General features: G+C 68.2%; 54 protein-coding genes and 1 riboswitch (2 of these 55 running past the window's edge). Of the genes, 19 read left to right on the forward strand and 35 right to left on the reverse strand.

Annotated features, from left to right (window positions below; all coding sequences use genetic code 11):
• The 11 genes from AC1DVU_RS04390 to AC1DVU_RS04440 all read right to left on the reverse strand — a co-directional run.
• Positions 1–95 carry the start of an RDD family protein gene (locus tag AC1DVU_RS04390; protein ID WP_476921208.1) on the reverse strand. The gene continues 349 nt to the left of window position 1, outside the view, so the window shows 95 of its 444 coding nt (coding positions 1–95); its start codon is at positions 93–95; the stop codon falls past the left edge of the window.
• A 127-nt stretch (positions 96–222) separates the two neighbouring features.
• A complete protein-coding gene (gene serA / locus AC1DVU_RS04395; protein ID WP_476921209.1) occupies positions 223–1,467 on the reverse strand; it encodes a phosphoglycerate dehydrogenase in 1,245 nt (414 codons plus the stop codon).
• Between the two features lie 44 nt (positions 1,468–1,511).
• Positions 1,512–1,600: riboswitch (ZMP/ZTP riboswitch) on the reverse strand.
• A gap of 58 nt (positions 1,601–1,658) precedes the next feature.
• Positions 1,659–2,582, reverse strand: a complete 924-nt coding sequence (locus AC1DVU_RS04400) for a nucleoside hydrolase (protein WP_476921210.1) — start codon at positions 2,580–2,582, stop codon at positions 1,659–1,661.
• A 4-nt stretch (positions 2,583–2,586) separates the two neighbouring features.
• On the reverse strand, positions 2,587–3,018 hold the full coding sequence (locus AC1DVU_RS04405; protein ID WP_476921211.1) for a PaaI family thioesterase: 432 nt from the start codon (positions 3,016–3,018) through the stop codon (positions 2,587–2,589).
• Positions 3,019–3,132: 114 nt separating this feature from the next.
• Positions 3,133–3,615 (reverse strand): DUF4396 domain-containing protein, encoded by a 483-nt coding sequence (locus AC1DVU_RS04410; RefSeq protein ID WP_476921212.1) that lies wholly within the window; start codon positions 3,613–3,615, stop codon positions 3,133–3,135.
• Positions 3,612–5,873 (reverse strand): heavy metal translocating P-type ATPase, encoded by a 2,262-nt coding sequence (locus AC1DVU_RS04415; protein ID WP_476921213.1) that lies wholly within the window; start codon positions 5,871–5,873, stop codon positions 3,612–3,614. The genes AC1DVU_RS04410 and AC1DVU_RS04415 overlap by 4 nt, the downstream gene beginning before the upstream one ends.
• Position 5,874: 1 nt before the next feature.
• Positions 5,875–6,816, reverse strand: a complete 942-nt coding sequence (locus AC1DVU_RS04420) for a hypothetical protein (protein WP_476921214.1) — start codon at positions 6,814–6,816, stop codon at positions 5,875–5,877.
• Positions 6,813–7,025 (reverse strand): heavy-metal-associated domain-containing protein, encoded by a 213-nt coding sequence (locus AC1DVU_RS04425; protein ID WP_476921215.1) that lies wholly within the window; start codon positions 7,023–7,025, stop codon positions 6,813–6,815. The genes AC1DVU_RS04420 and AC1DVU_RS04425 overlap by 4 nt, the downstream gene beginning before the upstream one ends.
• A 24-nt stretch (positions 7,026–7,049) precedes the next feature.
• On the reverse strand, positions 7,050–7,349 hold the full coding sequence (locus AC1DVU_RS04430) for a metal-sensitive transcriptional regulator (RefSeq protein ID WP_332665116.1): 300 nt from the start codon (positions 7,347–7,349) through the stop codon (positions 7,050–7,052).
• Positions 7,350–7,803: 454 nt separating this feature from the next.
• Positions 7,804–8,427 (reverse strand): TetR/AcrR family transcriptional regulator, encoded by a 624-nt coding sequence (locus tag AC1DVU_RS04435; RefSeq protein ID WP_476921216.1) that lies wholly within the window; start codon positions 8,425–8,427, stop codon positions 7,804–7,806.
• Positions 8,428–8,513: 86 nt separating this feature from the next.
• Positions 8,514–9,503 carry an NAD-dependent epimerase/dehydratase family protein gene (locus tag AC1DVU_RS04440; protein ID WP_476921217.1) on the reverse strand — a complete coding sequence of 330 codons (990 nt, stop codon included), beginning with the start codon at positions 9,501–9,503 and terminating at the stop codon, positions 8,514–8,516.
• 125 nt (positions 9,504–9,628) lie between these two features.
• Between AC1DVU_RS04440 and AC1DVU_RS04445 the strand changes: the two genes are divergently transcribed.
• From AC1DVU_RS04445 to AC1DVU_RS04455, 3 genes are read left to right on the forward strand one after another with little or no spacing between them, the layout of a single operon-like run.
• Positions 9,629–10,375, forward strand: coding sequence for a DUF4184 family protein (locus AC1DVU_RS04445; protein WP_476921218.1), 747 nt, complete (start codon positions 9,629–9,631; stop codon positions 10,373–10,375).
• Positions 10,376–10,385: 10 nt separating this feature from the next.
• Complete coding sequence (locus AC1DVU_RS04450) at positions 10,386–10,697, forward strand: YbaY family lipoprotein (protein WP_476921219.1); 312 nt, start codon at positions 10,386–10,388, stop codon at positions 10,695–10,697.
• On the forward strand, positions 10,694–12,688 hold the full coding sequence (locus tag AC1DVU_RS04455; RefSeq protein WP_476921220.1) for an ABC transporter ATP-binding protein: 1,995 nt from the start codon (positions 10,694–10,696) through the stop codon (positions 12,686–12,688). The genes AC1DVU_RS04450 and AC1DVU_RS04455 overlap by 4 nt, the downstream gene beginning before the upstream one ends.
• Before the next feature lie 92 nt (positions 12,689–12,780).
• Here AC1DVU_RS04455 and AC1DVU_RS04460 read toward each other — a convergent pair whose 3' ends face one another.
• The 5 genes from AC1DVU_RS04460 to AC1DVU_RS04480 form a co-directional block, all read right to left on the reverse strand.
• Positions 12,781–13,347 (reverse strand): hypothetical protein, encoded by a 567-nt coding sequence (locus AC1DVU_RS04460; protein WP_476921221.1) that lies wholly within the window; start codon positions 13,345–13,347, stop codon positions 12,781–12,783.
• Position 13,348: 1 nt separating this feature from the next.
• Positions 13,349–15,355, reverse strand: coding sequence for a DUF6571 family protein (locus tag AC1DVU_RS04465; RefSeq protein WP_476921222.1), 2,007 nt, complete (start codon positions 15,353–15,355; stop codon positions 13,349–13,351).
• Positions 15,356–15,439: 84 nt separating this feature from the next.
• A complete protein-coding gene (locus tag AC1DVU_RS04470) occupies positions 15,440–16,108 on the reverse strand; it encodes a hypothetical protein (RefSeq protein ID WP_476921223.1) in 669 nt (222 codons plus the stop codon).
• On the reverse strand, positions 16,105–17,568 hold the full coding sequence (locus AC1DVU_RS04475) for an NAD-dependent succinate-semialdehyde dehydrogenase (RefSeq protein WP_476921224.1): 1,464 nt from the start codon (positions 17,566–17,568) through the stop codon (positions 16,105–16,107). The genes AC1DVU_RS04470 and AC1DVU_RS04475 overlap by 4 nt, the downstream gene beginning before the upstream one ends.
• Before the next feature lie 117 nt (positions 17,569–17,685).
• Positions 17,686–18,339 (reverse strand): DedA family protein, encoded by a 654-nt coding sequence (locus AC1DVU_RS04480; RefSeq protein WP_476921225.1) that lies wholly within the window; start codon positions 18,337–18,339, stop codon positions 17,686–17,688.
• Positions 18,340–18,343: 4 nt separating this feature from the next.
• Between AC1DVU_RS04480 and AC1DVU_RS04485 the strand changes: the two genes are divergently transcribed.
• A complete protein-coding gene (locus tag AC1DVU_RS04485) occupies positions 18,344–19,849 on the forward strand; it encodes a hypothetical protein (protein ID WP_476921226.1) in 1,506 nt (501 codons plus the stop codon).
• Positions 19,850–20,025: 176 nt separating this feature from the next.
• Here the strand turns inward: AC1DVU_RS04485 and dnaB are convergent, their stop codons facing one another.
• Complete coding sequence (gene dnaB / locus AC1DVU_RS04490; protein ID WP_476921227.1) at positions 20,026–21,438, reverse strand: replicative DNA helicase; 1,413 nt, start codon at positions 21,436–21,438, stop codon at positions 20,026–20,028.
• 387 nt (positions 21,439–21,825) lie between these two features.
• Between dnaB and AC1DVU_RS04495 the strand changes: the two genes are divergently transcribed.
• Both AC1DVU_RS04495 and AC1DVU_RS04500 read left to right on the forward strand, forming a co-directional pair.
• On the forward strand, positions 21,826–23,148 hold the full coding sequence (locus AC1DVU_RS04495; RefSeq protein WP_476921228.1) for an MATE family efflux transporter: 1,323 nt from the start codon (positions 21,826–21,828) through the stop codon (positions 23,146–23,148).
• Positions 23,149–23,152: 4 nt separating this feature from the next.
• Entirely contained in the window at positions 23,153–23,839 is a 687-nt protein-coding gene (locus AC1DVU_RS04500) for an alpha/beta hydrolase (protein ID WP_476921229.1), read from the forward strand.
• Here the strand turns inward: AC1DVU_RS04500 and AC1DVU_RS04505 are convergent.
• From AC1DVU_RS04505 to AC1DVU_RS04530, 6 genes are all read right to left on the reverse strand, one after another.
• A complete protein-coding gene (locus tag AC1DVU_RS04505) occupies positions 23,823–25,499 on the reverse strand; it encodes an ABC transporter family substrate-binding protein (RefSeq protein ID WP_476921230.1) in 1,677 nt (558 codons plus the stop codon). The genes AC1DVU_RS04500 and AC1DVU_RS04505 overlap by 17 nt on opposite strands.
• 62 nt (positions 25,500–25,561) lie before the next feature.
• A complete protein-coding gene (gene rplI / locus AC1DVU_RS04510; RefSeq protein WP_476921231.1) occupies positions 25,562–26,008 on the reverse strand; it encodes a 50S ribosomal protein L9 in 447 nt (148 codons plus the stop codon).
• 10 nt (positions 26,009–26,018) lie between these two features.
• Positions 26,019–26,255 (reverse strand): 30S ribosomal protein S18, encoded by a 237-nt coding sequence (rpsR, locus tag AC1DVU_RS04515; RefSeq protein WP_332663096.1) that lies wholly within the window; start codon positions 26,253–26,255, stop codon positions 26,019–26,021.
• Between the two features lie 30 nt (positions 26,256–26,285).
• The gene (locus tag AC1DVU_RS04520) at positions 26,286–26,810 is read right to left on the reverse strand and encodes a single-stranded DNA-binding protein (RefSeq protein WP_332663093.1); all 525 of its coding nucleotides are present in this window, start codon (positions 26,808–26,810) and stop codon (positions 26,286–26,288) included.
• Between the two features lie 109 nt (positions 26,811–26,919).
• Entirely contained in the window at positions 26,920–27,210 is a 291-nt protein-coding gene (rpsF, locus tag AC1DVU_RS04525) for a 30S ribosomal protein S6 (protein WP_056215410.1), read from the reverse strand.
• A gap of 137 nt (positions 27,211–27,347) precedes the next feature.
• Positions 27,348–27,773 (reverse strand): nuclear transport factor 2 family protein, encoded by a 426-nt coding sequence (locus AC1DVU_RS04530; protein WP_476921232.1) that lies wholly within the window; start codon positions 27,771–27,773, stop codon positions 27,348–27,350.
• A gap of 72 nt (positions 27,774–27,845) precedes the next feature.
• On the opposite strand from AC1DVU_RS04530, the gene AC1DVU_RS04535 reads away from it, so the two are divergent.
• The 3 genes from AC1DVU_RS04535 (at position 27,846) to AC1DVU_RS04545 (ending at position 30,385) form a co-directional block, all read left to right on the forward strand.
• A complete protein-coding gene (locus tag AC1DVU_RS04535) occupies positions 27,846–28,718 on the forward strand; it encodes a TIGR03619 family F420-dependent LLM class oxidoreductase (RefSeq protein WP_476921233.1) in 873 nt (290 codons plus the stop codon).
• 96 nt (positions 28,719–28,814) lie between these two features.
• Positions 28,815–29,162 (forward strand): YciI family protein, encoded by a 348-nt coding sequence (locus AC1DVU_RS04540; protein WP_476921234.1) that lies wholly within the window; start codon positions 28,815–28,817, stop codon positions 29,160–29,162.
• A gap of 2 nt (positions 29,163–29,164) precedes the next feature.
• Positions 29,165–30,385 carry an RNA polymerase sigma factor gene (locus AC1DVU_RS04545; RefSeq protein WP_476921235.1) on the forward strand — a complete coding sequence of 407 codons (1,221 nt, stop codon included), beginning with the start codon at positions 29,165–29,167 and terminating at the stop codon, positions 30,383–30,385.
• Between the two features lie 69 nt (positions 30,386–30,454).
• On the opposite strand, the gene AC1DVU_RS04550 is transcribed toward AC1DVU_RS04545, so the two are convergent.
• Together AC1DVU_RS04550 and AC1DVU_RS04555 are read right to left on the reverse strand one after the other, a co-directional pair.
• Entirely contained in the window at positions 30,455–33,004 is a 2,550-nt protein-coding gene (locus tag AC1DVU_RS04550; protein WP_476921236.1) for an ABC transporter permease, read from the reverse strand.
• Complete coding sequence (locus AC1DVU_RS04555) at positions 33,005–33,763, reverse strand: ABC transporter ATP-binding protein (RefSeq protein WP_476921237.1); 759 nt, start codon at positions 33,761–33,763, stop codon at positions 33,005–33,007. It abuts the gene before it with no gap.
• A gap of 138 nt (positions 33,764–33,901) precedes the next feature.
• Here AC1DVU_RS04555 and AC1DVU_RS04560 point away from each other — a divergent pair, with 138 nt between their 5' ends.
• Complete coding sequence (locus AC1DVU_RS04560; protein WP_476921238.1) at positions 33,902–34,477, forward strand: MOSC domain-containing protein; 576 nt, start codon at positions 33,902–33,904, stop codon at positions 34,475–34,477.
• Between the two features lie 92 nt (positions 34,478–34,569).
• Here AC1DVU_RS04560 and AC1DVU_RS04565 read toward each other — a convergent pair whose 3' ends face one another.
• The gene (locus AC1DVU_RS04565; protein WP_476921239.1) at positions 34,570–35,637 is read right to left on the reverse strand and encodes an aldo/keto reductase; all 1,068 of its coding nucleotides are present in this window, start codon (positions 35,635–35,637) and stop codon (positions 34,570–34,572) included.
• A 53-nt stretch (positions 35,638–35,690) separates the two neighbouring features.
• Here AC1DVU_RS04565 and AC1DVU_RS04570 point away from each other — a divergent pair, with 53 nt between their 5' ends.
• Entirely contained in the window at positions 35,691–36,260 is a 570-nt protein-coding gene (locus AC1DVU_RS04570) for an NIPSNAP family protein (RefSeq protein WP_476921240.1), read from the forward strand.
• On the opposite strand, the gene AC1DVU_RS04575 is transcribed toward AC1DVU_RS04570, so the two are convergent.
• Positions 36,261–36,836 carry a CG0192-related protein gene (locus AC1DVU_RS04575; protein ID WP_476921241.1) on the reverse strand — a complete coding sequence of 192 codons (576 nt, stop codon included), beginning with the start codon at positions 36,834–36,836 and terminating at the stop codon, positions 36,261–36,263.
• Between the two features lie 38 nt (positions 36,837–36,874).
• Here AC1DVU_RS04575 and AC1DVU_RS04580 point away from each other — a divergent pair, with 38 nt between their 5' ends.
• The gene (locus AC1DVU_RS04580; RefSeq protein ID WP_476921242.1) at positions 36,875–37,813 is read left to right on the forward strand and encodes a D-2-hydroxyacid dehydrogenase family protein; all 939 of its coding nucleotides are present in this window, start codon (positions 36,875–36,877) and stop codon (positions 37,811–37,813) included.
• Here AC1DVU_RS04580 and AC1DVU_RS04585 read toward each other — a convergent pair.
• From AC1DVU_RS04585 to AC1DVU_RS04600, 4 genes are all read right to left on the reverse strand, one after another.
• Entirely contained in the window at positions 37,810–38,643 is an 834-nt protein-coding gene (locus AC1DVU_RS04585; RefSeq protein ID WP_476921594.1) for a transglutaminase family protein, read from the reverse strand. The two genes, AC1DVU_RS04580 and AC1DVU_RS04585, sit on opposite strands and share 4 nt — an antisense overlap.
• Positions 38,644–38,645: 2 nt before the next feature.
• Positions 38,646–39,572, reverse strand: coding sequence for an alpha-E domain-containing protein (locus tag AC1DVU_RS04590; RefSeq protein WP_476921243.1), 927 nt, complete (start codon positions 39,570–39,572; stop codon positions 38,646–38,648).
• Positions 39,566–41,254 carry a circularly permuted type 2 ATP-grasp protein gene (locus AC1DVU_RS04595; RefSeq protein WP_476921244.1) on the reverse strand — a complete coding sequence of 563 codons (1,689 nt, stop codon included), beginning with the start codon at positions 41,252–41,254 and terminating at the stop codon, positions 39,566–39,568. Before AC1DVU_RS04595 ends, AC1DVU_RS04590 begins: the two co-directional genes overlap by 7 nt.
• 75 nt (positions 41,255–41,329) lie before the next feature.
• A complete protein-coding gene (locus AC1DVU_RS04600) occupies positions 41,330–42,832 on the reverse strand; it encodes an MDR family MFS transporter (RefSeq protein WP_476921245.1) in 1,503 nt (500 codons plus the stop codon).
• Between the two features lie 235 nt (positions 42,833–43,067).
• Here AC1DVU_RS04600 and AC1DVU_RS04605 point away from each other — a divergent pair, with 235 nt between their 5' ends.
• A complete protein-coding gene (locus tag AC1DVU_RS04605) occupies positions 43,068–43,505 on the forward strand; it encodes an HNH endonuclease (protein WP_476921246.1) in 438 nt (145 codons plus the stop codon).
• Between the two features lie 94 nt (positions 43,506–43,599).
• On the opposite strand, the gene AC1DVU_RS04610 is transcribed toward AC1DVU_RS04605, so the two are convergent.
• Positions 43,600–44,481: a siderophore-interacting protein gene (locus AC1DVU_RS04610; protein WP_476921247.1), complete on the reverse strand. Its 882-nt coding sequence runs from the start codon at positions 44,479–44,481 to the stop codon at positions 43,600–43,602.
• A gap of 67 nt (positions 44,482–44,548) precedes the next feature.
• Here AC1DVU_RS04610 and AC1DVU_RS04615 point away from each other — a divergent pair, with 67 nt between their 5' ends.
• Both AC1DVU_RS04615 and AC1DVU_RS04620 read left to right on the forward strand, forming a co-directional pair.
• The gene (locus AC1DVU_RS04615; protein ID WP_476921248.1) at positions 44,549–45,682 is read left to right on the forward strand and encodes a lipid II:glycine glycyltransferase FemX; all 1,134 of its coding nucleotides are present in this window, start codon (positions 44,549–44,551) and stop codon (positions 45,680–45,682) included.
• Positions 45,683–45,684: 2 nt separating this feature from the next.
• The gene (locus tag AC1DVU_RS04620) at positions 45,685–46,719 is read left to right on the forward strand and encodes an alanine racemase (protein WP_476921249.1); all 1,035 of its coding nucleotides are present in this window, start codon (positions 45,685–45,687) and stop codon (positions 46,717–46,719) included.
• On the opposite strand, the gene AC1DVU_RS04625 is transcribed toward AC1DVU_RS04620, so the two are convergent.
• Positions 46,716–49,112 (reverse strand): transglycosylase domain-containing protein, encoded by a 2,397-nt coding sequence (locus AC1DVU_RS04625; protein ID WP_476921250.1) that lies wholly within the window; start codon positions 49,110–49,112, stop codon positions 46,716–46,718. The genes AC1DVU_RS04620 and AC1DVU_RS04625 overlap by 4 nt on opposite strands.
• A gap of 193 nt (positions 49,113–49,305) precedes the next feature.
• Here AC1DVU_RS04625 and AC1DVU_RS04630 point away from each other — a divergent pair, with 193 nt between their 5' ends.
• On the forward strand, positions 49,306–49,902 hold the full coding sequence (locus tag AC1DVU_RS04630; protein ID WP_476921251.1) for a PadR family transcriptional regulator: 597 nt from the start codon (positions 49,306–49,308) through the stop codon (positions 49,900–49,902).
• 22 nt (positions 49,903–49,924) lie between these two features.
• Entirely contained in the window at positions 49,925–51,004 is a 1,080-nt protein-coding gene (locus tag AC1DVU_RS04635; RefSeq protein ID WP_476921252.1) for an inositol-3-phosphate synthase, read from the forward strand.
• A 63-nt stretch (positions 51,005–51,067) separates the two neighbouring features.
• On the opposite strand, the gene AC1DVU_RS04640 is transcribed toward AC1DVU_RS04635, so the two are convergent.
• Positions 51,068–51,655, reverse strand: coding sequence for a TetR/AcrR family transcriptional regulator (locus AC1DVU_RS04640; protein ID WP_476921253.1), 588 nt, complete (start codon positions 51,653–51,655; stop codon positions 51,068–51,070).
• The gene (locus tag AC1DVU_RS04645) at positions 51,655–53,088 is read right to left on the reverse strand and encodes a CCA tRNA nucleotidyltransferase (protein WP_476921254.1); all 1,434 of its coding nucleotides are present in this window, start codon (positions 53,086–53,088) and stop codon (positions 51,655–51,657) included. Before AC1DVU_RS04645 ends, AC1DVU_RS04640 begins: the two co-directional genes overlap by 1 nt.
• Positions 53,089–53,190: 102 nt before the next feature.
• On the opposite strand from AC1DVU_RS04645, the gene AC1DVU_RS04650 reads away from it, so the two are divergent.
• Positions 53,191–55,257, forward strand: a complete 2,067-nt coding sequence (locus tag AC1DVU_RS04650; RefSeq protein WP_476921255.1) for a DUF6049 family protein — start codon at positions 53,191–53,193, stop codon at positions 55,255–55,257.
• Positions 55,250–56,379, forward strand: partial view of a murein biosynthesis integral membrane protein MurJ gene (gene murJ, locus AC1DVU_RS04655; RefSeq protein ID WP_476921256.1) — the 5' portion only. 508 nt of this gene lie beyond the right edge of the window; the window shows 1,130 of its 1,638 coding nt (coding positions 1–1,130); the start codon lies at positions 55,250–55,252; its stop codon lies off the right edge, out of view. The genes AC1DVU_RS04650 and murJ overlap by 8 nt, the downstream gene beginning before the upstream one ends.

The raw sequence follows: 56,379 nt of genomic DNA on the forward strand, positions 1-56,379 counted from the left end.
GCCAGCTCGACTCCGTGGGGCAAGGCGATGCCGCTCGCGTGGTCGACGTGGAAACCGTCCGGCATCTGAGGTGCTGGCTGAGAATAGTCGGTCATCTGTGTTCCTTCGTGTCTGTGGTGGGCCGCTGGTCGCGACCGCGGCACAGACTACCGACAAACTGTCACCTCATTGACCAGGAACGCCCCGATCCGCATCGCGGGTCGGGGCGTTCCTGCGTGTGGATCAGCTGAGCTGGCGGAGGCGTACGGTCTCTGGCAGGCCGGCGAGCTCCTTGAGCACGTCTGGCCCGACCTCGGCCGCGACGTCGGTGAGCACGTAGCCCAGCTCGCCGCGCGTCGACAGCGACTGCGCCTCGATGTTGACCTCGTGATCGCCGAGCAGGCCGTTGATCCTGGCCAGCACGCCAGGGTGGTTCAGGTGCACCAGCGCGAGTCGGTGCTTCGTGGCGTCCGACGGCAGGTTGATCTCCGGCAGGTTGACGCTGAGCGACGTGCCACCGGCCGAGGCGTACGACCGGAGCTTGGAAGCCACGAAACGGCCGATGTCCTGCTGCGCCTCCTCGGTGGACCCGCCGACGTGCGGGGTGAGGATGACGTTGGGCAGGCCGCGCAGGTCCGACTCGAACGCGTCGCCCTGGCGCTTGGGCTCGACCGGGAAGACGTCGAGCGCGGCGCCGGCGATGTGCCCGGACTCGATGTGCTGACGCAGCGCTGCGGTGTCGACCGCGATGCCGCGCGAGAGGTTGAGGAACAGCGAGCGCGGCTTCATCTGCGCCATCTCCTCGGCGCCGAACAGCCCGGCGTTGCCGGGTCGCCCGTCGACGTGCAGCGTCACGACGTCCGAGGTCTGCAGCAGCTCCTCGATCGTCGAGCAGCGCTTGGCGTTGCCGAGCGCGAGCTTGTCGTCGATGTCGAAGAACACGACCTTGAAGCCCAGCGCCTCCGCGATGACCGACAGCTGGCTGCCGATGTTGCCGTAGCCGACGATGCCGAGCGTACGGCCGCGGACCTCGTGGCTGCCGGCGGCCGACTTGTTCCACACACCGTTGTGCATGTCGGTCGACTTCTCGTGGAGCCGGCGGGCCAGCGAGATGATCTCGGCGATTGCGAGCTCGACGACGCTGCGGGTGTTGGAGTAGGGCGCGTTGAACACCGCGATGCCCCGCTTGGTGGCCGCGGGCAGGTCGATCTGGTTGGTGCCGATGCAGAACGCGCCGATCGCGATCAGGTCGGGAGCCGCGTCGAGCACCTTGTCGGTGATGTAGGTCGTCGAGCGGATCCCGAGCAGGTGCACGCCCTGGATCGCCTCGATCAGCTCGTCCTCGCCGAGGGCGCCGTCGCGGGTCTCGACCTGGTAGCCCTTGCCACGCAGGAAGTCGGCCCCGTCGACGTGGATGTTCTCGAGCAGCAGGACGCGTACGTCCTCGTCCTCGAGCAGCGAGGTCGGGAATGGATCAGTGGTCGTCATGGTCATCATCATCTCGGTTGCCTCCAGTCAGCAATGCACGGCTGACGTGGGGCCCAGGCGAACGGTCCCGATGTCCGGTGTTTGCAGTCGCTCCCCGGTGGTATCCACCTCAACGCCAGTCGCGACCGACTTCGACGAGTCTACCGCGTGGGTACAGGTGGACTGACGGCGCCGACATTTGCTGAGACAGCTCAGAGGCTGGTCAGCGACTCGCGCAGGAGCTCGAAGAAGCGCGCCGCGTCCGCATCGGTCGCGACCTGCACGTCGCCGCCTCCGAGGGTGATGTCCGTACGCCCGCGGGTCGGCGAGTCACCGGTGTGGACCCGGACAGTCGCGGGTCTGAGCGTGATGAGGGTCGGGTCCACGATGTAAGCGACGGTCAGCGCGTCGTGCACGGGTGCCGCAGCGCGGCCGCCCATCGCGGGGAGCTGGCGATAGCGCTCGATGCGTTGCTCGATGAAGTCCGCCGCGACCCCGGCGGCTGCGCCCCCGCCTGCACGCAGGGCTGCGCACTGCTCGGCCGTGACGGTCGCGCGATAGGTCGCGTCGAGGGGGACGAGGACCAGCCGTTCGAACCCCGCGTCGAGCACGCGCTGGGCGGCCTCGGGGTCGTGGCCGACGTTCGTCTCGACCTCGGGCAACCGGCCGCCGCGCTCGATGACGCCGCCCATCATGACGATCTCGTCGACCGCGTCCACGAACGCAGGGTCCGCGCCGACCGCGGATGCGACGTTGGACATCGAGCCGGTCGGCACGAGGGTGAACCGCTGGGTCGTGGCCCGGGCCGTCTCGACGAGCCATTCGACGGCGTCCTGCTGCTCGACCGTCTGTGTCGCCGGCGGGAGGGGCAGCGTGTCGGGCTCGGGGCTACCGACGGGCGCCGGCGCTCCAGGTGGCGGCTCGATCGGCGCTCCGCGCCCGGCGTACACGGGTATGTCGGTCCGACCGATCAGGTCGAGCGTCCTGAGGGAATTGTCTGCCGTGTGCTCGACGGCGTGGTTGCCCCAGACCGCCGTCACCGCCAGCAGGTCGAGCTCGGGCCTGGCCGCCGCCAACATGATGGCGATCGCGTCGTCGGTCCCCGTGTCGCAGTCGAGGATCAACCGGCGCGGCATGTGGCTACTCCTGCGGGTTCGACCCGATGAACCGAGCCAGCATCTCGGGCGGCATCTGCTGGTCGAGGTTGGCCAGCCTGACCTGGCCCTGCGCGACGAGCCGGCCGTCCTGGTCGACCGAGTCCAGGTGCCAGAGCTGCTGGCTGCGGCCGCGATGGATCGGCGTCGCCGTCGTGGTGATGGTGTCCCCGACCTTGGCCTGGCGCAGGAAGTCCGTCGAGTTGTTGGTGCCGACCACGATGCCCTTGTCGCCCAGCCAGACCTGGCCGGCCCAGCTCGCCGTGGACTCGTGGACGGTGCAGTAGGCACCGCCGTGCGGGATGCCGAACGGCTGCAGGTGCTGCTCGCCGATCGTGAAGCGTACGACGAACTTGTCGGGAGTCGACTCGACGTGCTCGACGCCGAGCAGGCCGTCCAAACCGGGGATCTGGGTCATGCCGAAGTCCCCTTTGAGAAGTAACGATATGGGGACATCGGCATGACTGCCCCATGGTTCACTCGCTGGCGCTCGCTCATGCGAAGAGCCTATGAGGCGTACGTCTTGCACATCTCAGTGGTACTCGTGCATCACGGCGTGGCCCTTGCCGCGACCGATGAGCCAGCGGTTGACCGGCACCGTCACGACGAACGCGACAGCGAGCGAGAACGCGAGGCTCCCCCAGAACAGGAAGCTGGCCAGGCCTGCGTCCATCGCACCCGGCACCGCAACGAGCACGGTGTTGTCGATGATCTCCATCGTCAGGATCGACAACGTGTCGGCAGCGAGGGCGACCTTGATCGCACCGGCGAACGGGATGCCGGCGGCGAGCACCGGCCGGATCGTCAGGGCGTAGCCGAAGAAGAACGCGAGCACGATCGACAGGATGATCGTCGTGGCGTTGTGCAGGCCGAACGCCGTGCCGATGACCATGCCGAGGACCTCGCCGATCGCACAGCCGGTGAGGCAGTGGACCGTTGCCGAGATCGCGCTCCTCGTGAGCTCGCGGCCGGTCATCGCCATGTCGTGCATGTGGTGGTGCTCGTGCTGAGTCATGAGGATCCTTCCGAGTTGAGCGTCTTGAAGCTGCGCAGCCGCAGGCTGTTGGAGACGACGAAGACCGACGAGAACGCCATCGCGGCGCCGGCCAGCATGGGGTTGAGCAACCCTGCGGCGGCCAACGGGATGCCGACGACGTTGTATGCGAAGGCCCAGAACAGGTTGCCCTTGATCGTGCCCAGCGTGCGACGGGACAGCCGGATCGCGTCGGGCACGGCCCGCAGGTCACCGCGTACGAGGGTCAGGTCGGACGCCTCGATCGCGGCGTCCGTGCCGGTCCCCATGGCCAGGCCCAGGTCGGACTGCGCCAGGGCGGCGGCGTCATTGACGCCGTCACCGACCATCGCGACGGTACGGCCCTCCTGCTGGAGCCGGCGGATGACGTCGACCTTGTCGCCGGGCCGCACCTCGGCGTACACCTCGTCGATGCCGACGACCGCGGCAACGGCTCGGGCCGCGCGCTCGTTGTCGCCGGTCAGCAGGACGGGGCGGAGGCCGAGGTCGCGGAGCTGGCGCACCGCCTCGGCGCTCGACTCCTTGATCGTGTCGGCGACGACCAGGATGCCGCGGACGGCACCGTCCCAGCCGACGACGACGGGCGTACGCCCCAGCGCCTCGGCCTCGTCCTTGGCTCCGCTGAGGTCGCCAAGCGGCTGTGACCAGTCGGCGAGGAACGCCTCGCGGCCGACCACGACCGCGTGGCCCTCGACGACGCCCTGCACACCGAGCCCTTCGGTGTTGCTGAAGCCCTCGACGGGTGGCAGCAGCCCGTGCTCGGAGCGACCGGCATCGGCGATCGCGCGGGCGATCGGGTGCTCCGAGGCGTCCTCGAGCGCGCCGGCGATGCGGAGCACGGTCGCGCGGTCCTCGCCCTCGGCGACGACCACCTCGTGCAACGTCATCCTGCCGGTCGTGACGGTGCCGGTCTTGTCGAGCACGACGGTGTCGATCGTCCGGGTGGACTCCAGCACCTCGGGGCCCTTGATCAGGATGCCGAGCTGCGCACCGCGACCCGTGCCGACCATGAGGGCGGTCGGCGTCGCGAGGCCCAGCGCGCACGGGCAGGCGATGATGAGGACCGCGACGGCAGCCGTGAAGGCCGCGGACGCCCCCTCACCGGTGCCGAGCCAGAAACCGAGCGTGCCGACCGCCAGGGCGATCACGATCGGGACGAAGATGCCCGAGATCGAGTCGGCGAGCCGCTGCGCCTGAGCCTTGCCGCTCTGCGCGTCCTCGACCATCTGGGCCATCTGAGCGAGCTGGGTCTCGGCGCCGACGCGGGTGGCCCGCACGGTCAGCCGGCCGCTGGTGTTGACGGTGCCGCCCACGACCTCGTCGCCGGGGACGACCTCGGCGGGCACGGACTCGCCGGTGACCATCGACGCGTCGACCGCGGACGTGCCGTCCTCGATCACGCCGTCGGTCGCGATCTTCTCTCCCGGACGTACGACGAAGATGTCGCCGACGTGCAGGTCGTCGGTGGGGATGCGGACCTCGACGCCGTCGCGTACGACCGAGACCTCCTTCGCGCCCAGCGCGAGCAGCGCCCGCAGCGCCGAGCCGGATCGCCGCTTGGCGCGGGCCTCGAAGTAGCGCCCGGCCAGCAGGAACGTCGTCACACCGGCGGCGGCCTCGAAGTAGATGTTGGCGCTGCCGTCCATGCGGGAGATCGTCAGCTCGAACGGGTGCTTCATCCCCGGCTCGCCGGCCGTGCCCCAGAACAACGCGTACAGCGACCAGCCGAGGGCCGCGAGTGTGCCGAGCGAGATCAGCGTGTCCATCGTCGCCGCGCCGTGGCGCAGGTTGGCCCAGGCAGCGAGGTGGAACGGCAGCGCTCCCCAGATGACGACCGGCGCCGCCAACGTCAGCGACAGCCACTGCCAGTTGGTGAACTGCAGCGCGGGCACCATCGCCATCGCGATGACCGGCACGGTCAGCACGATCGAGATCAGCAGGCGGTTGAGCAGCGGGCGCGACGGATCGTCCTCGACCTCGTCGTCGGCCTGCTCGTCCTGGGGCGGATGCGGCAGCTGGGCCGTGTAGCCGGCTTTCGCGACCTCGGCGATCAGCAGCTCAGGGTCGATCGGACCCGACGTGTCGACCCGCGCCTTCTCGGTGGCGTAGTTGACCGACGCCGTCACACCGTCGAGCTTGTTGAGCCGCTTCTCGATGCGCATCGCGCACGAGGCGCAGGTCATGCCGCCGATCGACAGGTCGATCCGGTCGGTCGTGGGGTCTTGATCGATGAGTGCCATCTCAGTGCTCGTGCTCTGAATCGTCGTGGTTGTCGTCGTGCGCGTCCGTTGCGCCGGCCGCCTCGATGGTGAACTCGGCCGTACGCACGACATCACCGTGCTTGAAGTCGAGGTAGAGCCGGTAGCTGCCCTCGGACGGGAATGCGGCGTGGAACGTGATGCCGGGGCCGGGCTTGGTCCTGCCGTCGCCGGGCTCGCCGTCCGGGTGGACGTGGAGGTAGGCGAGGTCGCCGGCACGCAGCGCCACCAGGTGGCCGTACGCGGCGAGGTAGGGCTGCAGGTCGGTGACGGGCTGGCCGTCCTTGGCCACCGTCAACGTCAGCTTCGAGTCCCCGCCGGCCTTGGCGTCGCCGTCGAGCGTCACCGTGTAGTCGCCGATCGTCGCGGTCCGCGACGGCTCTGGCAGCGGCTTCGGCGCGACATCACCGGCTACCGAGAGGTCAGCCCCGAGGGTGAGCTGCGGGTCCTTGCCGGCCGGATCGAAGTCGGCGAACGTACGCCACTGGCCCGGCTCGAGCGTGAGGGTTGCCGTCCAGGTCCCGTGCTCGTCCATCGTCGGGTGGACGTGCTGGAATCCCGACAGGTCGCGCTTGGCCACGATGAAGTGCAGCTTCTTGTCGTGCAGCGTGGCGTAGTCGGTCAGCGGTTCGCCGTCCGGGCCCAGGATCGTGAACGTCACGGTCGCCCGGTCATCCGGCTGCTGCCGGGGCTCGTCGAGCACCAGGCGATAGCCGTTCTCGGCGACCTGCAGGCCGCCCGGGACGGTGTCGGCTGCCTCGGACATACCGGGCATGTCCTTCATCGCGCCGTCCTCACCGTGGTCCATCGCGGCAGGCTCGGAATCGACCGGTCCGACGGCGTTGCCGAGCGCGATCGCTGCGCCGAACACGACGCAGAGACCTGCGACGAAGACGCCGACCTTGGCTCCAGTACCGATATTCATGCGACCTGGTAGCCGGCTTCGGCGACGGCCTCGCGTACGGCGTCGTCGGCCACGGGCTCGGCCTCGGTCGTGACGGACAGGGCGCCGGTCGCCAGGTCGACGCTCAGGTCGCTGACCCCGGGGATCGCGCCGACCTCTTCGCTGACGGAGCGGACGCAGTGCTCGCAGGTCATGCCGACGACGGTGTAGGTGCTGGTGCTGGTGGTCATGGGGATTCCTCTCGTGGTGTTCGGTCAGCTGCGGACGAGGCGGGCGATGGCGTCGGACGCCTCGCGGATCTTGGCCTCGGACTCGGCGCCACCGGCGCGGGCGGCATCGACGACGCAGTGGTTGAGGTGGTCGTCGAGCAGGCCCAGCGACACCGACTGGAGCGCCTTGGTCATGGCGGAGACCTGGGTCAGGATGTCGATGCAGTACTGGTCCTCCTCGACCATGCGCTGCAGGCCGCGGGCCTGGCCCTCGATGCGACGCAGCCGCTTGAGGTAGTCGTCCTTCTTGTCGTCATACCCGCGTGCTTCGTGATCGTGCGCCATCGTGACTCCTCGTTCTTACCCCTGGGGGGTATGTGTCCGTGGCTCGACCATATACCCCTAGGGGGTACTACGCAAGTGGCCGGCAACGGTCTGCCCTTGCTTGTTGCCCGGAACTGGAGGATGTTTGGACTGACAAAGCAGGGGGTATGTCAGGTTGGTCGAAGCCGGCCGGGATGCGCGCGAGCGACAGGACTTCCCGGCCGACCTCGACACCGAGGAGGCGGGCCAACTGGCTTGCGCAGACGGCTGGCCCGCCCGCCCTCCGTTCCTGGAGCTCGCCGCCCCGTACGTGCCGCGGGCACAACCCGTTTGTGAGTGTGAATGGCTCTCGCACTTGCGGGTAATGCGGCGCTGTCGGCGTCGTTGAGCAGACAGCGCGCCGGACGGCGATGCCCCACCCCGAATCAGTCAGGGTGGGGCATCCGCTCCATGATGCCGACGTCGCGTGGACGCCTCAGGCGTGGGTCGCCGCGCTGCCCTCGTGGTCTCCGACGCGCTGCGCCAGGCCGTCGAGCCATGTGTTGAGGTGGCGTCGGTACCAGCCGCGGCCGGACCACTTCTCCGGGTCCGCGAATCCCGGGACCGCATGGTCCGGGAGGTCCGAGCGATCGGCGATCGACTCGAGCCGGGCGGCCTCCATCGACGACACCAGGACGAGACCTCGCACGAACTCGATGGCTGCGGTGGCGTCGACGACATCGAGGCCCTCGCGCTGCAGCGACTCGATGTGCGGCGTGACCATCTCGAGAAAGCCGGGTGACACCTGTTTGGTCCGCAGGGCGGTGATGTCATACCCGGGATATTCGCCACACACTGTCCAGAACGTCTCCCCGAGCTGCTCGAGGTGTTCACGCCATGGCAGATCCGTGGAAGGCCACGGAGCCGATCGGGCGATGCGGTCCAGCACCTGGACGACCAGGTCCTCGCGGTCAGTGAAGTAGCGGTACAGCCCCGAATGCACGACGCCGAGTCGTGCAGCGATCGACGGCATGCTGAAGGTCCCGAGTCCCTCGGCCAGTGTCGCGTCGATGATCTGGTCGACCGTCAGCGTTCGCGGTCTTCCGGGCTTTGCGTTCATTTTTCAAGATTACGCGCCACTCTCGGTGGCGCATGACGAATGGCGCGAAGTAGTGCCAAAGGACCAGGCCAGGGGGTTAGTGCTGGTCAGGACGCCTGTCCGCGCAGCTCACCGATCAGGGCGAGCTCATCCGATCGGCTCAACCCGGCCTTGCGCTCACGATCGAGACCACGGGCGCGCTCGTCCTCGAGCGTGGCGCTGATGGTGTCGCGCAGCGGGCGCCGCTCCAGGCCGTACGCCAACGCGCGCGCATCGTCCATGAGCCCCATGCCGTGGTGGCTCGCGGGCAGCCACAGCGGCAGCGATCGTGGCCCCATCCACTCCTCGACGCCGTGCTCGCGCAGCCACGACTCGCCGGCAAGCACCTGATCGCCGGTGAACCCGGCCACCTCCGCGGACAACGCGATGAGCTCACCCACGGTCGTACGCTCGCCGGCCCCGTGCACCGTGCCGGTCGCTCCACCCTCGGCCGACGCGACGATCCAGCGGGCCAGGTCGCGGACGTCGATGACCTGCATCGGCTGATCGGCGACGGCCGGGACCAGCACCGGCCCGTCGCCCGCGAGCGCGAACCGGGCGGCGTAGTGACCGAGCCGGTCCGACCGGTCTCCCGGGCCGCCGATCAGCCCCACGCGGACGATCAGGTGCCGGTGGAGCTGCCGTACGGCCTGCTCGCAGGCGACCTTGCCCTCGCCGTACTGCTCCGGCCCCGCCACGTCACCCTCGAGCGGGTCGAGCACCGGCGAGTCCTCGTGGAGAGGTCCACTCTGGTCGGCGTAGACGGACCCGGTCGACACGAGGGTCCAGTGCGTCGCGGCCGAGCCCAGCGCGCTGATCGCCGACCGCACCTGGCCGGGCTGCCGCGACACGTCGATCACGATCTCCCAGCCACGGCCGCGAAGCTGGTCGTAGGCCCCGGGGTCTGCACGGTCGGCCTGGACGAACGTCGCGCCGGCCGGCGCGTCGCCGGACTCGCCGCGGGCCAGGCAGGTGACGTCGTGGCCCCGGGCGATCGCCTCACGCGCGATCTGCCCGCCGACCCAGGAGGTGCCGCCGAGGACGAGTACGGAGCTCATGCGGGGTCCCCGCGAAAGCACGAGCGCAGCGAGGGGTTTCGTGGGGTGGTCATGCCCTCAATCAACCACGGGAGCGCGGTGCCAGGACAGGTCTGTTCACTCCCGGCAGAACGTACGCTCGACAGATGCCACTGACCCTGAGCCACCCGGCGGCGGTCCTGCCGTTGCGCCGCCTCGGCCTGCCGATGACCTCGATGGTCATCGGCAGCATGGTGCTCGACGTCCCGCTCTACCTGGGGTCGAGGCGGGGCTACGAGCTCGCGCACAGCCCGCTCGGCGTCCCGACCGTCGACATCGCCGGTGCGCTGCTCGTGCTGGCGATCTGGTTCGCGGTGCTGCGTGACCCATTGGTCGACCTCACGCCCGCCGCGGTCCGGGTCAGGCTGGCGCCGCGTGCCCGGCTGACCCGTCGGCAGTGGCTGCTCGCGCCTATCGGGGCGCTCATCGGCGGGATCACGCACGTCGTCTGGGACTCCTTCACCCACAGCACGACCTGGGGCTACGAGCACGTCGGCTGGTTGCGGACCGACCACCTCGGGATCTCAGGGCTCCGGTGGGCGCAGTACGTCTCGGCGGTCGGAGGGCTCGCCGTCATCTGCTTGTTCACGCTCGCGCACGTGCGGCGGCTCCCCGTCATGCGCGATCGCCGACCCCCGCGGGTGCTTCCTGCTACCACGCTGCCCACGGTCATCCTGGTCGCCGCGGCCGCTGGACTGATCGCGGCACTGGCGAAGATCTCGGCGGGGCTGCACTCCATGGCGTTCCACGGCGCGGTCAGCTCGATCATCACCCTGACCGCAGGGATCGCGATCGTGTGCGTCGCGTGGCAGGTCATACGTCAGCGGAACCGGACGTCTGTGGGCGAGGCATAGCATTCAGGACATGGCCTCCGAACACGTTCTCACCGTCACCGGCACCGTCTTCATCCGCGAGCGCATCGCGGTCCCACCCGGTGCCGTCGCCACGGTCAAGCTCGTCGACACCGAGGGCGAGGTGCTGGCTGCCTCCGCCATCGACGCACCCGGCGTGCCGACCGAGTTCTCCTTGCACGTCGACCCGACCCTCGTCGCCGACCCGGACTCCCTGCTGGTCTGGGCGATGCTGCGCACGGAGGTCGGCGTCTGGGGCACCACCGACCTGGTCCCGGTCGACGGCGACTCCACCGAGGTGTTGCTGACCAAGATCGACACATGATGCGCCCGAGTCCCAACATCACGCACCTGAGTGACGAGGAGATAGGGAGCGGCCAGCCGATCCTTGGCCGCATCGCCCGGATGCTCAAGCCCTACCGGACCAAGATGGCGTACGTCGCGGTGGCGGTCGTCGCGTCCGCTGCGCTGACGTCGATCGCGCCGTTCTTCACCAAGGCGGTGTTCGACAAGGCGCTGTTCCCGACCGACGGCGGCGGCGTGGACCTCGGCCTGCTGGGCTGGCTGGTCGGCGCACTGTGCGCGATCCCTGTCGTCACGGCGCTGATCGGCATCGTGCAGAACTGGCTGACCTCGACGATCGGCAACTCGGCGATGGCCGACCTGCGCAGCGACCTGTTCGCGCACCTGCAGAAGATGGAGCTGGCCTTCTTCACGGCGACCAAGACCGGCGCGATCCAGTCGCGCCTGGCCAACGACGTCGCCGGCGTACGCACCGTGCTGACCGACACCGCGACCTCGATCCTGCAGAACAGCGTCACGGTCACCGCCGCATTCATCTCGATGGTGATCCTGTCGTGGCAGCTCACGGTGCTGACCCTGATCGTCATGCCGCTGTTCGTGTGGATCCAGCTGCAGGTCGGCAAGCGACGCCAGCGGCTCGCGCGCAAGACGCAGGAGTCGCTGTCGGAGATGACCTCGATCACCGAGGAGGCGCTCAGCGTCTCCGGCATCCTGCTGTCGAAGGTGTTCAACCGCGCCGACTCCGAGGTCGAGCGCTATCGCGAGGCCAACCGCAACCAGACCCGTCTCCAGGTCGAGCAGGCCATGACCGGCCGGGCGTTCTTCGCGACGGTGCAGACGTTCTTCGCGATCACCCCTGCGCTGATCTACCTCGTCGCGGGCTACATGCTCGACGGCGGCACCGCCCTGACCGCGGGCACCTTGGTCGCGTTCACGACGCTGCAGGCTCGGCTGCAGATGCCGCTGCTGCAGCTCATGCGGGTGTCGCTCGACGTGCAGACGTCGCTCGCACTGTTCCGCCGGCTGTTCGAGTACCTCGACCTCGAACCGGCGATCACCGAGCGCCCCGGCGCGGTGGCGCTCAACCCCAAGGACCTGCGCGGCGAGATCGAGTTCCGCGACGTGCACTTCCGCTATCCCGAACCGCGCAGCCTCACCGGCGGCACCACCGGCGACCGGTTCGGCGAGAGCAGCGTACGAATCGAGCGCTCCGAGCCCGCGCCTGAGCAGGGCTGGGCGCTCGACAGCGTGACGCTGCGGGTCGCGCCTGGACAGCTCGCGGCGATCGTCGGTCCATCGGGTTCGGGCAAGACGACCATGACGTACCTCATCCCGCGGTTCTACGACGTCACCACGGGGGCCGTCCTGATCGACGGGACCGACGTGCGTGACCTGACGATGGGATCGGTCGCCGATACGGTCGGCATGGTCACCCAGGAGCCGTACCTCTTCCACGGCACGATCCGCGACAACATCGCGTACGCCAAGCCCGATGCCACGGCCGAGGAGATCGAGCAGGCGGCGCGCGACGCCAACATCCACGACCGCATCCTGTCTTTCGCGGACGGCTACGAGACGATCACCGGTGAGCGCGGCTACCGGCTCAGCGGCGGCGAGAAGCAGCGCCTCGCGATCGCCCGGGTGCTGCTGATGGACCCCCGCATCCTGATCCTCGACGAGGCCACCTCGGCGCTCGACACCGAGACCGAGCGACTGGTTCAGGACGCGCTGGAGCGGGCGACGCACAACCGCACGACGATCGCGATCGCGCACCGGCTCTCCACGATCCACAACGCCGACGTCATCTTCGGGCTCGAGGAGGGCCGGCTCGTCGAGCAGGGCACGCACGACGAGCTGCTGGCGCTGGGCGGCCTCTACTCGCGCCTGTACGTCGAGCAGTTCGGCTCGGGCCAGATCGAGGCGCGCTTCACCGACGGCGTGCGGTTCATCGACGGTCAGACGTACTGCGACAAGCCCGGCGCCGACGACCGCCGCGCCGACGTGTCGTTCTAGCCGCGGCGGTTTACCAGGAGAACGTGGTAAACCGCCACTTCACCAGGCAGATTCGCCCCGGGAAGTGGCCCGTTGCCCGGAGAAGCGGCGACTCAGTCCTTCGGAGCGTCCTTCGCCCGCTCGAGGGCCTTGGGCAGCAGCTTGACGACATCGACCTTCGCGTCGCCGGCACCCTCGTGCCGCGTGCCCACCACGACGATGCGGTCACCCTGGATCGCGAACACCCGCGCCCCATAGCGAGGCTCGTCCGATCCCGATGTCTCCTCATAGCCCAGCACGCCGGGGTCGAGACCGGTGAGAGGGGTGAACTCGCTCGGCTCACTCGCGGCGCACTCGGCGATCGCACCTTTGACGCGATCCAGTTCGGCTTCGAGAGAGCTGTAGTTGACGGACTTGCCGAGGGCGATCGAGCTGACGTAGTCGTCGTTCTCGAGGATGTACGAACGCCCGACGATCTCGGGCTTGTTGCCGATGATCAGACTGGCTTCGGCTTCCTTGATCTGACTGCACACCGACACCCACGGGATATTCGTGATGTCGGAGACCTTGCTCACCGACGGCAGGTCGTCCTCTTGCAGCACACCCTTCGCATCGTCATCGCCCCCACACGCCGCGAGGGTGCCACACAGGACCAGTGCCGCCACCATCCCGGCGCGCACGTCAGCCGCCGGCCGGCTTGTAGTAGTTGAGGAAGTCGTTCTTGTAGGACGTCTCGAGGTCCAGGTTGGTCGCATACTCATTGACCCCGTTCATGGCGCTCTGCGTGTACTGACTCATGTCCTCGGGCTTGATGTCGCCCGGGCTGATCAGGCTGCCGTTCTGGATCCACATGTCTGGCACCTCGTCGCGCGGGATGACCCCAGCGTCGACCAGAGCGAGGAAGGCGTTGACCTTGACCCGGCTCGCACCCTGCTCGGCGCGCGTCTCGGCCTTGTCGGTCGCACCTTCGGCCTCGGAGGCGAAGTGCTCCCCCGCGGCGTCAGTGCCGAGCTCGACCGCCTTGCCCCAACCGAAGTCGAGCGCCTTGCTGCCGAGCTCACCCACCTGCTCGGCGCCCGGCAGAGGCACGAGGCCGGCCGCCTCGCTCACGAGGTCGATGTACGCCTGTCGCTGTGCGTCTTGGTCCTCCGCGGCGCTGATCTCGACCTGCCCGACGGAGTACTCGGTGAACCCGGTCAAGGCCGAGGTGCGCTCCAGCACGTCACGCAACTCGGTGCGTACGCCCGGATCATCGGGGTCGAGGCCCAGTGCGACAGCGGCGTTGTTGAGCTGGGTCTGCTGGAACGCGCCGACCCCCTCAGCGATGCTCTGCATGCCGTCCTCGGTGCCCATGGCGACTTGCATGAGGGAGTCGAGGTCACCCTTGAACAGCTCCGGATAGTTCTCGAAGCTCCCGAAGTGCTCGAGATTGAACTCCACATCACGGGGCTTCCCGCTGTCCTCACCGTTGCGCAGCGCCTGGTCGACAGCCGGCATGTAGAACTTCAGCATCTCCGCGAGATAGGGCGACGCATCCTTGGCGTCCTCGGGGTTGAACCCGTCGTTGTCGGCGATGTTGTGGAGGAACGACGAGGCGATCGTCGTGGTCAGCTCCGCATCCTTGGCCAGGTTGTCGGCGTCGGTCGTGATGCCCTCCGCCGCCATCGTGATGCTCTTGAAGCCGTCCTCGGACCAGTCGCGGTCATTGAAGTAGAAGTCCTGCCGATCCTCGCTGTCGAAGAACCTGAGGCCGGCCGAAGGGTTGGCGGCGAAGTTCTGCATGATCGCGGCCATCGGGTCGTCGTACATCAGCTCGTCCTTCTCGACGAGCGGGCTGTAGCCGTTGTGGCTGTACCAGTAGGTCGCCTCCATGTCGCCGTCGTGCATCTGCTGCTCGAACTGGTCGAGGGTCGACGCGGCGCTCACCAGGAAGTCGTCGGAGTAGCCGTGCTCCTGCATCAGGAACGTCAGGATCGATGCGCCGTACATGCCCTGGGCGTTGGGGTACTTCTCCTGGAACGCCTGCTGCTCCTCATCGGTCAGCATCGGCGCGGTGGAGTAACGGACCATGTCGTCGGCGAACATCTGCGCATACGTGAGGCTCGAGCTGTACGGCAGGGGCCGGTTCTGCCAGGACTCGGAGTTGGAGGCCGTCGCCAGGCCGCTGCGCATGTGCTCCGCGAGGTCACGCAGCTTCTCCACGTCGAGCGCGCTCGAGCCCATGATCGAGGTGACGTTGCCGAGCACGCCGACCGTGCCGTCGGGTCCGAGGGTCTTGAACATCGAGCTCATGACATCCGGATCGTCCTGCTGGCCGGCAAGGATCTCGTTGAGCCGGTCGAGGTCGTCCTCGCTGGTCTTGTAGTCGACGTCGTTGAGCGCCTCGGCGAGCTCAGTGCCCAGCATGTCCTTGGCCATGTCAAGGGTGTCGAGCGCGACGTCGTAGCTCGCATGCCCGGTGTCGCCGCTGTCGAGCAGCACCGCGAGGTCATGGCGCACCTGGAGCTCGGGCTCCTGGTCGCGCAACCAGCGTGACTTCTTGCCCAGCTCACCGTCGGTCAGCGAGGGAAGGCCGACCGGCGTGCCGGACATGGCTCGCGAACGTTGGGCGTCGATGCCGTCGGCGAGGCTGGTGAGTGCCGTGATGGCAGACTTCAGCTTTGCGATGTCGATGTTGACCGTCGTCACGATGCCCCCCAAGGCGTCCACACTTCTGACGAGCAGACTAGCAAGCACGGACACCTGCAGGAGTCGGAGCGTGGACCGCTCAGCTCAGCGGGTGGCGAGGGCTCGTTCCTGGGCTGCGGACAGTGCTGTCGTGACGGCTTGGTCGACCGCCCTGGTCTTCTTGAGGCCCGGCACGGAGTAGATCAGTGACGTCATCTCGCCCGAGGTGCACATCTGCGCGGAGACCCCGGAATCCTTCTCACTGATGGGCACGAGCGTGATCGTCGTCGTGGCGCCCCGCTTCGCTCCGCCGATCTCGGCCAGCGTCGTGAACGCGTCACAGGCCTGCTTGCCGGTGAATTTCGAGGCGTTCGAGAGCAGCTTCTTGGCTCGCGCGAGCTCCTTCTTGTCATCGGCGGTCTTGACGTCGCCGGATGTCTCCAGCTGGTGCACGACCTGGGGCAGGGTCTTCGCCCAGGCCTGCGCGGGCAGCGTCGTGACCTGGATCAGTGCCGAGCTGGCCTGCCACCGGCACTGGCTGCTCTGGTCGCTCCCGCTCGTCGCGACGACCTGGTCGATCGCCGAGCCGACGAGCGCCTTGCGGTCGGCCGCGGTCAGGAATGAGCACGCCGGCTCGTTCGGGTCGACCGTCGCCTGCGGCGTCGCCGACGCACTGGGCGTGGGGTCGGCTGCCTTCGGGTCGCTGCCGCCGCCACTGCACGCGGCCAGCGACAACCCCGCCACCATGGTGACCGCCGCAGCTCGCAGGATCACAGGGCGATGCCGACGTACTTGGTCTCGAGGTACTCCTCGATGCCCTCGGCGCCACCCTCACGGCCGAAGCCTGAGGCCTTGACGCCGCCAAAGGGTGCGGCCGGGTTGGAGACGATGCCCTGGTTGAGTCCCACCATGCCGGTCTCGAGGCCCTCGTAGACCCGCACAGCCCGCGAGAGGTCCGACGTGAAGGCGTACGCGACGAGTCCGTACTCGGTGTCGTTGGCCATGCGCAGGGCGTCTACCTCCTCGGTGAACGTGAAGATCGGCGCGACCGGTCCGAAGATCTCCTCCTTCGCGAGCCGCGCCCCGAGCGGTACGTCCGACAGCACGGTCGGCGAGTAGAAGTAGCCCTCGCCGTCGGGCGCCGAACCGCCGGTCAGGACCGTGGCGCCCTTGCCGACCGCATCGTCGACGAGCTCGGCGACCTTGTCGCGCTGCTTGGCCTCGACGAGCGGGCCGACGTCGACGCCGTCCTCGGTGCCACGGCCGACGGACAACGCCTGCATCTTCTGGGTGAGCTTGCTGCCGAACTCCTCGGCGACCGACTCGTGGACGATGAACCGGTTGGCCGCCGTGCAGGCCTCACCGATGTTGCGCATCTTGGCGAGCATCGCGCCCTCGACCGCCTTGTCGATGTCGGCGTCGTCGAACACCAGGAACGGCGCGTTGCCGCCCAGCTCCATCGACACACGGAGCAACCCCTCGGCACTCTGCTCGACGAGCGAACGGCCGACCTCGGTCGAGCCGGTGAACGTCAGCTTGCGCAGGCGCGGGTCGCGGATCAGCGGCTCCATCACCTCGCCCGTGCTCTTGGTCGTCACGATGTTGAGGACGCCGTCGGGCAGGCCGGCCTCAGTCAGGATGTCGCCGAGCCGCAGCATCGACAGCGGGGTGAGCGCGGCCGGCTTGACCACCATCGTGCAGCCGGCGGCGATCGCGGGGCCGATCTTGCGCGTGCCCATCGCCAGCGGGAAGTTCCACGGCGTGATCATGAGGCAGGGCCCGACCGGCTGCTTGAGCGTCAGCAGACGGGTCGCACCGTTGGGGGCGACGGAGTAGCGGCCCGCGATGCGTACGGCCTCCTCGGAGAACCAGCGGAAGAACTCCGAGCCGTACGCGATCTCGGCCTTGGCCTCCTTGATCGGCTTGCCCATCTCGAGGGTCATCAACAGGGCGAGCTCGTCGGCGCGCTCGGTGATGATCTCGAACGCCTTGCGCAGGATCTCGCCGCGGTCCCGCGGTGGTGTCGCAGCCCAGTCGGTCTGTGCAGCAACGGCGGCGTCGAGCGCGGCCTTGCCGTCGGCGACGCTCGCGTCGGCCACCTCGACCAGGGTCTGGCCGTTCGACGGGTCCTCGACGGCGAACGTCTTGCCGCCCTCGGCGTCACGCCACTGGCCACCGATGAACAGCTGCGGGTGTACGGCGCCGACGACTTCCTTCTCACGTGTCTCGGTCATGCCGTCACCTCCATGAAAAGCCCACGATACGGAGGCGTCGGCATGACTGCTCTGATGTTTCGCTCGCTGCGCTCGCTCATGATGCCCAGCGTAAGACGGTCGTCCAGCCCCTGCCGTTCAGGCGATGCGGCGGGCGCGGAGCTTGTAGACGACGAACCAGACGATCGCGGCGACGACCGCGAGCACAAGGGCGTACTTGAGGTAGTTGCCGTACTTCTCGACCTTCTCCCAGTTGTTGCCGAGCTGGTAGCCGGCGACGATCCAGATCGTGTTCCAGATCAGGCTGCCGGCCGTCGTGAAGACGAGGAACCGCGCCACCGACATCTGCTCGACGCCTGCCGGGATCGAGACGAGGCTGCGGATCGCCGGAACCATCCGGCCGAAGAACACCGCGGCGGCGTCGTTGCGGGCGAACCAGGCCACACCCTTGTCGATGTCGCGCGCCGTCACGAGCGGGATCTTGGACAGCACGTGGCGCGTACGTTCGAGGCCGAAGACGCGCGAGATCCAGTAGAGGATCAGGGCTCCGCCCACCGAGCCGATCGTCGCGGCGATGATCACGGCGACCAGCCCGAAGTCGCCGCGCTCAGCGCTGAACCCCGCCATCGGAAGGGCCACCTCGCTGGGCAGGAACGGCAGGATCGTCTCGATCGCGAGCACCAGGCCGACACCCAGCAGGCCGATCGAACCCATGATGTCGGCGACCAGCCCGGCAAGTCCGGAGTCGGGCACGCTCGACGACTCGGTCATCAGGGTGGTCAGTAGGGTCACGGGCATGAGCGTATCCGTCAGGCTCAACCCGTACGTCGTCGTCGGCGGCCTCGCCAGTGTGGCATTGGTCGCGGGCGCATTCGCGTACGCAGGGGATGACGACCCGGTGAGCGGCGACGTCCCTTCGGCCACGCGGATCCACACCCCCACGAAGTCGCTCGACATCATCCGATCAACGACGCCGGCACAGTCCGCCGTCGGAGTCTCCGCACGCCTCTATGACGCCTCGCCGGTGGCGGTGCTCGCCGACGGTCGCGATCGGCGAGCCCAGAAGATCGCGATCACGACGGCCACGACCTTGGGGGTGCCGGTGTTGATTGACGATGCCAGTGCGCCGGCGGAGCTCAAGCGGCTAGGCGCGCGGCGCGTGCTGACGTTCGGAAAGACCCGTGCCGTCGAGGGTGCACGAGCTGTGCCGCTCGACCCCGCAGGCGCGGACGATGCCGTCTCGAAGCTGCGTGGCACCTTGGCCCGCCGCAACGATCGCCGCATCGACGCGATCGTCATCACCCGATCTCGTACGGCCAATGCCGCGGCCGTCGCCTCGGCACGCAATGCCGGCGCCGACGTCCTCCAGATCCGCGACGCGGACCCCCGCCGCAACACCGCCGTGGCCAAGGCCCTCGCGGCTCGCCCGGACACCCCCGTCATCGCGCTCGGCACGCCGTTCACGCGAGACTTCGCATACTCACTGGCTGTGGTCCGCAAGCGCATCGTCCAGCCGACCGGCGGCTACCTCGCCCTGCCGGGCAAGCACTACACCGCGATGTACGGCCATCCGGGCGTCCCGTCACTCGGCGTGCTGGGCGAGCAGGGCGTCAAGGCATCGATCAAGCGGGTCCAGCGGCTGGGGCGCAAGTACGAGCGCGTCGGCGGGGCTGAGTTCGTGCCGACCTTCGAGATCATCGCAACGGTCGCGTCGGGCGGGGCAGGCAAGGACAAGAACTACTCGGCGGAGTCGTCGATCAAGACGCTCACGCCGTTGATCGACGCTGCCCAGAAGGCCGGCGTGTACGTGATCCTCGACCTGCAGCCGGGGCGGACCGACTTCCTGACCCAGGCCAAGCGCTACCGCTCACTGCTCGAGCGCCCCCACGTCGGCCTCGCGCTGGATCCGGAATGGCGACTCAAGAAGAAGCAGAAGCACCTGCGCCAGATCGGCTCGGTGCAGGTTGCCGAGGTCAATCGCGTCGGCGACTGGCTGGCCGGGCTCACCCGTCGCAAGGCGCTGCCGCAGAAGCTGTTCGTCCTCCACCAGTTCTCGCTCTCGATGATCAAGCACCGCGGCCGGCTCGACACGAGTCATGCCGAGCTGGCGACCGTGATCCACGTCGACGGCAACGGACCGCAGGGCGCCAAGCAGGGCACCTGGAAGACGCTGCGCCGGAGCGCTCCTGACGGCGTGTACTGGGGCTGGAAGAACTTCGTCGACGAGGACCCGCACATGCTGACCGCCGAAGAGACGTGGAAGCAGGTCAGGCCACACCCGTCCCTGATCTCGTATCAGTGACTTGCTTCGCTGGTTGAGGTGCGAAGGCCGCCCGCGGCCGAAGCCTCGAAACCAGTCACGAAGCGCTGCGCGACGGCTGGGCTGGGTGGTCAGCTCACGGGGTTTCGACAGCTGGCGGCTTCGCCGCGCTTCGACTCAACCTGGGTTCGGCGCTCGCTCGCAGAGCTCGCTCGACCTCACCCAAAAAAATCACCGGCAGCCGCACCGGGCGGCTCGGCGTCGCGGGCCATCGGCGTGAAGCGCGAGTAGTGGCCCTGGAAGCTGACGGCGACCTTGTTGACCGGGCCCGAACGGTTCTTGGCGATGATGATGTCGGCCTCGCCGGGTCGCTCGGACTCGCCGGCGCCGTGCGCGTCGGGACGGTTGAGCAGCAGCACGATGTCGGCGTCCTGCTCGATCGAGCCGGACTCACGCAGGTCTGACAGCTGCGGGGTCTTGTCGGTGCGCTGCTCGGAGCCACGGTTGAGCTGGCTGATGGCGACGACCGGGAGCTCGAGCTCCTTGGCCAGCAGCTTGATCTGACGCGAGAACTCCGAGACCTCGACCTGGCGGTTCTCGACCCGCTTGCCCGACGTCATCAGCTGGAGGTAGTCGATCACGATCATGCCGAGGCCGTACTGCTTCTTGATGCGGCGCGCCTTGGAGCGGATCTCGGGCATCGTCATGTTGGGGCTGTCGTCGATCACGATCGGCGCGCTCTGCACGCGGGGCATCGCCTTGCTGATGGCATCCCAGTCGCGCTGGTGCATGCCACCGCCGCGCATGTGGGAGATGCTGACACGCGCCTCGGCCGAGAGCATGCGCATCGCGATCTCGGCGCCGGTCATTTCCAAGGAGAAGATCGCGCTGGGGATGCCGTGCCGGATCGAGGCCGACCGGCAGAAGTCGAGGCCGAGCGTCGACTTGCCGACACCGGGTCGGGCGGCGACGACGATCATCTGGCCTGACCGGAAGCCGGTCGTCAGCTTGTCGAGGTCGGGGAATCCCGACGGCACACCCGTCATCTGGCCGTCGCGGCCCTGGATCTCCTCGATCTCGTCGATCGTGAGGCTCATGAGCTCGGCGACGGACTGGTAGTCCTCAGCCTGGCTCGTGCCGTCGACGTCGAGGACCTCCGCCTGCGCGCGGTCGACGATCTCGGCGACGTCGCCCTGGCCGGCCTGTCCGAGCTGGGCGATGCGTTGGCCGACCTCGACGAGGCGCCGCAGCACGGCCTTCTCGCGGACGATGTCGGCGTAGAAGTCGACATTGGACGCGATCGGCACACCGGCGACCAGGGTGTGGAGGTAGGGGGCGCCACCGATGCGGCCCACGTCGCCGCGGCGCTGCAGCTCGGCGGCGACCGTGATCGCGTCGGCCGGCTCGCCACGGTTGGCCAGGTCGCAGATCGTGTCGAAGATCAGCTCGTGCGCGGGACGGTAGAAGTCGCGACCCTGCAGGATGTCCGAAGCCGGGTCGATGGCCTGCTTGCTGATGAGCATGGCGCCGAGAACGCTCTGCTCGGCGGCCAGGTCCTGTGGCGGAACGCGTCCGGAGCCGGGGTCCTCGCTGGGCCCTGGTGCAGCCTCGTAGAGGTCCGTCACGCTCACAGAACTATCCCCTTTCGCCCTTGCTTCACGGTAACGGTCGGTACTGCCATAACCCTGGAAGACGCCCTGGCCGATGGTGCCGACCCGTCACAGTAGGCCTGTCCGGGGCGCAATCACAGACAGCGCCACACAGGGGGTGTGTGCAACCTCCAGGAAGCTGTGGAAAACGCCGCCAACCATGTGCACAGTCCGTGGACGAAGGTGTGGACAAGCAGAAACCTTTGACACCGGGCAGCGCTCTGACCTGCACAAACGTGTGTGCACCCGTGTGGAGACAAAATAGTTTGGACCGGTCCGTCATCCACGGGTGCCTGTTCATACACTTGTCGACAAAACCCGTCACTTTGCCCCCACGACACCATCTGGTCACGTCCGGAAAGGCCTGAGATGCGCCTCTCGCGCGACGTCGACCGCAAGATCCTCCGCGTCGCGGTTCCCGCCTTCTTCGCCCTGATCACCGAACCACTCATGCTGCTCGCCGACACGGCGATCATCGGCCACCTCGGCACCCCGGAGCTGGGCGGCCTCGCCGCTGCATCGGTCGTGCTCGGGACGGTCGTGGGGCTGTGCGTCTTCCTGGCCTACGGCAGCACCGCCACGGTGGCGCGGCACCACGGCGCCGGCGACGACCGTACGGCTCTGGGCCTCGCGGTCAGCAGCTTGTGGCTCGCCGTCGGCCTCGGAGTCGTTCTCGGACTGGTCACTGCCGGCGCCAGCGGGCCGTTCACCGACGCCCTGTCGAGCTCCTTGTCGGTCGCGGGATTCGCGCAGGACTATCTCCTCGTCTCTGCCCTGGCGCTGCCCGCGATGCTGCTGATCCTGGCCGCCACCGGCGCCCTGCGCGGTGTCCTCGACCTCCGGACGCCGCTGATTGCGACGATCGTGGCCAACGTCCTCAATGTCGTGCTCAACCTGACGTTCGTCTACGGATTCGACTGGGGCGTCCGCGGGGCCGCGGCCGGCACCGTGCTGGCCCAGTGGTTCGCCGCCACGTGGCTCGTGACGATCGTCGTGCGTCGGGCCCGCCGCGCGCGTGCCGCCACCCGTCCGCGTACGGCCGAGATCGTCGGCACGGCTCGCGTCGGCGTCCCTCTGCTGGTCCGCACGATCACGCTGCGTGCCTCCTTGGTCCTGGCGACGCTCGTGGCCGCGCAGCTCGGCGACGTACCGCTCGCGGCCAACCAGATCGCAGGCGTCATCGTGACCTTCCTCGCCTTCGGGCTCGACGCCATCGCGATTGCGGGGCAGACCCTGACCGGTCGCTCCCTGGGCGCGGGCGACGCGGAGAGCACCCGCGCGCTGACCAACCGGATGGTCGGCTGGGGCGTCGCGACCGGTCTGGTGGCCGCCGTGCTGCTGGCGGCCGCCGCGCCCTGGTTGCCCGGGCTGTTCAGCTCCGACCCCGCGGTGCAGGACGCACTCGTGCCCGCGCTGCTCGTGGTGGCGGCGATCCAGCCCCTGTCGGGCGTCGTGTTCGTGCTCGACGGCGTCCTGATCGGCGCCGGCGACGGGCCCTACCTCGCATGGGCCGGCCTCGCTGTCCTCGCGGCGTACGCTCCGCTGGTCCTGGCCGTCGGGTGGACCGACGCAGGCCTCACCTGGCTCTGGGTGGCGTACGGCGGCTTCATCGCGGCCCGTCTCGTGACGCTGTGGCGTCGCCAACAGGGCACCACGTGGATGGTCCTCGGGGCGAGCCGTTCGGCAAACTGATGTCGTGATCACCGAGGAGTACGCACCTGGCCGGCTCGTTGACATTCACGGCGAGGGCCAAGAGGGTGTCGTGCTCCTGTGGCACGGACGCGGACCCAACGAGCGTGCCGCCCTCGCGCCGCTGGCCCGGCCCATCACGCTCTCGGGCGTACGCGTGCTGGCAGCGGACTGGGACTCGACGGCCACCGACAACGGCCGCGCTGACGTGCTCGGGTCGCTGGCACACGCGCGACGCGCCGCGGCCGACCTCGGCATCGACCCGCGCGATGTCGTGGTCGCCGGTTGGTCCCTCGGCGCGACCGCGGCGCTCAGTCTGGCCATCGCGCCCGGCGGTCCCAGCCACACCGTCCTGCTGGCTCCCGGCGACGGACCCCGGGCGGTCTCAGCAGTCACCGGTGAGCCGCTGCCGGCGGTGTTCCCGGCTCCTGCAGACGGGCGCACGATCGACATCCTGCACGGCAGCCGCGACGACATCTCCCACCCGGACCTGGTCCACGGTCTGGCCGCGCGGCTACGGGCGTCCGGCTGGGCGCCGACCGTGACGGAGCTGGCCGTCGACCACTCCGGCATCGTCGGGCTCGCCGTTGATCCCGAGACGCAGCGATACGTCGCGGCCCAGGACCCCATCACGCTCGAGGCGACCGAGCACGTCGTGGCCGCGATCGTCGCGGCGGCTACTGCTTCTTGGTGAAGCCGACGACGGTCCAGTCGGGCTGCTCGAACTGCGCGGCACCGTAGTTGACGAGTCCCTTGCGTACGGCGACGGCGATCGGAGTCACCGCGAGCGGTACGACAGTGGGATTGGCGAACACCCACTCGTCGAGCTTGGCGACACGCTTGAGCCTGAGCTTGTCGTCCAGGGTGCCGGTCGTGACGCCCCAGCCCTTGCCGAACCGGTCCTCGCTGACGCCGGTGTAGTTCTGGGGCGAGTCCGCGGGGTAGAACATCGACTCCGCCGCGCCGATCGGGAACGCCGAGCCGCGGCGTACGAACGTCACGATGTCGAAGTCGAGCGGGATGACGAACTGGTTGAAGAACTTGTCCGCAGGCACGCTCTTGACCTTGACGGCGATGCCGACCTTGCTGAGGTCCTTGGCGATCGTCGATGCCCGTCGCTGGTTGGCAGGTGTGTTGGCCGGCACCGGCATGACCAGCGTCAGCCGCGCGCCCTTGCGGGTGCGTACGCCGTCCGAACCCTTCTTCCAGCCCGCCTTCGTGAGCAAGGACTCGGCCTTGTCCGGGTCGTGGCCGATCGAGGCTGACGAGTCGACGTAGCCCTGCTGGCCCGGCACCAGCATGACGCTGCCCAGCGGCGTCGCCGGGGCGCCGAGCGGAGCCGACGACTGCTTGGCGATCGCGTCGCGGTTGATCGCGTGCGCGACCGCGCGACGCACGTTCGGATCCTTGAGCGGGCCGCGACCGCCGTTGAGGGTGACCTGCGACCACTCGACGCCGGCGGCGCGCTGGATCGAGGAGTCCTTGGCGGCCTTGGCGATCTTGTAGGTGTCGGCCTCGAGGTCGACCGCGTCGAGCCCGTCGGCCGCGAACGCCTTGGCCAGCACGTCAGGCGAAGCGACCTGGAACGTGATCTGCGACAGCTTGGGCTTCTCGCCCCACCATCGGGGGTTGGGCTTCTCGGTGATCGTGCCCTTGCGGGTGTCGATCGACGACACCAGGAAGGGGCCGTTCGACGAGATGGCCCTGGTGCGGAACCCACTGTTGAACATCTTGGCCGACGCCGAGACGTTGGCAGCGAGTCGCGGGTAGATGTAGAGCGGCCATTCGGCGTTGGGCCGCTTGAACGTCACGGTGTAGTCGAATTTCGTCTTGCCCTGCTCGACCGACTTGATGTCGTCGTATCCCTCGGTCGACGCGACCTCGTAGTCGTCGTCAGAGCCGTTGAGGGCCTTCCAGTACGCCTTCATGTCTGCGGCGGTGATCGACGTGCCGCCCTGCCAGACCGCACGGGGATTGAGCCGCACCGAGATCGTCAGCGGATCGGTGTCTGCGACCTTGATCGACTCGGCGTAGTCGTGGTCGACCTGCCAGCCGCCGTTCGCCGTGATCCGGACGGCGCCGCCGACGGTCGGGGCGAGGATGCGAGCGGCATCGGTGTTGACCGCGTCGGGGTGCTGGGGATTGAAGTTGCCGGGGATCGCCGGCGTGCCGAGTCGCAGCGAGCCGCCCTGGGCAACCTTGTCGCGACCGGCGACCTGCCACGACGTGTTCTTGAGCGTGGCGTCGGCGGCGGACGTCGTCGCCGACGGCTGGTCATCCGATGACGTCTGCGAACAGCCGGCAAGCACGAGGCTTCCGGCTAGCAAGGCGATGGGGGCCGCGAGATTCCGCATGGTCGAGTAGCGACCACCTCGGCGGGCCAGGGAACCCCTGGTCCTGACCCGCCTGAGGTGGACTACTTGGACGCGACGACGTTGAGCTTGACCTGCGCGCTCACGTCGGGGTGGACGCGTACGGACACCGTGTGGGCGCCGAGCGACTTGATCGGGTTGCCGACCTCGATGCGACGCTTGTCGACCTTGGCACCGACCGCGGCCAGGGCCTCGGCGATGTCGGAGACCGTGACGGCGCCGAACAGGCGGCCACCGGCACCGGCGTTGACCGAGACGTTGATCGGGTTGGCCTCGAGGTTGCCCTTGATGCTCTGGGCTTCTTCGAGGTCGTGGACCGCGTGCGCCTCGCGCGCGGCCTTGATCGACTCGACCTGCTTGGCAGCGCCCTTCGACCAACGGATGGCGAAGTTGCGCGGCAGCAGGAAGTTGCGGCCGTAGCCGCCCTTGACCTCGACGATGTCGCCGGGGGCTCCGAGGTTGGTGACCTCGTGGGTGAGGATGAGCTTCATCAGAACCTCCTTAGCGGCTGGTCGAGGTGTAGGGAAGCAGAGCCATCTCGCGGGCGTTCTTGATGGCCTTGGCGATGAGACGCTGCTCCTGGACGGTGACACCCGTGACCCGGCGCGCGCGGATCTTGCCGCGGTCCGAGATGAACTTGCGCAGAAGCGCGGTGTCCTTGTAATCGATTTCGGTGACCTTGGCCGCGGTGAGCGGGTTGCTCTTCTTCTTCGGCTTCCGGACTACTGGCTTTGCCATGTTGCTCCTGAACTTGATGCTGACGTGTGTTTAGAAGGGGGGCTCGTCGGTCGTGCCGGCGTTGCCGCCCCAGGCGTCAGACCCACCCTGTGCCGCGGGCTGCGTCGACCACGGGTTGCTCTGCGCAGCTCCGCCGCCACCGGCGTTGCCGCCGCCGCCCTGGCCGCCACCGAAGTCGCCACCGCCGGAGCGGTTGGCCTTGGTGACCTTGGCAGTGGCGTAGCGCAGCGAGGGGCCGATCTCGTCGACATTGATCTCGACGCTCGTGCCCTTCGATCCGTCCTGGCGTTCGAAGTTGCGAATGCGCAGGGCGCCCGTCACGATGACGCGCTGACCTTTCTGCAGCGACTCCGCGACGTTCTCAGCCAGCTGACGCCATGCGGCGCAGCGGATGAACAGCGCGTCGCCGTCCTTCCACTCGTTGGTCTGGCGGTCGAACGTACGAGGCGTCGACGCAACGGTGAAGTTGGCAACCGCGGCGCCCGAAGGAGTGAACTTGAGCTCCGGGTCGTCGGTGAGGTTGCCGATGACGGTGATGACGGTTTCGCCTGCCATGACGCAGCCTTTCGGGTTTGGGGTGTCTGACTCCAGTGAACCGCAGTGGTGCGACACCTTGCGAGGTCGCGTGCGGTCCTTGTGGACATCTCTGTCCTTGGGGTCGGGCCTACTTCACGTCGGGACGTGTGACCTTCGTACGCACAACCGACTCGTTGAGCGTGAGCTGACGATCGAGCTCCTTGACCGTGGCCGGCTCCGCCTGGAGCTGGACGACGGCGTAGATGCCCTCGTTCTTCTTGTTGATCTCGTAGGCAAGACGACGCTTGCCCCACACGTCGACGTTGTCGACGGAGCCGCCGTCCTGGCGCACGACGTTGAGGTACGTGTCCAGGCTGGGGGCGACGGTACGTTCTTCGAGATCAGGATCGAGGATGATCATGACTTCGTACGGGCGCAATGACATTCAGTCTCCTTCGGACTAAACGGCTACGGGGCCTCCGTAGCAGGAGTGGGCTGCCAACTGGCAACCGCAGAAGTCTACGGGAACACCGGCACGCGCGGCTAATCGTCCTGCGATCTCACAGGTTGCCGCTCTCAGATGTTGCGCTTCCAGACGACTTCCTCGTGGAGCTTGCGGCTGCGCCAGCCGTCAGGCGTACGCGTCATGGTGTGGTGATAGAGCCCGCCGATCTCGACGACCTTCTCGCCACCGGCGCCGTCTTCCATCGTCATCGGGTTGTGGAAGTACGCCGTCACGTCGGCCTCGTCGCCCCGGAGCTCGACGTCGACCTGTCCCAGCGTGTGCATCAGCTTGCGGAAGAACGCCGGGAGCACCTCGGCGAGCCACGGCTTGGCCTCCTCGTACGACCCGGCGATGCCGCCGGACTCGGTGTAGTCGATCTCGGCATCGGGCGTGAAGACCGTGTCGAGCCTGTCCCAGTCGAAGGTGTCGATGGCGCGCGTGTAGCGAATGAGCACGTCGCCGATCTCGATGCGGTCGCTGATCTCCTGAAGGTTCACATCAGCACTGTGGCAGAAAACAAGAACACGTTCTATATTTCGACAAGCTTCAACAACCGAAAAGAGTTCCGGATGCGATTCACCTACGCCGAGGCCATGACCCAGGCGAAGTACTACGCCCCGCTGGCCCAGGCCGCCGAGGCAGCCGGCTACACCTCGATGACCGTCGCCGACTCGTTGATCTATCCCAAGGAGTCGGACTCGAAGTACCCCTACACCGACACCGGCGACCGGGAGTTCCTCGAGGGCAAGGAGTTCATCGAGGCGATGGTGCTCTGCGCGCACCTGTTCGCGGTCACCACGACGCTGCGGCTCACACCGTTCGTGCTGAAGCTGCCGGTACGCCCGCCGGTGCTCGTCGCCAAGCAGGCATCGTCCCTCGCGTTCTTGTCGGACAACCGGCTGGGGCTCGGCGTCGGCATCTCGCCGTGGCCCGAGGACTTCGCCAACCTGCAGGTCGACTGGGCCCGGCGCGGCAAGCGGATGGACGAGTGCATGGACATCCTGCGCGGCCTGACGACCGGGGAGTTCTTCGGCTATCACGGCGAGTTCTACGAGATCGACGAGCTCAAGCAGTGCCCTGCGCCGACGGAGAAGATCCCCTTGCTGGTCGGCGGCCACGTCGACAACGCGCTGCGGCGTGCCGTGCGCAAGGGCGACGGCTGGATGCACGCCGGCGGTGACGGTGAGGAGCTCGACCGGCTGCTCGCCCGTTTGGCGGAGATCCGCGAGGAGGAGGGCGACACCCGCGACGACTTCGAGGTCCACGTCATCTCCTACGACGCGTACGACCTCGACGGCATCAAGCGCCTGGAGGACAAGGGCGTCACCGACTGCATCGTCGGGTTCCGGATCCCGTACATCAAGGGCCCCGACACCGAGCCCCTCGAGACCAAGATCAAGCACCTCGAGCAGTACGCGGAGAGCATCATCCACAAGATGTGACCCAGATCACATTCACAGATGTCCGATCGGGCCTGTTTCGGTCGTCCCCTGGGTGAGACGTTCACAGGGAACGTACGCCACCCGAAAGGCCCTGACATGACCCAGTACGCAGCACTCATCTACACCCATGACGGCGACTGGACGTCCCCCGAGGAGGCGGAGACGACCAAGGCGTACGCCGAGTTCAGCGAGAACCAGGCCGCCACGATTCGCGGCGGTGCGGCCCTCCACCCGACCTCGACCGCGACCGTCGTGCGGGTCCAGGGCGGCCGAGGCGGTGACGTCGTGACGACCGACGGACCCTTCGTCGAGGCACGCGAGGTCCTCGCCGGTTTCTACCTCATCGAGGCCGACGACCTCGACGGGGCCGTGGCGATCGCCTCCGAGATCCCCGGTGCCTGGGACGGCGCGATCGAGCTGCGGCCGGTCATCCAGTTCGACTGAGCGTGTCCGAGCCGTCGTCGGTCCTGGCCGATCTCGTGCGGGATGAGGGTCGTCGCGTCCTGGCGACCCTCATCCGTACGACCGGCAGCATCACGATCGCCGAGGACGCCGTCCAGGAGGCGGCGATCGCGGCCTTGGAGCACTGGCAGACCGACGGCATACCCGACAATCCGCGGGCCTGGCTGACCACGGTCGCCCGGCGCAAGGCGCTCGACACGATCCGGCGCGAGGCGGGACGGGGCGACAAGGAGGTGCGGGCGATGGACCTGCTCGGCGGCCCGAACGACGTCCCCGACTCCGTCGTCCGCGACGACCAGCTGCGCCTGGTCTTCACCTGTTGCCACCCGGCGCTCTCGCTGGCGACCCAGACGACGCTGAGCCTCACGACGCTGTGCGGTCTCAGCGTTGCCGACACGGCGAAGCTGATGCTCACGACCGAGGGAGCGATGGCCCGACGGCTCACGCGGGCGAAGCACAAGATCGCGGTCGCCGGCATCCCCTACCGGATCCCGCCCGCCGCCGAGCTCCCCGAGCGGCTCGAGGCCGTGGCGACGACGGTCTACCTGCTCTTCACCGCAGGGATCGCCGGCGGCGACGAGCCCGTACGCCCGCAGCTGTGCGACGAGGCGATCCGGCTCGGACGGCTCCTCGTCGAGCTGATGCCGGACGAGTCCTCCTTGCAGGGCCTGCTCGCCCTCATGCTGCTGACGGATGCCCGGCGGGTGACGCGTGCCGACGCCGAGGGCGAGCTCGTGCTGATCGCCGACCAGGACCGGTCGCGCTGGGACGCCAGCCGCATCGCCGAGGGCGCTGCGCTGGTCGAGGGCGCACTACGGCGATCCCGGCACCGGGCCGGACGGTTCGAGCTGGAGGCGGCGATCGCGGCGTGCCACGCGACAGCGAAGTCGTACGCCGAGACCGACTGGAGCGACATCATCGCGCTGTATGACCGGCTGCTCGAGCTGACGCCGACCGACGTCGTCCGGCTCAACCGCGCTGTGGCGGTCGGCGAACGGGACGGGGCGCAAGCCGGGCTCGACGAGCTCGACCAGCTCTCTGGCCTCGACCGCTTCCATCTGTGGCACGCCTGCCGGGCCGAGCTGCTCCTGCGCCTCGGCCGTACGAGCGAGGCTGCGGCAGCGTTCGACGCCGCGGTCGCCTGCGATCCTCCGGCCGCCGACCGCCGCCACCTGGAGCGTCGGCTCGCGGCGCTCGGTTGCTGACCAGGATGTCGGCACCTGTGGGGCGGGCAAGGGGCTCCGGAGGTACAGAAGCGCCGACATCTGGTCCAGCTACTCCGTCGTGATGGCTCTCAGCACGTTGAGCCTGGCCGCGCGACGGGCCGGCAGCACAGCTGCGAGCACGCCGACGAGCCCGGCAATGACGACGAACACCACCAGCCGCGTCCACGGGATCGCGAGGTCCGTGATGCCCTGGTCGGCGACCGCCTTCTGCAGCACGATGCCGAACAGCAGCCCGGCCGCGATGCCCAGCAGTGCTCCGAGGACCGCGATCGCGATGGCCTCGAGCCGCACCATGCGGCGCAGCTGGCTGCGGCTCAGGCCGACAGCCCGCAGGAGCCCGACCTCACGCGTACGCTCGATGACGCTCAGCGCGAGCGTGTTGACGATGCCGAGCACCGCGATGATGATCGCGAGCCCGAGCAGGGCATAGATCAGGTAGAGCAGCTGGTCGACCTGCGACCGCTGCGCCTTGGAGAAGTCGTCCTGGTTCTGCACCGTCACGGTCGGGAACGCCTTGGTGGCCTCCTCCAGGCGCTTGCCCAGGGCGGCCTGGTCGACGCCGTCACCCGCGTTGATCGCGATCGTGGAGTCGGCGCGTTGCACCTGTCCGGCCGTGATCGTCGAGAACGGCGTGATCGCGTTGGCGACGACATACGTGGACTTGTAGATGCCGACCACCGTGAGCGGCACCTTGCCGGAGGCGAAGCCGAGCTTGACGGTGTCGCCGACCTTGGCGCCCAACGAGTCCGCCTTGTCCTCGTTGAGCGCGATCTGGCCGTCCTCGAGGGCCGGCCCGCCCTTGACGTAGTCGATGTCGAAGATCTCGCCGAGTGCGCGGGAGTCGCCGGCCGTGATGTTGGTCCGGTCGCCGTCGATCTTGGCCGAGGCGACCTGGGTCGGCGCCACGGTCTTGACGCCGTCGACGGCCTTGATGTCGGTGGCGATCGCCGGCGAGAAGGGCTGGCCGATCGCGTTGGACACGAGGTAGTCGCTGGTGAACTCCTTCTTGACCCCGACGTCGATCGACTTGTTGATCGAGGCGCCCAGCACCGACATCGTCGTCACCAGCGCGAGGCCGATCATGAGCGCCGAGGCAGTCGCGGCCGTACGTCTGGGGTTGCGCAGCGAGTTCTGCGTCGCCAGCTGGCCGACCGTGCCGAACAACCGTCGGTAGACCCGGCCCATCGCGACCAGGACCGGCACGGCGAGCACCGGGCTCATCAGGGCGATCGCGATCAGGATCGCGAAGATGCCGAGGCCGACCTGGGACGCTCCCGACGAGCCCTCACCGATCAGCCCGGTCGTCAGCAGCGCGACGCCCAGGATCGCGAGGACCACGCCGACCACGAGCCGACGCCGGATGGAGCCTTCCGGGAGGGCCACGTCGTCGCGCATCGCGGCGACCGGCGCGATGCGTGATGCCCGGCGGGCCGGCAGGTAGGCCGCGAACATCGTGACGAGGACCCCCACGACGTACGAGACGACGGCCGTCTCCGCCTCGAAGATGAGCGGGCTGCCGGTGAGGTCGAGCCCGAAGTTGGCGAACAACGCGCGGAGGGCGGCCGCGAGTCCGAACCCGACGCCCAGGCCGAGAGTCGAGCCGATCAGCCCGACGACCGCGGCCTCGACCAGGACCGACCTCGTGACCTGTGGCCGGGAGGCGCCGAGCGCGCGCAGCAGGGCCAGCTCGCGGCTTCGCTGCGCGACGAGGATCGAGAAGGTGTTGATGATCAGGAAGGTCCCGACCACCAGGGCGATCGCGGCGAAGATCAGCAGGAACGTGTTGAGGAACCCGAGGACGGTGTTGACGATGCTCTTGACCTCGTCGGCGACCTTCTTGCCGGTGATCGCCTCGGCGTCCTTGGGCAGGAGCGGCTTGACCGCGTTGACGACCTGTTGCTGGCTGACGCCGTCCTCGGCTGTCAGCCCGATGCTGGTGTAGGCGTCCTTGCCACCCAGGAACAGGTCCTGCGCCGTCCGGGTGTCGAAGAAGACCAAGCTCGCACCGGCCAGGCCGCCGCCGGTGAACTCCGCATAGCCGACCAGGGTGGCCTCGAACCTCGGCTGGTTGCCGGCGGTGACCATCTTGACCGTGTCGCCGATGGCGTAGCCGGCCGACTTGGCTGACTTCTCGTCGATCGCCACCTCTCCGCCGCGGGGCGCCCGGCCCTTCGCGATCCGCACCGACGTGTCGCCATTGGCGTTGGGGGCGTCGCTGAAGTTGAACGAGAGTGTCGGCGCGCCGGTGCCGCCGAGCAGCTTGCCGTTCTTCTTGACGACGAACAGTCCCTGCCCGTCGACCGACCCGTCGGCGCGAGCCACACCTGGCGCGTCCGCGAGCTGCGGCACGAGCGACGCCGGGATCGTCCGGTTGTCGATGTTGATCGCGTCGGTGAACCCGCCACTGGTGTCGAGGCCGGTCAGTCGTACGGTCGCGTCGCTGACCGAGCCGTTGACGATGTTGTCGAAGCTCTTGCCCATCGTGTCGGTGAAGATCAGCGAGCCCGACAGGAACGCGACGCCGAGCACGATCGCGAACGCGCTGAGCAGCAGCCGCAGCTTGCGGGCGAGGAGGTTGCGCAGCGTGACCCGCAGCATTCAGGACTCCAGGGCGCGCGTCTGCAGCGCCGTCATGTGCTCGAGCACCGAGTCGGCCGTCGGCGACCGCATCTCGTCGACGACCAGGCCGTCGGCGAGGAAGATGACGCGGTCGGTGTAGGACGCGGCGATCGGGTCATGCGTCACCATCACGATGGTCTGCCCGAACTCGGTCGCGCTCCGGCGCAGGAAGCCCAGCACCTCCGCACCGGAAGTCGAGTCGAGGTTGCCGGTCGGCTCGTCCGCGAACACGATCGACGGGCGGCTGACCAGTGCACGGGCGCAGGCGACGCGCTGCTGCTGGCCGCCGGACATCTCGTGCGGGCGGTGGCGAAGCCGGTCGCGCAGCCCGACGGTGTCGATCACGGTGTCGTACCAGCCCTCGTCGGGCTTGCGGCCGGCGATCGACAGCGGCAGGAGGATGTTCTCCTCCGCCGTCAGCGTCGGCACGAGGTTGAACGCCTGGAACACGAAGCCGATCCGGTCGCGTCGCAGCTCGGTCAGCGCCTTGTCCTTGAGGGTCGCCAGCTCGATGTCCCCGACCTCGACATTGCCGCTCGTCGGGGTGTCGAGGGCCGCCATGCAGTGCATCAGGGTCGACTTGCCGGAGCCGGACGGGCCCATGACGGCGGTGAACTCGCCGCCATACATTTCGACGCTGACGCCGTCGAGCGCCCGGACCTCGGCGTCGTCCTTGCCGTAGACCTTTGTCAGGTCGGTCGTCCGGGCGGCGACCGTGCGGGTGGGTGCCTCGGTCATGGGATCTCCTGATCGATGGGTTGGTGCGTCGCGGTAGGTCAAACCTATCGGCGCCGGCCGGTCACGTCGGTGGGTGAAAGTCCTGTCCTGACCCTGACATCCGTCACGACCTCACGGGTCGGTGAGTACGGTCGTGGGGTGGACTTCGAGATCGTGTCGCTGCTGGTGTCGCCCGTGCGCCGCTACGAGGGCCGACCGGCGGACGGTCCTGATCCGTACGACATCGGGGACGAGCTGGTCGAGTCCGTACGCGTGCGGGCGCACAAGGGCCTCGTGGGCGATCGCTACTTCGGCACGCGGTTCGCGTTCGCCGCGATGACCCTGATCGCGGCGGAGAGCATCGAGCAGCTCGAGCGTGACATCGCCGCGGACGGGCTCTTCCCGCTCGCGAACACGCCGTTCGATCCGGCCCTGGCCCGGCGCAACCTGGTCACCCGCGGGCTCGATGTCGACGCCCTCGCGCGTACGACCTTCACCCTCGACGCCGGCCATGGGCCGATCCGGTTCCGGTCGATGACGCCGGCCAACCCGTGTGCGTGGATGAACACGGTCTACGCACCGGGCGCACACAAGGCGCTTCGTGGACATGCCGGCATCCGCTGCGAGCCGCTCGACGACGGCGAGCTGTCGGTCGGCCCGGCGACAATCGCCGACATCACGCCGATCCCGCCCGAGGAGCTGACCCGCCGCATCAAGTCCGCCCCGACGGTCTAGCCGCCGCGGTTTACCAGGAGAACGTGGTAAACCGCCACTTCACCAGGCAAATCTGCCCGGAGGAGTGGCGGCTTGCCCGGAGAAGTCCGAGGTCAGACGTCGGAGCTGGCCGCCCAGATGTTGATGCCGGCCTCGACGGCGTACGAGTCGATCTCGGCAAGCTCCTCGTCGGTGAAGTCGAGGCGTTGCGCGGCCTTGAGGTTCTCGTCGAGCTGCTCGACCGACGAGACGCCGATCAGCGCCGAGGTCACGCCACCGGGACGAAGCGTCCACGAGATCGCCATCTGGGCGAGGGTCTGGCCGCGCTTCTTCGCGATCGCGGCGAGACCCTTGAGGCGCTTGCGGTTGTCCTCGTTGGCCATCGACTGGTTGAACGAGCCGCGCTTCTGCGACCGCTCAGGGTCGGCACTCTCGACGTACCGGTCCGACAGCAGGCCCTGCGCCAGCGAACCGAAGCCGATCGAGCCGACGCCGTGCTCGTCGAGAACGGTCGTCAGTCCCTCCTCGATCCAGCGGTTGATCATCGAGTACGACGGCTGGTGGATCACGATCGGCGTGCCGAGGCTGTTGGCGATCGCGACCGCCTCAGAGGTGCGCTCAGGCGAGTACGACGAGATGCCCGCATACCGAGCCTTGCCCTGGCGGACGATAGCGTCGAGCGCACCGATGGTCTCCTCAAGCGGCGTGCCCGGGTCGGCGCGGTGCGAGTAGAAGATGTCGACGTGGTCGACCGACATGCGCGCGAGTGACTCCTCGAGGCTTGCGAAGAGGTACTTCCGCGAGCCGAAGTTGCCGTAGGGTCCCGGCCACATGTCGTAGCCGGCCTTGGTCGAGAGGATCAGCTCGTTCCGGTACGCCTTGAAGTCCGTGCGCATCATGCGCCCGAAGTTCTCCTCCGCCGAGCCGTACGGCGGGCCGTAGTTGTTGGCCAGGTCGAAGTGCGTGATGCCGTTGTCGAAGGCGTGGCGCAGCACGGCGCGCTGGTTGTCGAACGGGAAGTTGTCACCGAAGTTCCACCAGAGGCCCAAAGACAGCGGCGGCAGGAACAGGCCCGAGCGGCCGACCCGGCGATAGTCCCAGTGCGTGTAGCGATCCTCCGCGGCGACATAGGGGCGGTGGATCTCGGGAACAGGGTCGGCGAACGAGGCGCTGTCGGTCATGGCACCACGCTAGTCCGCTGCGAAATGTCGTCACCAGGTCGTACGTTCGGGGCATGGTCGACCAGGTCATCGAGCTCCGCCAGTACACCCTCAAGCCGGGCACCCGTGACGGTTTCATCGAGCGATTCGAGCGCGAGTTCCTGGACACTCAGGAGGCCGTCGGCATCCATGTCCTCGGCACGTTCATCGACCTCGACGATCCCGACCGGTTCGTGTGGTTCCGCGGCTTCGCGTCGCTCGGCGAGCGAGCCACATCGTTGGCGGCGTTCTACGGCGGGCCGGTGTGGGCCGCGTGGGGTGACGAGACCAACGCCGACCTGGTCGACTCCGACGACGTGCTGATGCTGCAGCCGCGCCCGGGCAAACCGGGCATGCCGGTGTCCGTGTTCGGCGAGCTCGCCATCCGGGTGTGGGCGGTCAGCTCCGACGTCGAGGATTCCGCGCTCGTCGCGGCGATCGATGCCGGAGGCGGAGATGTGCTGCTGACCCACCCGGGTCCCAACGACTTCCGGCTGCCTGTTCGCGACGATCGCGTGATCGTGGCGCTCGGCGGTGACGGCCTGCCGGGAGACGAGCTCCAGCGGCTGCGGCTCGCACCGACGACCCGCAGCGTGCTGCGCTGATCAGAGCAAGCGTGCGACCGCCAGCACGACAGGCTCGGCGACTCCGGCCCACGTGCCGGTCAGCACCTCGTCGCCCTCGGGCGCCGTGCCGTCGAGCACGCGGCGGACCTCGAGCCCGACCGGCGGGACGTGCGACCCGCTGCCGCTGCCCTTGACCCGAACGGCCGGCTCCGCGATCTCGGTGTGGCCGTCGGCGAACTCCCGGACGAGCTCGGCCTGGGTGCCCCCGGTCAGGATCGTCGCGGCGAGCACCGCCTGATAGACCGGGTCGCCGATCGCGTCATAGATCCAACGAGGACCCAGCACGGTGTGGTCCATCGTGCCGACCAGGAACGAGTCGGCGCCATCGAGCGGCGCGCCGCGATAGGTCCACGGCACCTGAAAGGTCGGCCCGTCACCAGCACGTACGAGGTGGGTCTCCATGCCGACCTCGCCGTGGGGGTCGTCGAAGCGATAGGAGCCGAGGTGCTGCAGCGCCGAGACGTCCCCGCTGAACCACGGCTGGGTCGGCAGCCAGGTCGCGAGCAGCTCGGGCTTGGTCGGGGTGATGTCGGCATCGCCGTGCAGGATCGCCATGACCCGAACCTATCGGAGCCACCTGACACGATGGCCCCATGCAGATCGTGGTGCTCGATGACTACCAGCAGGTGGCGGCGACGCATGCCGACTGGGACTCCCTCGGCGCCGAGGTGACCTTCCTCGACCGCCACCTCGAGGGTGCCGACCTCGTCGCGGCACTCCAGCACGCACAGGTCGTCGTCGCGATGCGCGAGCGTACGCCGATCACCGCCGAGCTCCTGGCCCAGCTGCCCGCGTTGCAGCTGATCGTGACGACCGGGCGACGCAACGCATCGATCGACGTCGCCGCAGCCCGCGAACGCGGCATCCCGGTGTGCGGCACCGGCGGGCTCGCCTCGTCGACGGTCGAGCACACCTGGGCGCTGATCCTCGCGGCGGTGCGGCACATTCCGGCCGAGGACCGGTCGATGCGCGACGGTGGCTGGCAGAAGACCGTCGGCACCGGCCTCGCCGGCGGCACCCTCGGCGTCATGGGCCTCGGCCGGCTCGGCTCACGGGTCGCAGCGATCGGTCAGGCGTTCGGGATGGAGGTCGCGGCCTGGTCGCAGAACCTCGACGCCGAGCACGCCCGGTCCCTCGGCATACGCCCGGTGTCCAAGGCCGAGCTGATGGCCGAGTCCGACGTCGTGACGATCCACCTGGTGTCGAGCGCACGCACGCACCACATCGTCGGCGAGGCAGAGATCGCCGCGATGCGCCCCACCGCGTACCTGGTCAACACCTCGCGCGGGCCGCTCGTCGACACCGCGGCACTGCTGGACGCGCTGCACGCGGGGCGCATCGCCGGTGCCGCGATCGACGTCTACGACACGGAGCCGCTGCCCGCCGAGGACCCGCTGCGCACCGCACCTCGTACGGTACTGACGCCGCACCTCGGCTACGTGACCGTCGACGGCTACGACGTGTTCTTCCGTGAGGCGGTCAAGGACATCGCGGCCTGGCAGGCGGGTGCGCCCGTCCGGGTGCTCGATTAACGCAGACGAGTGATCTCGACCTCGACGAACAGCTCGGAGCCGCCCGCCGTCGAGAAGATCCCGCGCAGCGGCGGGCTGTCGCCGTAGTCGCGTCCCTTCGCGACCACGACGTGGCGTGGTCCGGGGGTGATGCCGTTGGTCGGGTCCCAGCCGACCCACTCGCCGTCCCACCACTCGATCCACGCATGTGACTCGCCCGCGATCGACTCGCCGATCACCGGATCCGGCGATGGGTGGAGGTAGCCGGAGACATATCGCGCGGGGATGCGCGCCTCGCGCAGCACGCCGAGCGTCAGGTGGGCGAAATCCTGGCACACGCCGTTCTTGCTGTCCCATGCGTCGGCGGCGGTCGTCGTGACCTCGGTGCTGCCCGGCAGGTACTTGACCCGGTCGTGCAGGAAGCCGGCCGCGGCCAGGGCGTACTCGCCGGGGGTCGCGGCGTCGGCGCGGATGGGCGCCAGCTCGGTCAGCAGGGACGGTGCCGGCGCCACCCAGGAGGAGAGCTCGAGGAACTCGCAGTACTCGTCCTGCACCGTGAGCAGGTCGTCCCAGGACGCCGAGTGTGGCCGGGGCGGGTGCTCCTGCGTCTCCACCGTCGCCGTCGCCACGACCGTCAGGTCGGTGTGCGGGTCCTGCACCTCGAACGACGTCACGGTCGTGCCCCAGTAGTCGCGGTACTCATAGCTCCACGGCGTCGGCGTGATCTCGAGGCGCGAACGCAGGACGTACTGCTCCGACGTCGTCATCGGCGTCATCCGTGCCTCGTTGAACGACGCGGCCGCGCCTCGCTCGTAGTGGTAGCCCGTCGTGTGCCGGATCCGCATCTGCATGTTCACAGAAGGACGCCTCCGCTCCAGGTGTGCTCCTCGTACTCCGCGAAATAGCGCGCCGTCACCGCATCGCTCGCGGCGGCGCAGCTGCGTTGCAGCCGCTCCATCTCGACCGGCAGGTCGAACACGATGTCGGCGAGCGGGCGGTACTCCAGCTCGGTCCGGGCCCGGCCGAGCAGTCGCTGGGCCTCGTCGCTGAAGCCCGTACGCTGGCCGCTTCGCTCGAGCTTGGTCAGCGCCTTCTCGGCCTGCGCCAGCGACGACACGATCGAGCGCGGGAACCAGCGGTCGAGCAGCAGGAACTCGGCGGCCTGGCGGTCGGCCTCGATGCCGCGGTAGGCGCGGATGAACGACTCGTACGCTCCACAGGCTCGCAGCGTCGTGGGCCAGGCGACCTGCGGTCCGGACGCCAGCGCTGCAGTCGACAGGAGCCGAGCGGTCATGTCGACCCGCTCGATGCTGCGGCCGAGCATGTAGAACTGCCAGCCCTCGTCGCGAGTCATGGTCGAGTCGGCGATGCCGGAGATCATCGCGGTGCGGTTGCGCACCCACGCGAACATGTCGGGCGATCGCATCGCCCGGGCAGTCGGCAGGCCGCGCCACGTCGTGTTGATCGCGGCCCAGATGTCGGTCGAGAGGGTCTCGCGGGCACGGCGCGCGCTCTCGCGCGCGGCGCCGATCGCTGCTGCGATCGAGACCGGCGAGTCGGCGTTGTGCGCCAGCAGGTCGAGGATCATCCAGCGGTTGGGGTTGCCGGTGTAGTCCTCGACGCCCATGACCGAGAGGAGCTGCTCGCACGACGTGCGCTCGTCCATGCCGGGGTCCTCGATCAGCACCTGCATCTGGACGTCGAGGATGCGGGCGGTGTCGTCGGCACGCTCGAGGTAGCGGCCGATCCAGAACAGCGACTGCGCGATGCGGCTCAGCATGGCGTCGCCTCTGGTGGTTTCGAGGCTTCGGCCGCGGGCGGCCTCCGCACCTCAACCACCGGTGGTTGAGGTGCGGAGCGAAGCGGAGCCTCGAAACCACCCTCACGGCTCTGTTGCTGTTGCTGCTGCTCCTGCTCCTGCACGTGGACATCTTTCGTGCCGCCGTCGATCGCCGGACCGGCGGACTGCGTCGTGCCGGCGACGCGGCTCGCGGCGGGTGCGCCCTCGCCCTCGTCCTCGGGATCGGTCGGACTGGCCAGGACCCAGGTGTCCTTCGACCCACCACCGCGGCTCGAGTTGACGATCAGCTCGCCCTCCGGCAGCGCGACGCGGGTCAGCCCGCCGGGCAGCACGAAGACATCGTCGCCGTCGTGCACCGCGAACGGACGCAGGTCGACGTGGCGCGGGCGTATGCCGTCCTCGACCAGCGTCGGCACGGTCGACAGCGAGACGACGGGCTGGGCGATCCAGGCACGCGGGTCGAGCAGGATCTTGCCGCGCAGCTCGTCGAGCTCCTCGCGCGAGGCGGCCGGCCCGATCACGATGCCCTTGCCCCCGGACCCGTCGACCGGCTTGAGCACGAGCTCGTCGAGGCGGTCGAGCACCTCTTCGCGCTGCTCCGGCTCGCCCATCCGCCAGGTGTCGACGTTGCGCAGGATCGGCTCCTCCGACAGGTAGTAGCGGATCAGGTCGGGCACGTACGTGTAGAGCAACTTGTCGTCGGCGACGCCGTTGCCGACCGCATTGGCGATCGTCACGTGTCCGGCCCGCGCGGCGTTGATGATCCCGGGGACGCCGAGGGCCGAATCGGCGCGGAACTGCACGGGGTCGAGGAAGTCGTCGTCGATGCGCCGATAGATCACGTCGACCGGCTCGAGGCCGTTGGTCGTACGCATCAGGACCCGGCCGGACCGGCACACGAGGTCGCGGCCCTCGACGAGCTCGACGCCCATCGTGCGGGCCAGCAAGGTGTGCTCGAAGTAGGCCGAGTTGTAGACGCCCGGAGTCAGGACGACGACGGTCGGATCGTTGACGCCGGCCGGCGCCGCCTTGCGCAGCGCTGCGAGCAGCTGCCGGGAATACTGCGACACCGGGCGGATCCGATGGTCGGCGAACACCTCGGGCAGCGCCGCCGAGAGTGCCCGGCGGTTGGTCATGACGTACGAGACGCCGGACGGCACGCGGACGTTGTCCTCGAGCACGCGGAAGTCGCCGTTGCCGTCACGGATCAGGTCGACCCCGGCCACGTGCACGCGTACGCCGTTGGCGGGCTCGAGCCCGGCGACGACTCGGTGGAAGTGTGGCGAGGTCATGACCGTGGCGCGGGGGACGACGCCGTCCGCGAACAGCTCGCCCGAACCGTAGGCGTCTGCGAGGAATGCCTCGAGTGCGAGCACCCGCTGGCGTACCCCGCGCTCCACGTGCTCCCAGTCCTCGGCCTCGATCAGCCGGGGGACGATGTCGAGCGGGAACGGTCGCTCCTCGCCGGCGACGCCGAACGTGACGCCCTGCTCGAGGTAGGACGAGGCGAGCGAGTCGGCCCGCAGCCGAATCTCCTCGGCGCCCATCTTCTCGAAGGACTCATGGACCTGGGTGTAGTTGGACCGGACCTCGGCGTCCGCGAACATCTCGTCGAACCCCGCGACGGGTCCGTATCCGTCGAAGAGCTCGGGGATGTCCACGCGGTCTACCGTAGGACAGATTTGCTAACGGCGTGTTTCCGCCCCGGCCGCTCGCCCGGCCGAGGCGGTGTTGACCTAGTGCGCCGGACCCGCAGGCTGGTCGGCCTTGGCCGGCAGGAGCAGCGAGAGCGCGATGACGACCGCTCCAAACACCGAGCCGGCGATGAACGCCCACTGCAGTCCTCCGACGAAAGCCTCGTTCGCCGTTGACCCGCCAGACACGAGGCTCTCCGAGCGGTTCTCGAGAATCACGACGAGGGCCGCGGTCCCGACTGCACCGGCAACCTGCTGCAGGGTGCCGAGGATCGAGCTGCCGTGCGAGTAGAGCTCAGGCGGCAGTGCGCCCAGACCAAGGGTGAACACCGGAGTGAAGATCGACGCAAGGCTGACCATCAGCAGGATGTGCAGGCCGAGGAGCAGCGCGTACGGGGTGTCGGCGTCGATGACGCGGCTCATCGTGAACAACGCGGCGACCATGAGGACGGAGCCGGGGATCACGAGCGGCCGAGCGCCGACCTTGTCGTAGAGGGCGCCGACGCGCGGGCCAAGGAGTCCCATGGCCAGCCCGCCCGGCATCACGAGGAGGCCGGTCTGGATCGCCGACAGTCCGCGCAGGTCCTGCAGGTAGAGCGGCAACAGGATCATCGAACCGAGGAACGCCATGAAGGCGGTCGACATCAAGGCCAGGGTCACGGTGAACGTGCGGTGCTTGAACGCCCGCAGGTCGAGCAGCGGGCTGCCGACGCGCTGCAGGCGCAGCTGCCAGAACGTGAACAGTGCCACCAGAGCGGTGCCGGCGCCGATCAGCAGCGTCAGCTGGCCAGTGCTGCGGGCGCCGACCTCGCTGAGACCGTAGACCAACGCACCGAAGCCGAGCGCAGCGACGACGACGCTGAACCAGCTGACCGGTGCGGTGTTGGTCTCGCCGACGCTCTTGAGGTGGCGCAGGCTGAGCACCGAGACGATGGCCGCCACGGGCAGAACGAAGGCGAAGATCAGTCTCCACGAACCGAGCTGCAGGATGAGCCCGGACAGAGCCGGACCCATGGCCGGCGCGACCGAGATCGCGAGCATCATATTGCCCATGACCCGGCCCCTGGCCTGCTCGGGCACGACCGTCATGACCGTGGTCATCAGGAGCGGCATCATCACCGCGGTGCCCGCAGCCTGAACCGCGCGCCCGACCAGCAGCATCTCGAAGATCGGCGCCGTGCCGCAGATGATCGTGCCGATCCCGAACGTCGTCATCGCGATCGTGTAGGCGGCGCGGGTGGTCACGCGCTGCAAGAACCAGCCGGTCACCGGGATCACTGCGGCCATCGTCAACATGAAGATCGACGAGATCCACTGTGCGGTGCGCGCCGTCACGTCGAAGTCGGCCATGAGGCGCGGCATCGCGTTGATCATGATCGTCTCGTTGAGGATCACGACGAACGTCGCGGCGACCAGGAGCTTGATGACGAGTGGGGTCTTGCCCGTGTCAACCGTCTGGTCAGGAGCTGGGCTGAACTCGGCCTCGAACTCCTCGAGCTCGGCGCCTGTCGACGCCTCGGGCGTCCCCTCTGTGTGAGCGGTCATGGCTGGTCCTTTGATTCGGTGTGCTGGGGGCCGGTCGACCACCCTCATCAATACGACGAATGTGTAGTCACCATTTCGACATTCGGGTCAGACATTTTTTTGACCGACGCACATCGGCCGCCAACCCATGCCGCTCTGCGCGTGTCCCGCGAAGCGACACTGGGTTGAGATTCGACTTCTTTTGGAGCATTTGCCTGTGCCACCGGATACGCTTTCGATCAGAAAGGGGCCAGCGATGGCGGAGTCGTACGTGTTGGTGCTCAACGCAAGCTACGAACCGCTGCAGCGTGTCTCGATACGCCACGCTATCAAGATGCTCGTGCGTGAGGTAGCCGTCATCGAGGAGGAGGCCGGCGGCTCTTTCGGCCCATTCCCGGTGCCCAAGGTGCTGCGGCTCGTCCGCTACGTCGTGACCCGTTGGATGCACCGGCGCTCCAACCTGTGCACCAAGAGCGCGATCAAGGCCCGCGACAAGATGTGCGCCTACTGCGGTGGTCGGGCCGAGACGGTCGACCACATCGTGCCGCGCAGCCGCGGCGGGACGCTGACGTGGGACAACGCCGTCGCCGCGTGCATCAAGTGCAACCACCGCAAGGCCAACCGCACGCCCGCCGAGGCAGGCATGACTCTTTTGGTCACCCCCAGGCAACCCAGGTTCATCGTCGTCGCCTAGATCAGTTCACCGCGTCACCCGACGCAACCCACGCGTCAGCGGGCGCAACCCACGCGTCAGCGGGCGCAACCCACGCGTCAGCGGAGGTAGGGATCTACAGGCCCACCGACTCGTAGATGTCGTCGAGGGCGTCGAGGTAGGCGCCTTGGTCGTCGCCGACCTTCTTCTCGACCTCGGCGGCCTTGGCGAGCACCTCGTCGGCAACTTCCTCGTAGCGAGCGTTCCACTTCTCGGCCTCGATCTGCCAGTAGCCGCACGTGTAGAAGTCGGCCTGGGGCCACCGCAGCTCACGGCGCAGGTGGCGCCGAACGGCACGGCTCGCGCGCGCCTCGCCGGCAAGCCACACGTATCGGTCCCCGGCCGGCAGGTCGCGCGACGTCACCGCTTCGGCCAGCGCGTCGCAGATGTCGGTGTCCTTGGCAACGACCTGCCAGGTGACCTCGACGTCGGCCGGGCTCGGGAGCGGGATCTCGTCACCGGCGTCGGTCAGCACGATCACGACCTCGACCTTCTGACCCGGGTCGAGGCCGCGCAGGATCCGAGCCACCGCGGGCACGCCGGTGATGTCGGCGACCAGGAGCTGCCAGCGCACCCCGGTCGGAGCGGCATACAGGCCATGCGGCTCGATCAACCCGACCCGGTCGCCGGGACGACACGTCCGCGCCCAGTCGGAGCCGACGCCCTCGTCGTGCAGCGCGATGTCGAGGTCGATGCGCGTGTCGCCGTCGACGACGCGGTGATCCGACACGGTGTAGACCCGCGACTCCGGCTCGACCGCACCGTCGTGCAGCGTGACCTTCCAGTCGTCGTCGATCTCGGGGAGCGCGAGCTCGGCACCGGCCGGCGGGATCAGCACGCGTACGTACTCGTCCGGGATGCCGGTCGAGGCGAAGCGGTCCAGACCACCGAGCGTCACGGTGACCAGATGGGCGGAGAGCCGGCGGCGTCCCAGCACCGTGGCGGCATACGTCTTCACTGTGTTCCCCTCGATCGGCAGCCTACTTAGGCCAGCCTAACTTACGCCCGGTTGGTAGCGTGGCGCGGTGACGTCAACTACTCCGCCAGGGCCACTCAGTGTCCGGTCCATCAGCGCACCTGAGCACCTTGACTTCATCCGGAGTCGGTCCTCGGTGAGCTTCCTGCAGACCCCGGCGTGGGCGACGGTCAAGAACGAGTGGCGCGGCGAGTCGATCGGCTGGTTCGACGGCAGCACCCTGGCCGGCGCCGCACTCGTGCTCTACCGCCAGCTGCCCCGGCTCAAGCGCTACCTCGCCTACCTGCCCGAGGGCCCCGAGATCGACTGGAACGACCCCGACCTGGGTCGCTGGCTGACCCCTCTCACGGCGCACCTCAAGCAGCAGGGCGCCTTCGGCATCCGCATGGGACCGCCGGTCATCACCCGCCGCTGGCACGCCTCGACGGTCAAGCAGGCGATTGCCGATCCGGTCCTCACCACGCTGTCGGACGTACCCGCAGACGTACGCGACGACGAGGCGCTCGGCGTCGCCGCGGCGCTGACCCGGCTGGGCTGGAAGGAGATCCCGACCGAGAACGGCTTCTCGGCCGGCCAGCCGAAGTTCAACTTCCAGATCCCCCTTGCCAAGCGGTCCGAGGAGGAGATCCTCGCCGGCATGAACCAGCAGTGGCGGCGCAACATCAAGAAGGCCGCCAAGGCCGGCGTCGAGGTCGTACGCGGTCAGCGTGGCGACCTCGCCGAGTTCCACCGGGTGTATGCCGAGACCGCCGAGCGTGATCACTTCACCCCGCGGCCGCTGTCGTACTTCGAACGCATGTGGGACGCACTGACCGCCGAAGAGCCCGACCGCCTCGTGCTCTACCTCGCCCGTCACGAGGGCGACCTCGTCGCCGCCACCACGATGGTGCGCGTCGGCGAGCACGCCTGGTACTCCTACGGCGCCTCGACCACTGCGAAGCGCGACGTTCGCGGCTCCAACGCCGTCCAGTGGCAGATGATCCGCGACGCGATGGCCGCCGGCGCCACGGCGTACGACATGCGCGGCATCACCGAGACGCTTGATCCCGACGACTCGCACGTGGGGCTGATCCAGTTCAAGGTCGGCACCGGCGGCGAGGCCGTCGAGTATCTCGGCGAGTGGGACCTGCCGCTCAACCGCGCCCTGCACCTCGGTTTCACGACCTATATGAAGAGGCGATGACCGTGACCTTCGAGCTGGACATCGACGCCGAGCGCTGGCGACGAGGGCTGCGTGCCGTCGTCGAGAACACGCCCGGCATCGTCCCGGTCATCAAGGGCAACGGTTACGGCCTCGGCCGTGACCTGCTGGCCGCCGAGGCCAAGGAGCTCGGCCTCGAGATGATCGCCGTCGGCACGTACGCCGAGGTGCCTGATGCGCTGGCGGCCTTCGGCGGCGACGTCATGGTGCTGACGCCGTGGCGGCCGTTCTTCACCGATGTCATCCACGACGAGCGGGTCATCCACACGGTCGGCCGGGTCGAGGACATCGCGGCACTCGCCGCCGGTCCCGATGCCACGGCGCGTGTCCTGCTCGAGGGCGAGACGTCGATGGCCCGACACGGGCTCGACCGGCACGAGCTGGCCGCAGCAGTTGCCGCCCTCGGCGACCTGCGGGTCGAGGGCTTCGCGATCCACCTCCCGATGGCCGGCGGCAACCTCCGCGAGGCCGAGAACTGGGCCGCGGCGCTCGAGGCCTCGCAGGTCGAGACGACGGCGTTCTACGCCTCGCACCTGACCCAGGCAGAGCTCACGATCCTGCGTGAGCGCCGCCCCCAGCTCGAGATCCGGCCCCGCATCGGCACCGCGCTGTGGCTCGGCGATCTCGGCGCCCTGTCCGTACGCGCGACGGTGCTCGACACCCATCTCGTGGCACGTGGCGAGCGGGTCGGCTACCGGCAGCGGCCCATGCCGCGCGACGGTTCGCTGCTCGTCATCTCCGGGGGCACCAGCAACGGCATCGCCCTCGAGGCACCCAAGGCATCAGCCGGCGTCGTACAGCGTGGCAAGTCGCTCGCCAAGGGCGGGCTCGAGGCCGCCGGCTTCTCACTGTCACCGTTCACGATCGACGGCAAGCAGCGCTGGTTCGCCGAGCCGCCCCACATGCAGGCGAGCATGGTGTTCCTGCCGGCATCGGCCCAGGTGCCGCAAGTCGGTGACCGCGTCGACGTGGCGGTGCGGTTCACCACCGCCACGTTCGACGCCATCAACCTTCGCTAGCGCAGACGGACGACCGGCTGTAGGGGATCGTCGTCCTCTCGCCGCCGACCCAGACCGATCATGCCGGCGAGGACGGGCAGCAGGAGCCATCCGCCCTGGTCCGGGGGCAGCGTGCACGGTCCCAAGGGCGCGTTCCAGGTGCCTCCGGCAGCCTCACAGTCCTGCTTGTTCGTGGGCGTCCCAGAAGTCGGTTCAGAACACGGTCCGTTGCCGGGCTCTGTCGGGCACTGATCCTTCGAGGTCGGCTCGCAGCCGAGGTTGCCGTCCGGCTGCTCGTTCGGCCCACACTGCTCCTGGGTCGGCGTCGGCTTGGGCTTGTCGACACACTTCGTCTTTTTGTCGTTGAGCTGCTGGTCGCTGCCACACTTGGGCGGCGGCTTCTTGTAGGTCGTGCCCTTGGTGGACTTGATGTTCGCCGGCTTCGGGAACGATCCGCACTCGGTGCCCTCGAGCGCCGAGTTCATGTAGGCCTGGAACGTCTTGGCCGGGATCTGGCCACCGAAGAACGGGGTCATGTAGCCCTCGAGGTCACCGTTGCCGAGCTTGCCGCGGTTGTACATCACGGCAGTCGCGAGCTTGGGCGTGTAGCCGGCGAACCACGACGACGACACGTGCTGGTCGTTGTCGGGTCCGAACGTCGCGGTGCCGGTCTTGCCGGCCGTCGGACAGATCGTCCTCGCGTTGGATCCCGTGCCCGCGGCACCGGAGTTGACGACCTTCTGCATCGCCGCGATCGTGTCCGCCGCGACATCCTTGGGGATCGTCTGCTCGGTCTCGACCTTGTGCTTGTGGAGCGACTTGCCGCGGAAGTCGCTGACCGACTCGATGACGTACCAGTCGGCCCGCTTGCCGTCGGCCGCGAGCGTCGCATAGGCGTTGGCCATGTCGACGGGCGCCACCGGGAAGTAGCCGAGCGGGGTGACCAGCGGCGGACCGCCGTTCTGGTTCCTGACCTCGTCGACGATCCTCGTCGGGATGCCGGCCTGCTCGGCGGCGTCCAGGGTCTTGACGGGTCCGTCCTTCATCTGGTCCATGAGGTCGACGAACGCAGTGTTGATCGACTTCTGCGTCGCGAACTCCAGCGGCACGTTGCCGAACGACTCACCGCCGCTGTCGCCCTGGTTCTCGGTGACGGGCTTGCCATCGATGATGAGCGGTGACGCACCGTTGAGCTTGGTCTTGAGGCTGTAACCGTTCTCCAGCGCCGCGACGACGGCGAACGCCTTGAACGTCGAACCGGGCTGCGTGCGAGACGTCGCCCAGTTGACCTGGTTCTTGAGGTAGTCGCGCCCGGCGTACATCGCCTGCACGGCGCCGGTCCCCGGCTTGATCGAGACCAGCGACTGGTGCAGCTCGTCCTTGCCGGCCGGACGGAAGGCCTTGATCGCCGCGACCGCCTCTTTCTGCTTCCGGTAGTTGAAGGTCGTGACGATGCGGAGACCGCCCCCGTCGACCTTCTCCGACGAGAACTCCAGGCCGTCCATCTGCTTCTTGACGAGGTCGAGCAGGTAGCCCTTCGAGCCGCTGTAGCGGTTGATCTCGCGCTTCGGGACGACCTTCGGCAGGTGGTCGCTGAACTTCGCAGCCTGGTCGGCCGTGATGGCCCCGTCCTTGACCATGCCCGCCAGCACGTAACGGAAGCGCGGCCCGATGCGGTCCGCGGCACCCTCGGCGTACGGGTCGTAGTAGGTGGGGCTGTTGATGATCGTCGCGAGCATCGCCGACTGGGCGTAGTTGAGCTGCGAGGTCGGCTTGTCGAAGTACGTCTTCGAGGCGACCTCGACGCCGTAGGCGCCGTTGCCGAAGTAGATCGTGTTGAGGTAGCCCTCGAGGATCTCCTTCTTGCTCAGCTGGTTGTGGATCTTGATCGACAGGATCGCTTCCTTGACCTTGCGCTTGTAGGACTGCTCCTGCGTCAGGTAGAGGATCTTGACGTACTGCTGCGTGATCGTGGAGCCACCGCCCTGGATCTCTCCACTGGTGGCGTTGTTGCGGGCCGCGCGGATGATGCCCTTGATGTCGATGCCGCGGTTGGAGTAGAACGAGCGGTCCTCGGCGGCGATCGCAGCGGCTTGCATCGAGGCCGGGATCTCGTCGATCGAGATGCTCTCGCGGTCCTGCGTCGCGAAGGTGCCGAGCACGTGCTTGCCGTCGGAGTAGTAGACCTTGGTCGTCTGCGTCTGGAACGCGGCATTCGCGCTGGGGATGCTGATGGTCTGGTAGAGGATGAAGAACGTCGCGGCCATGAACAGCACGCCGAGCACGCTCAGCAGGGCTCCCCAGCGGATCGTCCTGAGCCACCAAGGGCCGGCTCCACCGATCTTTCGGGCGATCGCCTTGAGCCGCCCACCGTCCGCGTCAGGACGTGGCGCTTTCTTTCGCTGTGCTGGCAAGGGTCCGTCTACCTCCATGGGGATCCCGGAATCGGATCCGTCAACGACCAAGTGTGCCGAACCTACCTGAGGAATGGTTAATCGCCCGGGGTCCGCGTGTGCTGGGTCACGAAGACCGAGGGTTTGCCGATACACCAGTTAGATGTATCGTTCCGATATACAAACAAATGACAGACTTTGTCAGGACGGGCACATGACACGACGCGGCGCGGCACTCGAGGTGGCAGTCCTCGGACTGCTCCACGATGCCCCGATGCACGGCTACGAGCTGCGCAAGCAGGTCAACGCCTTGCTCGGCTGGAGCCGCATCCTGTCCTACGGCACGCTCTACCCCTGCCTCAAGGCTCTCGGCAAGGCCGGCTTCATCGTGGCCGACGAAGCCACCGAGCCCGAGGGTCGGGGACGCCGTGCACGGATCGTCTACAAGCTCACCGCCGAGGGCAAGGAACACTTCAGCCAGGCACTCGAGGACTCCGGTCCTTCGACGTGGGACGACGAGACGTTCGGCGTACGGTTCGCGTTCTTCGCGCGCACCGATGCCGCCTCGAGGGTTCGCATCCTCGAGGGACGACGAAGCCGACTGGAGGAGCGCCTCGACAACGTCCGCAAGGCAGGACAGCGGAAGCGGGATCGGGTCGACTCCTACACGTTGGAGCTGCAGAGGCATGGCCTGGAGTCGGTCCAACGCGAGGTCACCTGGTTGACCGAGCTGATCGACCGCGAGCGCTCCGGCGGCTATCCAGACACAGACAGCACGACCAGCACAGACCTCAACACGACCGAGAAGTGAACACATCAATGAAGGAGAACCCATGGGTTCGGTACGCGTAGCAATTGTGGGTGTGGGCAACTGCGCCACGTCCCTGATCCAGGGCGTCGAGTACTACAAGGACGCTGACCCCGCAGGCAACGTCCCCGGGCTCATGCACGTCGAGTTCGGTGAGTACCACGTCAAGGACATCGAGTTCGTCGCCGCTTTCGACGTCGACGCCAAGAAGGTCGGCTTCGACCTCTCCGAGGCGACGCAGGCCAGCGAGAACAACACGATCAAGATCGCGGACGTGGCCCCGACAGGCGTCATCGTCCAGAAGGGCAACACGCTCGACGGTCTCGGCAAGTACTACCGCGAGACGATCGAGGAGTCGGACGCCCCGGCCGTCGACATCGTCCAGGTCCTCAAGGACACCAAGGCTGACGTCCTCGTCTCCTACCTCCCGGTGGGCTCCGAAGAGGCCGACAAGTTCTACGCCCAGTGCGCGATCGACGCGAACGTCGCGTTCGTCAACGCTCTGCCGGTCTTCATCGCCTCGGACCCCGAGTGGGCCAAGAAGTTCGAGGACGCCGGCGTCCCGATCATCGGCGACGACATCAAGAGCCAGGTCGGCGCGACCATCACGCACCGCGTCATGGCCAAGCTGTTCCAGGACCGTGGCGTCGTGCTCGACCGGACGTACCAGCTCAACGTCGGCGGCAACATGGACTTCAAGAACATGCTCGAGCGTGACCGCCTCGAGTCCAAGAAGATCTCGAAGACGCAGGCCGTGACGTCGAACCTCGACCACGACCTCGGCGCCAAGAACGTGCACATCGGCCCGAGCGACTACGTCCAGTGGCTCGACGACCGCAAGTGGGCGTACGTCCGCCTCGAGGGTCGCGCGTTCGGTGACGTCCCCCTCAACCTCGAGTACAAGCTCGAGGTCTGGGACTCGCCCAACTCCGCCGGCATCATCATCGACGCCATCCGTGCGGCGAAGATTGCCAAGGACCGTGGCATCGGCGGCGCCCTGCTGTCGGCCTCGTCCTACCTGATGAAGTCGCCCCCGGAGCAGCGTCCCGACGACCTCGGTCGCGAGATGCTCGAGAAGTACATCCGCGGTGAAGTCGAGCGCTAAGCCAACCGCTGGTTGAGCTTGTCGAAGCCATGAAGGGCCGGTCCCGTGGGGGCCGGCCCTTCGTCATGCCCGGAGCAGCCGGGCGAACGTGTCGCGCATGATCGCGCGGGCCTCGTCGACCTCGCGACCGAGGTCGTCGCGGGCGAACGACCAGGTCATGCCGCCCGCCGCCGCCATCAGGGCAACGCACAACGCGCCGTCCGCGCCGCCTTCGGAGGCCAGCTCCGCCGGGAAGGTCTCGAGCAGGTCGCGGCGCAGCCGCTGGATGAGCTCACGTCGGGCCGCAGCCAGCGCCGGCGAGAACGGCTCGCCGAGGACCGCCGACCGGGCTGCGGGCTCGAGGTGCTCGAGCTGGAGGGCGCGCTGCCGGCAGAACCGGTCGATCCGTTCGTCCAACGGGAGTGACGCGTCGATCGTCTGACGCATCCTGGCGTCGGCATCGAGCCAGTACGCCGTGGTCGCCTCGAGCAGCGTCTCGAGATCCTTGAAGTTGAGCCAGAGCGTCCGCAGCGACACCCCCGCCCGCTCCGCGATGACCTTGGCCGTCGGCTTCAGCTCGCCCTCGCGCAGGAGCTCGGCATGCGCCTCGACGATCGCCTCACGCGTACGTTCGCCGCGCGCGACCCGTCCGTCGCTGTGACGCTCGACCATCAGCTTCGAGCGTTCCAGAAGGCCTTGAGGGCCTCTGTGGCGTCGGCTTCGCTCAGGGGGCCGCGATCCATCCGCAGGTCGAGCAGGAACCGGTACGCCTCGCCGACCTCGGGCCCCGGCGGGATGCCGAGGATCGCCATGATCTGTGCACCGTCGAGATCGGGGCGGATCGAGCCGAGCTCCTCCTGCTCGGCCAACACCGCGATCCGCTCCTCGAGCTCGTCGTACGTCCGCTGGAGGCGCAAGGCCTTCTTCTGGTTCCGGGTCGTGGAGTCCGCGCGGGTCAGAATGTGGAGGCGCTCGAGCTGGTCGCCGGCATCGCGGACATAACGGCGTACGGCCGAATCGGTCCACTCGCCGGAGCCGTAGCCGTGGAACCGAAGGTGCAGCTCGACGAGCTTCGCGACCTGGTCGATGATGTCGTTGCTGTAGCGCAGCGCCTTCATGCGCTTGCGGGTGAGCTTGGCGCCGACGACGTCGTGATGGTGGAACGTCACGGTTCCACCCTCGACGAACCGGCGCGTCTTGGGCTTGCCGATGTCGTGCAGCAGCGCGGCCAGGCGGATCACGAGGTCGGGCTGCGACTCCAGCCGGCCCTCGAGCTCGATCGCCTGCTCGAGCACCGTCAACGAGTGCTCGTAGACATCCTTGTGCCGATGGTGCTCGTCACGCTCGAGGATCAGGGCCGGCAGCTCGGGAAGCATCTGCGCGGCAAGGCCGGTGTCGACCAGCAGCCGCAAACCCGCGACGGGGTGCGCGCCGAGGATCAGCTTGTTGAGCTCGTCGCGGATGCGCTCAGCCGAGACGATCTCGAGTCGGCTCGCCATGTCGGTCATCGCCGTCACGACGTCGGGGGCTGCGCTGAACCCCAGCTGGGACACGAACCTCGCGGCCCGCATCATCCGGAGCGGGTCGTCGCTGAACGACTGCTCGGGCGTGACCGGCGTACGCAGCAACCGCGCGTCGAGATCGTCCTGGCCACCGAACAGGTCGACGAACTCCGCCGACGGCAGCCGGATCGCCATCGCGTTGACTGCGAAGTCGCGCCGCGACAGGTCGCCCTCGAGGGTGTCGCCGAACTGCACCTCGGGCTTGCGCGAAGCGGTGTCGTAGGCATCGCTGCGGTAGGTCGTGATCTCGAGGTCGTGCTGCCCCTTGCGCAGCCCGATCGTGCCGAACTCGCGGCCGACGTCCCACATGGCGTCCGCCCACGACCCGGCGATGCGCTCGATCTCCGCGGGCCGCGCCGATGTCGAGAAGTCCCAGTCGTTCCCGGGCCGGCCGAGGACCGCATCGCGTACGGGACCGCCGACGATGGCCAGCTCGTGGCCCGCCGCCTCGAACAGCGCGCCGAGCTCGGCCAGGAACGGGTTGGCGTCGAGCGAGGCCTCGATCCTGGCCCGTCGATCCGGGTTCAGCGTGGGCGTGGGCACGAGGACATACTCTATCGGCGATCAGCCGCGTGCCTTGAGCCCGTCGACAGGACGCGCTTCTACAGGCTCAGCCAGCACAGCGCGTACGTCTAGCATGTTCGGGTGAGCAGCCGCCGTCGTCCCGTTCTCGTCGCGATGCTCGCGACAATCCTCTGCGGTGTCATGGTGCCGAGCTCGCCAGCCAGTGCCGCCGACAAGGATCCCGAGCTGACAGTCAGCATCCAGTCGCTCAGCCCCAGTCGCCTCGGGAGCAACAGCACCGTCACGATGACCGGGACGGTGACCAACCACGACGACCACGCCTGGACGAACGTGCAGGCCTATCTCGTCATCCCGACGGTGCCGTTCACGACTCGCGCCCAGGTCGGTGACGCCGTCGACAACGGCGCCGCCTACACCGGCGTGCGCGTCGTCGACGCAGGCACGTTCGACGACATGGGCGACCTGGCGCCGAAGCAGAGCCGCCAGTTCACGGTGAAGGTTCCCTACGCCCAGCTCGGGATCAGCGGCGCCGAGGGCGTCTATCCCGTTGGCGTGCAGATCTTGGGCACGGACACGGGCGGTGAGCGCAGCAACGACGCGATCGCGAGGGCGACGACGTTCCTCCCGCTGGTCTCCTCCGGGCACCAGCAGATCCCGGCATCGGTGGTCTGGCCGTTCCTGATGCCGGATCGCCGCACGTACGACGGTGACTATGCCGACTCCGCGGGCCTGATCGCCGCCGTCTCCGCCGGTGGGCGCCTGCGCAACCTGCTCGACCTCGCTGCCAGCACGGACAGCAACTCCTCCAGCGCCTTGATCGACCCCGCACTGCTGGTCGGCGTCGACGACCTCGCCAACGGCCGCCGCGTCGCCGACGACGTCGACCTCACCGACCAGCAGAGGGTCGAGGCACGCGCATTCCTCGACGACCTCCTGGCGTTCGCCCGACGGCAGGGCTCCTGGATCCTCGGCTTCGACCGGCCCGATGTGCTCGCGCTCTCGCAGAACGGCGACCTCGAGGGGCCACTCAAGGAGGCCATCAACCGGGCCACCGACTCGGCGCTGACCAAGTTCCAGCTGTTCGGCCGGCGGACGTCATGGCCCAGCGCGAACGGAGTCACGGCGAGGCTGCTGCGCGACCTGCGTGGACCCGGTGACAGTCCGGTGATCGTCCCGTCCGGCGCACTGCCCGACTGGGACCGCCGTCAGGGATCGATCGTGCAGTACTCGACCCCAGCCGGGCCTATGCCGCTGCTCGTCACCGATGCGCTCGATGCCGGAGTGCCGGGACAGGACTCGGTCGTGACGCTGCGCCAGCGCATTCTCAGCGAAGCCGCCCTGGCCACGCTGCAGCGAGAGATCGACCCCAAGTCCCGAGCGGACGCCGTCACGATGGTCGACCCCAGGTGGAACCCGGGGACGCAGTGGGCGACCGGACAGCTCTCTGCGGCGTTCGAGACGCCGTTCACGTCCGGTACGAGCCTCGAGTCGTTGTTGACCCGTCCGTTGACGACCTACAACGGCAAGGTCGCGTTCGCCAAGGACCGCACCCTCAGCCGCGCACAGCTCGAGGCTGCGGCCGACATCGTGGCCAAGGGCGGGGCGCTGAGCTCGGTGATCCCGCAGAGCGACTCGGTCGACGACGCCCTCGCCCAGGATGTCGCGAGCGTGCTCGGGATCCGCTGGCGTACGGATCCGGCCACCGGGACCGGGATCGCCAAGAAGCTCGCGGCCCAGGCCGGCGCCGAGCTCCGAAAGATCACGATCAAGGGTCCGCCGTCCGTCACCCTGTCCAGCTCCAAGGGCGGCTTCCCGATCACGATCCGCAACGGCACCGACGAGGCGATCCGCGTCGGTGTCTCGCTCGAGTCCAGCAACCCGGCGCTGACGGTTCCCGACGTCAAACCCGTCGACATCGGCGCCGGCGAACGCCGCACGCTCACGGTCGACATCGACCTGGGTCGCCAGAACGCCACGACCATCACGGCCCGCCTGAAGTCGACCGACGGCAAGGCGATCGGTCAGCCCGCCGAGTTCAACGTCAGGTCGTCCAAGATCGGCGTCGTGCTCTGGGTCGCGATGGGGCTCGCCGCCCTGCTGGTGCTCGCCGCGCTGGTGCGCCGCTTCAGCCGGCGGCGCAACCGCAACCGTGTCGCGTCCGAGCGGCTGGCTGACGACGATGACTGACCAGACGATCGCACGAGCCAGCGCCTGGATGGCGCTCGGCACGATCGTCTCGCGCTTCACCGGGTTCCTCAGGGCGGCCCTGTTGGCCATCGTGATTGGCACGTCGCTCAACGCCGACCTGTTCGACATCGCCAACACGATCCCCAATTCGCTCTACATCCTGCTGGCCGGTGGCGTGTTCAACGTCGTGCTGGTGCCTCAGCTCGTCCGGGCGATGAAGAACGACGAGGACGGCGGTGACGCATACGCCAACCGGATCATCACCCTCGGACTGCTCGTCCTCGGCATCGGCACGGTCGTGCTGATCGCGCTCGTCCCCCAGCTCCTGCACGTCGTCTTCGATGCCGACCTTTTCAACAAGCCAGGTCTGGGTCACCAGCGTGATTCGGCACGGCTCTTGATGCTGCTGTGTCTGCCGCAGGTGTTCTTCTACGGCGCTTTCGTGCTCACCGGCCAGGTGCTCAACGCTCGGGGTCGATTCGGGCCGATGATGTGGGCGCCGATCGTCAACAATGTCGTCGCGTGCACGGTGATCGTCATCTACGCCTTCGTGTTTGGTGCCAGCAACGGCGTCGACGGCTTCTCGACCTCAGAGGCTCTCGTGCTCGGCCTCGGCTCCACGACGGCGATCGCTCTGCAGGCGCTCGTGCTGGTGCCCTATCTCCGCATGGCGGGCTTCCGGTTCCGTCCGCGCTTCGACTTCCGTGGTGTCGGCCTCGGCAAGACCCTCAAGCTCGGCGCCTGGACCCTCGCGTTCATCATCGCCAACCAGATCGCCTTCATCACGATCAACAAGATCGCGACCAAGGGAACGATCACCGGAGCCACGGACGGCAAGACCGCCACAGGTTCCACGGTGTACGGCCTGGGCTTCCTCATCAGCCAGCTCCCGCACGGGGTCATCACGGTTTCGCTGGCCACCGCGGTGATCCCCACGCTCGCGAGCCTCGCGGCGGACCGGCACTACCGCCGGTTCCGCATCGAGCTCGGGCGGACGGTCCGCATCGCGTTGTCGATCGTCGCCCCCGTCGCCGTCGCGCTCCTGTGCCTCGGGCAGCCGGCCACCGCGATCGCCGGCGGGGTCGGCTCCCTCGGCGGCCAGACCGTCGCCATCGGTCACAC

This window comes from Aeromicrobium sp. P2_G6 (genome assembly GCF_056403535.1).

What these genes read in the sequence shown, in the direction of transcription:
- AC1DVU_RS04485 (WP_476921226.1), top strand. Translation starts at nt 18,344, where the DNA reads ATGAGCGTATCCGTCAGGCTCAACCCGTACGTCGTCGTCGGCGGCCTC.
- rplI (WP_476921231.1), bottom strand. Translation starts at nt 26,008, where the DNA reads ATGAAGCTCATCCTCACCCACGAGGTCACCAACCTCGGAGCCCCCGGC.
- rpsR (WP_332663096.1), bottom strand. Translation starts at nt 26,255, where the DNA reads ATGGCAAAGCCAGTAGTCCGGAAGCCGAAGAAGAAGAGCAACCCGCTC.
- AC1DVU_RS04575 (WP_476921241.1), bottom strand. Translation starts at nt 36,836, where the DNA reads ATGGCGATCCTGCACGGCGATGCCGACATCACCCCGACCAAGCCCGAG.
- AC1DVU_RS04430 (WP_332665116.1), bottom strand. Translation starts at nt 7,349, where the DNA reads ATGGCGCACGATCACGAAGCACGCGGGTATGACGACAAGAAGGACGAC.
- AC1DVU_RS04400 (WP_476921210.1), bottom strand. Translation starts at nt 2,582, where the DNA reads ATGCCGCGCCGGTTGATCCTCGACTGCGACACGGGGACCGACGACGCG.
- AC1DVU_RS04450 (WP_476921219.1), top strand. Translation starts at nt 10,386, where the DNA reads ATGGCCTCCGAACACGTTCTCACCGTCACCGGCACCGTCTTCATCCGC.
- AC1DVU_RS04520 (WP_332663093.1), bottom strand. Translation starts at nt 26,810, where the DNA reads ATGGCAGGCGAAACCGTCATCACCGTCATCGGCAACCTCACCGACGAC.
- AC1DVU_RS04570 (WP_476921240.1), top strand. Translation starts at nt 35,691, where the DNA reads ATGGTCGACCAGGTCATCGAGCTCCGCCAGTACACCCTCAAGCCGGGC.
- AC1DVU_RS04580 (WP_476921242.1), top strand. Translation starts at nt 36,875, where the DNA reads ATGCAGATCGTGGTGCTCGATGACTACCAGCAGGTGGCGGCGACGCAT.
- AC1DVU_RS04555 (WP_476921237.1), bottom strand. Translation starts at nt 33,763, where the DNA reads ATGACCGAGGCACCCACCCGCACGGTCGCCGCCCGGACGACCGACCTG.
- AC1DVU_RS04410 (WP_476921212.1), bottom strand. Translation starts at nt 3,615, where the DNA reads ATGACTCAGCACGAGCACCACCACATGCACGACATGGCGATGACCGGC.
- AC1DVU_RS04505 (WP_476921230.1), bottom strand. Translation starts at nt 25,499, where the DNA reads ATGCGGAATCTCGCGGCCCCCATCGCCTTGCTAGCCGGAAGCCTCGTG.
- AC1DVU_RS04600 (WP_476921245.1), bottom strand. Translation starts at nt 42,832, where the DNA reads ATGACCGCTCACACAGAGGGGACGCCCGAGGCGTCGACAGGCGCCGAG.
- AC1DVU_RS04435 (WP_476921216.1), bottom strand. Translation starts at nt 8,427, where the DNA reads ATGAACGCAAAGCCCGGAAGACCGCGAACGCTGACGGTCGACCAGATC.
- AC1DVU_RS04415 (WP_476921213.1), bottom strand. Translation starts at nt 5,873, where the DNA reads ATGGCACTCATCGATCAAGACCCCACGACCGACCGGATCGACCTGTCG.
- AC1DVU_RS04440 (WP_476921217.1), bottom strand. Translation starts at nt 9,503, where the DNA reads ATGAGCTCCGTACTCGTCCTCGGCGGCACCTCCTGGGTCGGCGGGCAG.
- AC1DVU_RS04540 (WP_476921234.1), top strand. Translation starts at nt 28,815, where the DNA reads ATGACCCAGTACGCAGCACTCATCTACACCCATGACGGCGACTGGACG.
- AC1DVU_RS04445 (WP_476921218.1), top strand. Translation starts at nt 9,629, where the DNA reads ATGCCACTGACCCTGAGCCACCCGGCGGCGGTCCTGCCGTTGCGCCGC.
- AC1DVU_RS04630 (WP_476921251.1), top strand. Translation starts at nt 49,306, where the DNA reads ATGACACGACGCGGCGCGGCACTCGAGGTGGCAGTCCTCGGACTGCTC.
- AC1DVU_RS04420 (WP_476921214.1), bottom strand. Translation starts at nt 6,816, where the DNA reads ATGAATATCGGTACTGGAGCCAAGGTCGGCGTCTTCGTCGCAGGTCTC.
- AC1DVU_RS04605 (WP_476921246.1), top strand. Translation starts at nt 43,068, where the DNA reads ATGGCGGAGTCGTACGTGTTGGTGCTCAACGCAAGCTACGAACCGCTG.
- AC1DVU_RS04535 (WP_476921233.1), top strand. Translation starts at nt 27,846, where the DNA reads ATGCGATTCACCTACGCCGAGGCCATGACCCAGGCGAAGTACTACGCC.
- AC1DVU_RS04590 (WP_476921243.1), bottom strand. Translation starts at nt 39,572, where the DNA reads ATGCTGAGCCGCATCGCGCAGTCGCTGTTCTGGATCGGCCGCTACCTC.
- AC1DVU_RS04565 (WP_476921239.1), bottom strand. Translation starts at nt 35,637, where the DNA reads ATGACCGACAGCGCCTCGTTCGCCGACCCTGTTCCCGAGATCCACCGC.
- AC1DVU_RS04455 (WP_476921220.1), top strand. Translation starts at nt 10,694, where the DNA reads ATGATGCGCCCGAGTCCCAACATCACGCACCTGAGTGACGAGGAGATA.
- serA (WP_476921209.1), bottom strand. Translation starts at nt 1,467, where the DNA reads ATGACGACCACTGATCCATTCCCGACCTCGCTGCTCGAGGACGAGGAC.
- AC1DVU_RS04405 (WP_476921211.1), bottom strand. Translation starts at nt 3,018, where the DNA reads ATGACCCAGATCCCCGGTTTGGACGGCCTGCTCGGCGTCGAGCACGTC.
- AC1DVU_RS04635 (WP_476921252.1), top strand. Translation starts at nt 49,925, where the DNA reads ATGGGTTCGGTACGCGTAGCAATTGTGGGTGTGGGCAACTGCGCCACG.
- AC1DVU_RS04495 (WP_476921228.1), top strand. Translation starts at nt 21,826, where the DNA reads ATGCGCCTCTCGCGCGACGTCGACCGCAAGATCCTCCGCGTCGCGGTT.
- AC1DVU_RS04585 (WP_476921594.1), bottom strand. Translation starts at nt 38,643, where the DNA reads ATGCAGATGCGGATCCGGCACACGACGGGCTACCACTACGAGCGAGGC.
- AC1DVU_RS04550 (WP_476921236.1), bottom strand. Translation starts at nt 33,004, where the DNA reads ATGCTGCGGGTCACGCTGCGCAACCTCCTCGCCCGCAAGCTGCGGCTG.
- AC1DVU_RS04475 (WP_476921224.1), bottom strand. Translation starts at nt 17,568, where the DNA reads ATGACCGAGACACGTGAGAAGGAAGTCGTCGGCGCCGTACACCCGCAG.
- AC1DVU_RS04425 (WP_476921215.1), bottom strand. Translation starts at nt 7,025, where the DNA reads ATGACCACCAGCACCAGCACCTACACCGTCGTCGGCATGACCTGCGAG.
- AC1DVU_RS04640 (WP_476921253.1), bottom strand. Translation starts at nt 51,655, where the DNA reads ATGGTCGAGCGTCACAGCGACGGACGGGTCGCGCGCGGCGAACGTACG.